Below are 55,329 nucleotides of genomic sequence, written 5' to 3' on the forward strand. Positions count from 1 at the left end.
GCCGCCCACGACGAGATCTTCTTGATCTCCTCGTTCTGCTCGAACCCCGCCTCCGCCAACGCCCGCATCTCCGCGTTCTGTTGCTGTGTCACCAGCGTCGCGTTGACCGTGAGGATCTCCGTGAGGGCCTGGCGGAAGCCGTCGACGCGTTCGCTGGTGTGGGTGACGTGGTCGGCCACGTCGCGGAGGTAGCGCTGGAGTTCCTCGTCCGTGCCGTATTTGGAGAAGCCGGCCATCAGGCCGTGCAGCATGCCGACGAGCGGGCGGGTGGCGCGCTGGAACTCGACCATTTCCCGGGAGAGTTCGTAGATACGGCGGGAGACCTCGGGGTCGCCGCGGAAGACCTCGGTCTCGATCTCGTCGATGTCGTTCTGGACGCCCGTCACCACCGGCACGTAGCCGTCGACCACGGCGTCCAGTATCGCGTAGAGCACCGCCTCCGGGCCGAGTTTGAGCAGCTCCGGAGTCTCCTCCATGCGGCGTCGCACCGCCGAGAGGTCGGGGGCGGCGCCGTGGCGGACCGTGATCACGAAGTCGGGGCCGACGAAGACGTGGAGTTCGCCGAAGTCGACCTCCTCGGGTGCGTCCAGGTAGCGGGCCGCACGCAGGACCACGAAGAGGGTGTCGCCGTAGCGCTCCAGCTTGGGCCGCTGGTGAGCCTCCATGGCGTCCTCGACCGCGAGCGGGTGCAGGTCGAACTCCGCGGCGAGGGAGAGGAGTTCGGCCTCGGTCGGGCGGGCCAGGCCGATCCAGGCCATGCCGGAGGGCTGGTCGCGCAGTTCGTGGAAGGTCTCGGCGAGGGTGGCGGGGGAGGAGACCCGGACGCCGTCCTGGTACAACGCCGCCTCCACGACGCTCGCCACCTCGGTGGAGTCGGCTGCCGAAGAGGAGGTCGACGGGGCCGGGGGCGGTGGCTCCGGGGGCCGTGGCGGGGTCAGGGCTCGGCGCCACACGGACTTCATGGGGTTCTTCGAGGCGGGGCGGGCGCGTCGCTCGGACATGGCGGCTGCCTCCCGGACGAGACGACGAGTACGTGTACGTGCGTGTCAGTGGGTCTGTGCGTGTTCCTGCGAGTGTGCCTGTGCCTGTGCCTGCGTGTGCGTGTGCGTGATCTCGGAGCAGGATATACGGGGCGAATGACCAGGGCGGGGCCGGCCGATCCTGGATTCCGTGAGAGTTGCGGACCGCAGCTGTCCGCAAGCCTCACTAGCGTGCGGAGCATGACGAAGTCGACCAAGGCGGCGAAAGCGGTGGCCGCAACAGGCCCCGTCCTCACCACCCGCGCCCTCAACCGTGCCACCCTCGACCGGCAGCTCCTGCTGCGCCGCTCGCCGTTGTCCGCCATGGCGGCCGTGGAACACCTCGTCGGCCTCCAGGCCCAGGAGGTCAAACCGCCGTACTACGCCCTCGCCGCCCGTCTCGACGGCTTCACGCCCGAGGACCTCGCCGGGCCGCTGGCCGACCGCAGCGCCGTACGCATCGTCACCCTGCGTTCGACGATCCATCTGCACACCGCCGACGACAGCCTCACCCTGCGTCCGCTGGTCCAGCCCGTCCGGGACCGGGAGGTGAAGCTCTTCCGCAAGGGCCTCGTCGGCGTCGACCTGGACCGGCTCGCCGTCGTCGCCCGCGACCTCGTCGAGGCCGAGCCCCGCACCATGAAGCAGCTGCGGGAGGCCCTCAGCGCCGAGTGGCCGGACGCGGACCCGCAGTCCCTGGCCATCGCCGCCCGCTGCGCGCTCCCCCTCGTGCAGGTCACGCCACGCGGGCTGTGGGGCCGCAGCGCCCAGGTCTCCCTCACCACCGCCGAGCACTGGCTGGGCCGCCCCGCCGAGCCGGCCGCCTCCCCGGACGACACGGTGCTGCGCTATCTGGCCGCCTTCGGGCCGGCCTCCGTGAGGGACATGCAGACCTGGTCAGGGCTGACCCGGATGCGCGCCGCCTTCGAACGGCTCCGCCCTCGGCTGCTCACCTTCCAGGACGAGAACGGCGTCGAGCTCTTCGACCTCCCCGACGCCCCGCGCCCCGACCCCGGCACCCCGGCCCCGCCCCGCTTCCTGCCCGAGTTCGACAACCTGCTCCTCTCCCACGCCGACCGCACCCGCGTGATCCCGCCCGCGAACCGTGGCCGCACCTGGCAGGCCAACACCTTCTACTGCCCGCTCCTCGTCGACGGCTTCCTCGCGGGCGTGTGGCGGATCCTCGGCGACGCCCTCGTCATCGAGCCCTTCAGCACGCTCACCAAGGCCCGGCGGAGGGAAGTGACCGAGGAAGCGGCGCGCATGCTTCAGGTCACGCACCCGGAGGAGGCCTACGACATTCGCTTCGGGACCGTCATTGCGTAGTCGGGCACAGGTCCTCAGTCCGCGCGGCCCGTCACCGCCACCGTCACCCCTAGCCCGATCATGGTGAAGCCACCCGCCCCGCCGATCAGTGACAGCCGCCGGTCGGAGCGGGCGAACCAGGTGCGGGTCGCGGACGCGGTCAGCCCCCACAGGGTGTCCGTGACCAGGCCGATCAGGATCGGGACCAGGCCCAGCACCAGCATCTGCATGGGGACCCGGCCCGCCGACTGGTCCACGAACTGCGGGAGTACGGCGGCGAAGAACACGATGCCCTTGGGGTTGGTGAGGCCGACCAGGGCGCCGTCGAGGACCGTCCGCAGGTCACCGCGGGCCGGACGTGCCGAGGCCGGTCCGGTCGCCGACACCCTCAGTTCCTTGCGATGCCGGAAAGCCTGCACGCCGAGGAACACGAGATAGGCCGCGCCCGCCAGCTTGATCGCGAGGTAGATCGCCACGGATCGCTCCACCAGCGAGCCGATGCCCACCGCGACCGCGACCACCAGCAGATACGAGCCGAAGACATTGCCGACGGCCGTCGCCACCGCGGTGCGGCGGCCGTGGGCCAGCGCCCGTCCGATGATGAACAGCACACTGGGTCCCGGGATCAGGATCACCAGCAGTGACATGGCCGCGAAGGCCAGCAGCCGATCGGCGGACACCATGCCCATCACCTCCGTACGATTGCGGCCATTCAACCCCGGGGCGCGCGGACATGGATAGGGGGCGTTGCGGGCCGCTCGTGGAGGCCCGCAACGCCCCCTGGTCTCTCACCCGTTCCCGGTCAGGACTCGACCTGTTCGGTCACCTCGTCCGAGAACGTGGTCAGCCGGGTGTAGATGCCCGGGTAACCGGCCTGGGCGCAGCCCTCGCCCCAGGAAGTGATCCCTGCCAGGACGCCCCCGATGATCAGGGGACCGCCGCTGTCGCCCTGGCAGGTGTCGACGCCGCCGGAGGTGTGTCCGGCGCAGACCATGTCGGACGGGATGAAGTCCGACCCGTAGGAGCTCGCGCAGCTGGAGTTGGAGACCGTCGGCACGGTCGCCGTGCGCAGCTGGTTGGAGGAGCTGCCGCCCGAGGAGGTGGTGCCCCAGCCGATGATGCGGGCGGTGGTGCCGGCCGCGTACACGCCGGTGTCCGAGGAGCCGACGTACGACGCCGGGGTGTACGGCATCGACGTGGACAGGGTCAGCACGGCCACGTCGTTGCCCTCGGTGACGTCCGTGTAGTCCGGGTGGACCCAGATGTCGCTGACCTTGGCGACGGTGCCGTTCGTGCCGTCGAGGTAGGTGCGGCCGCCGACGACGCGGACGCTGCCTGCGCTCTCGCCGGCCAGGCAGTGGGCCGCCGTGACGACCTTGGTGGCCGACACCAGCGTGCCGCCGCAGAACTGCTTCTGCGAGGCGTCCGTGATCTGCATCATGAACGGGTACGCGGTCGTCGTGGTCGTGGTGCCGCCCACGATGCGGGAGGAGGCGGCCTCGGCGGTGGGGGCGTTGAGCAGTGCGGTCGCGGCGGCGGCAGCGGTCGCCGCGACGACGGCGGTCTTTCTTGCACGGGTGAGCCCGAACATGAGACTCCTCAGGGGGAATTGCCGGTGGGGGGTCGCGCGGGTGTGGGGGGTTGTGCACGGGGGCCGCGGGACCGACCCCCGTGTGCCCGGCGAGCGGCACGCACTCAAGGTAGGTCCCGGAAGTTCCCCTTCCCAATGAGGGAACCCCCTAAGGGAGTTGGGCAGGGAAAACCCTCGGTCGGGTTCGGTCAAACCTCCGCGGACCGACAAAGACGGGTGAACTCACGTCGTGCGGCGCCCCGCCGCCAGTCTGACGATGTCGACCCGCGATCGGATCCCCAGCTTGCGGTATACGCGGGTCAGCGTCGCTTCGACCGTTTTGACGCTGATGAACAGGCGCGCGGCGATCTCCCGGTTCGTCGCGCCCTCCATGACGAGTGCGGCGACCTGACGCTCCATCGAGGCGAGCCCGTCCAGAGCGGCCAGCCCGTCCAGGCCGTCGGGACCGCTCGGCGGCGAGACCGTGGGGGCGGCGGCCGCCCCCACGGGACGCGCCGCCGCGGCCGCCTCGACCTGCCGCAGCCAGGGCAGGGCCCGGCAGCGGCGGAACAGCCGGGCCGCCTCGTCGTACGACGTCGGACCGGGAGTGCGGGTGCGCAGCTGGGCCAGGGCGAACGCGGCCCGGGCCTCCTCCAGGCTGTAGCCCAGATTGCCGAGCCGGTCCTGAGCCGACGTCAACTGGGCCACCGCGGCGTCCCGTTCGCCGCGTGCCGCGCGCAGCAGTGCCTCGGCGCGGTCCAGTACGGCCAGCACGCTCTCACGGTCCAGCCGCACGGCCACCTCGCGCGTGACGTCGATGACGTCCTGTGCCTCCGCGATCTCGCCGCTGCGTACCAGTGCCTCGGCGAGGTCGCCGTGCCAGCGACCGCGCGCCGGGTCGGTGATGCCGAGGCCCTGCTCCACCTCACGCACCCGGCGCAGCGACACGACGGCCGCCTCGACGTCCCCGGCCACCAACTGGGCGTGCCCCAGGGCGGCCAGGGCACGGGAGACGTACATCTGGTCGCCGTCCTCCTCGGCGTGCTCCACGGCTTCGCGCGCCAGCGCCAGCGCCCGGTCCACCTCGCCGCCCGCCGCCTCCGCGAGCGAGGTCAGCACGGCGGAGGCGACCTCGCCGATCCCCGTGTCACGGGCGAGGCGCAGGCTCTCGCGGGCCAGGTCCAGGGCGCGCCCGCAGTGCCCGGAGTGCAGCTCGGTCTCGGCCACCCCGCGCAGGAAGTGCACCTCGCTCTCGACCGACCCGCGCCTGCGCACCTCGCGCAGCAGGGCGGTGACCGTGGCGCGGGCCTCGGCCAGCTGGTCGCTCATGATCAGCCAGCGGAACCGGGAGTAGCCGGCGCCGTTGTGATGGCACGCCACCCTCGGGTCCTGCGGCTCCTCCAGCGCCCGCCGGATGGTCGCGGGCGCGTCCGCGTGGCCCATCAGCGTCTCGATCTGGGCCTGGAAGGCGAGCGCCATCAGCTCGGTGTACCGGTCGCCGGCCCGCCCGGCCAGCTCCGCCGCGTACGCCGCCTCGCCGCGGGCCTCGTCGAAGTCGCCCTCCACGAGCAGGGCGCGCCAGGTGAGTTGGTAGTGGACCAGGGCGAGCAGCCGCGGGTCGTCGCCGGCGTCGGCCAGGGCCTGCGGGAAGATCGCGTCGACCTCCGTCATGGCGTGGCCCGCCGTGTCGATCACGATGATCCAGGCCCGCACCCGGTCCTCGGGCACGGTCGTACGGCTCAGCACCTCCCGGGCGATGTCCCGGGCGAGGTCCAGCTCACCGGCGGTGATCGCGTCCTCGGCGGCTGTCAGCCGCACCACTTCCGGGCTCGGCTCGCTGTCCGCCGGCGTGTGCCGGGCGGCGAGCAGCCCCAGCTGCGCGGCCACTGACGGCGCGCCCCGGTCCCGGGCCAGGGCCGCGGCCTCGGCGAGGCGGGCGGCGACCTCCGGGTCGGTGCCGTGGGTCGCGAGGGCCAGGTGCCGGGCGCGTTCGATCGGGTCGGAGGCCGCCGTGGACAGCGCGGCGTGTGCGGCCCGGCGCTCCTGCGCGGGCGCCTCCGCGTACAGCGCGGCCGAGACCATCGGGTGGGCGAACCGTACGGCGGGACCCTCGGGCTCGGTCGCCAGCAGCCCGAGCGCGGCCGCCTGGGCGGTCTCGGCCTCGGCGTTGTCCCGGCCGGCCGCGTGCAGCAGAGCCACCGTCGGGCGGGCACCGGCGCTCGCCACGAGGAGGGTGCGGCGGGCCTCCTCGGACAGCATCTCCAGGCGGTTCAGCACCAGGGCGCGCAGCGAGGTGGGCACTGGCAGGGGCTCGCCGGGGCGGGGCGGGGTGGGGTTCTCGGCGAGGGCGCGGGCCAGTTCCAGGGCGAACAGGGCGTTGCCGCCGCTGGTGCGGTGGATGTCCCGGACCGTGGAGCGGGGCAGGCCGGTGTAGCCGCGGTGGTCGAGCAGGGCGGACAGCTGGGCGCGCGAGAGGGGGCCCAGCCGCACGGCGAGGGTGTCGGGCGGGGACGCGCGTAGATGGCGGTCGTACTCCTGGCCCTCGGTCCGGACCGCGAACAGCATGCGCACGGGGGTGTCGCCGAGCCGCCGGGCGGCGAAACCGAGGAGCTCGGCGCTGGCCGGATCCAGCCACTGGAGGTCGTCGGCGACGACGAGGACGGGGCCGGTGGCGGCGAGGGCGCGCAGCGCGGACAGTACGGCCAGGCGCAGCGCGAGGCCGTCGCGCTGGAGGGTGGACTCGCCGCGGCCGGTGAGCGCCGACTCCAGCGCGGTGCGCTGCGCGGCGGGGAGCCGCTCGGACACCTCGTCCAGGACCAGGCCGAGGAGGTCGGCCAGGGCGAGGAAGGGAAGGTGGGATTCCGACTCCGTGGGCGAGCAGCGCAGCACGGTGCGCGCCGCCCCGCCGTATTCCCCGGCCAATGCCCGCAGGACGGTCGACTTCCCAATTCCGGCGGGCCCGTGAAGCAGCACGCTGCCGCCCCGCCCGAGCTGCTCACGTGCCGCCGTGAACAGTTCCTCCCTGCCGATGACCAGGTCGGGGCGGCATCTGGCAGGCTCCTTGAAGTCCCGTCGCACGGTCACCGCTCCCCTCCGTGTGTCGTGTCCGGGCCAATATTAGGCAACGGATCTTTGAAATTCGGACGGACGACATGGTGAGGCAAATAACAGCTGTGGAGGGTTCACGATCGTCTGGGAGAAATTCAAGGCGCCGATGAATGAATGGACGCTCGTCGGGGCGTGCTGAACCACACGCCGACGACCGGCTACGGCCCGCTCCGCGTCGGCTGTGCCAACGCCCCTGCCCGCCGCATCCATGCCGCCGCCCCGGCCCGCCGTGTTCACGCCGCCGACCGTGGCCGCCGTGGCTGCCCCGGCGCCCCTGCCTGCTGCGTTCGAGCCTTCGACGCTGTCTGCCCCATCCCCGATGCCTACCCCATCGGCCGCGGGTACGGCACCGACCTTGCCGACCGCGTCCGCGTCGCCGCCTCGGTCCGTCGCGTTCACGAAGCCGCGCCGGTCTGCCGCGGCTATGGCAGTGCCCCTGCCTGCTGCGTTCCCACCGTTGACCCCGTCCGCCGTATCCATACCTACCTCGCCCGCCGCGGGGAGGGCAGCGATCTCGCCGGCCGCGTCCGCGTCGGTGCCTCGGTCCGTCGTGTTCACGCCGCCGCGCCGGTCCGCGTGGCTGCGGCGGCGCCGCTGTCCGTCGTGTTCGTGCCGTCGTCCCTGTCCGCCGCGTCCACACTCTCTGCTCCGCCTGCCGTGGGGAGGGCAGCGGCCCGTTTCGCCGCGTCCGCGTCGGTGCCTCGGTCCGTCGTGTTCACGCCGCCGCGCCGGTCCGCGTGGCTGCGGCGGCGCCGCTGTCCGTCGTGTTCGTGCCGTCCTCCCCGTCCGCCGCGTCCACACCCTCTACTCCGCCTGCCGTGGGTACGGCGTCGACCTTGTCGGCCGCGTCCGCGTCGGTGCCTCGGTCCGTCGCGTTCACTCCGCCACCCCGGCCCGCGGCGGCTACCGCATCGCCCCTGCCTGCCGCACCTACCCCGCTCACCCCGCCTGCCACGACTCCGCCCGGCCTCTGCGGCAGCGCCCCTGTCCGCCGTGCGCGCGACCACCCCGCCGACCTGTCCCGCCCCTACGGCAGCAGCCCACCCCGTCGTGCCGCCGCCACCGCCTCGCCGCGGGTGTGGGCGCCCAGCTTGCGCATGGCTGAGCGCAGGTAGCTCTTGACCGTCTCCGTGCGCAGGCCCAGCCGCTCGGCGGCGACCGCGTTGGTCGTGCCGGCGGCCACGCAGGTCAGTACGTCGACTTCGCGGGGGGCCAGTAGCACGGCGTCACGGTGGTCGGCCCGTGCGGAGGTGGGCCCCTCCGTCAGGAGGCCGCAGGCGTCGAGGAGTTCCGTGCGCAGGGCGGGGTCGCTGATGCGGGGGGCCAGGGCGCGCAGGGCCGCGTGGGCCTCGCGGACCTGCTCCCAGGCGGCACCCCGGTCTTCGTACGGCGCCGTCCGCGGCCGGGCCGCCTCCAGCAGCCCCCGCACCTCGTCCCGCACCACCAGCGCCTGCTCCACGTCCCGCGCCGCATCCACCGCCGCCGTCAGCGTGCGGTCGCCGAGCGGCTGGGCCGTGCGCAGGGCGCCGTACAGGACACCGCGCACCCGGCGTCGTACGACGACCGGGATCGCCAGCACCGAACGCAGGCCCTCCGTGGCGACCGCGGCGTCGTACTCGTGGGTGATCTGCCGGGAGACGGAGTAGTCCGTGACCGCGCAGGGGCGGGCGAGGGCGACGGCCTTGCCGCCCAGGCCGTTGCCGGCGGTCACCGCGAGTCTGCTCAGGGACCCGGTCGCCGTGCCGTTCAGTTCGCTGATGCGCATCCGCGGGCGCCCCGGCTCCACCATGCCGCCGAAGGCGACGGGCAGTCCCGTCGAGCGGCGCAGGCGTACCAGCGCGCTCCTCATCTCCACCGATGCGGCCGTGTCCACTGCCACGTGCTCGCCCTTTCACCGCTGTTTCCCGAGCGCACACCCCCGTTCGGGGGTAGTGAGACCCACGTCACGGATTACACGATGACAGAGAGCCGCCCGGCAAGGTCCGGTAACCAGGAGGACAGATGAAGACGGGGACGGAGCAGTTCCGCAGTGCGCGGGACTTCCTGCTCGAACACCGCGAGGACTACGCCACCGCCTACGAGGGCTTCGCCTGGCCCCGGCCCGAGCGGTTCAACTGGGCGCTCGACTGGTTCGACGTCATCGCGGCCGGAAACGACCGCCTCGCGCTGCACATCGTGGAGGAGGACGGCAGCGAGGTCCGGCTGTCCTTCGCCGAGATGGCCGAGCGGTCCGACCGCGTTGCCAACTCGCTGCGGGCGCGGGGCGTGCGGGCCGAGGACCGTGTCCTCGTCATGCTCGGCAACCAGGCCGAGCTGTGGGAGACCGCCCTCGCAGCGATGAAGCTGCGCGCCGTCGTCATCCCGGCCACCCCGCTGCTCGGCCCGGCCGACCTGCGCGACCGCGTGGAACGGGGACGCGTCCGGCATGTGCTGGTGCGGGCCGAGGACAGTGACAAGTTCGACGAGGTGCCCGGGCGCTACACGCGCATCAGCGTGGGCGGGGCGCGGGAGGGCTGGCAGACGTACGAGGACGCGTACGCCGCCTCCGCCGAGTTCACCCCCGACGGGCCGACCGCCTCCGACGACCCCCTGATGCTCTACTTCACCTCCGGCACCACCGCCCGCCCCAAACTGGTCGAGCACACCCACACCTCGTACCCGATCGGGCATCTGGCCACCATGTACTGGATCGGTCTCAAGCCCGGCGACGTGCACCTGAACATCTCCTCGCCCGGCTGGGCCAAGCACGCCTGGTCCAACCTCTTCGCCCCGTGGAACGCCGAGGCGACCGTCTTCATCCACAACTACACCCGCTTCGACGCGGCCCGGCTGATGGCCGAGATGGACCGCGCCGGCGTCACCACGTTCTGCGCCCCGCCGACCGTCTGGCGCATGCTCATCCAGGCCGACCTGAGCGCCCTGCGCACCCCGCCCCGCGAGGTCGTGGCGGCGGGTGAGCCCCTGAACCCCGAGGTCATCGAGCAGGTCCGGCGTGCCTGGGGGGTGACCATCCGGGACGGCTTCGGGCAGACCGAGACCGCCGTCCAGGTCTCCAACAGCCCCGGCCAGCCCCTGAAGACCGGTTCGATGGGCCGCCCCAGCCCCGGCTTCCGCGTCGAACTCCTCGACCCGGTCTCCGGCGCCCCGGGAGCCCAGGAGGGCGAGATCGCCCTCGATCTGTCCGCCCGCCCCGTCGGCCTGATGACCGGCTACCACGGCGACGCCGACCGTACGGCGGAGGCGATGGCCGGCGGCTACTACCGGACGGGGGACATCGGTTCACGGGACGCCGACGGCTACATCACCTACGTCGGCCGCGCGGACGACGTCTTCAAGGCCTCCGACTACAAGATCAGTCCCTTCGAGCTGGAGAGCGCCCTGCTGGAGCACGAGGCGGTGGCCGAGGCGGCCGTCGTGCCCGCGCCGGACGAGCTGCGGCTGGCGGTGCCGAAGGCGTACGTCGTCCTGGCGGAGGGCTGGGAGCCGGGGCCCGACACGGCCAAGGTGCTCTTCGAGCACTCCCGGGAGGTCCTCGCACCGTACAAGCGCATCCGCCGCCTGGAGTTCGCGCCGCTGCCCAAGACCGTCTCCGGCAAGATCCGCCGCATCGAGCTGCGCGAGGCCACGGCGGCCGGCTCGGACGCCGAGTACCGCGAGGAGGACTTCCGATGAGCGCCGAGTCGTCGTACACCCACGGGACCGCGGACACGCCGCTGCTCGGCGACACCATCGGAGCCAACCTGGACCGGGCCGTCGCCACCTGGCCGGACCGGGAGGCTTTGGTCGACGTACCGTCCGGGCGGCGCTGGACGTACGCCCAATTCGCCGCCGACGTAGACGAGTTGGCGTACGCACTGCTCGCGAGCGGGGTCGCCAAGGGCGACCGGGTGGGCATCTGGGCGATCAACTGCCCCGAGTGGGTCCTGGTCCAGTACGCCACGGCCCGCATCGGCGCGATCATGGTGAACATCAACCCGGCCTACCGCACCCACGAGGTCGAGTACGTCCTCGACCAGGCCGGCGTCTCCCTCCTCTTCGCCTCCCTCAGCCACAAGACGAGCGACTACCGGGCGATGGTCGAGCAGGTGCGCGGAAAGTGCCCGCAGCTGCGGGAGACCGTGTACATCGGGGACCCCAGCTGGGAGGCGTTGGTCGCGCGGGCGACGCCGGCGCGGTTCGAGGAGCTGTCCTGCGACGACCCGATCAACATCCAGTACACGTCGGGCACGACGGGCTTTCCCAAAGGGGCCACGCTCTCGCACCACAACATCCTCAACAACGGTTACTTCGTAGGGGAGTTGATCGCCTACGGCGAGCAGGATCGGGTGTGCGTCCCCGTGCCCTTCTACCACTGCTTCGGCATGGTCATGGGCAATCTGGCCGCCACGTCCCACGGCGCCTGCATCGTGATCCCGGCCCCGTCCTTCGACCCGAAGGCCACGCTGGAGGCGGTCCAGCGGGAGCGCTGCACGTCCCTGTACGGCGTCCCGACGATGTTCATCGCGGAGCTGAACCTCCCCGACTTCGCGTCGTACGACCTCTCCACCCTCCGCACCGGCATCATGGCGGGCTCGCCCTGCCCGGTGGAGGTGATGAAGCGGGTCGTCGCCGAGATGCACATGGCGGAGGTCTCCATCTGCTACGGCATGACCGAGACGTCCCCGGTGTCCCTCCAGACGCGGCGGGACGACGACCTCGAGCACCGCACCGGCACGGTCGGCCGCGTCCTGCCGCACATCGAGGTGAAGATCGTCGACCCGGCGACCGGCGTGACCCAGCCGCGCGGCACGGCGGGCGAGCTGTGCACCCGCGGCTACAGCGTGATGCTCGGCTACTGGAACGAGCCCGAGAAGACCGCCGAGGCCGTCGACCCGGGTCGCTGGATGCACACCGGTGACCTGGCGACGATGCGCGAGGACGGCTATGTCGAGATCGTCGGCCGGATCAAGGACATGATCATCCGGGGCGGCGAGAACATCTACCCGCGCGAGATCGAGGAGTTCCTGTACGCCCACCCGAAGATCGCGGACGTCCAGGTCGTCGGGGTGCCGCACGAGCGGTACGGCGAGGAGGTGCTGGCCTGTGTCATCCCGCGCGACGCGGCGGATCCGCTGACACTGGAGGAACTGCGTGCCTTCTGCGACGGGCAGCTGGCGCACTACAAGATCCCCAGCCGGTTGCGGATCCTGGAGTCCTTCCCGATGACGGTGTCCGGGAAGGTACGGAAGGTGGACCTGCGGGAGAGGTACGGGACCGGATCGGCCTAGGCCCGTCGTCACATTCCCGTCGTCCGCCCGAAGGGCGGGCCGCGCGGCGTCGTGGGGGAGCGTGCATGGCGCCGCGCGGCAGGCGGGAATCTGACGACAGGGCCTCAGATGCCGGCCGCTCCCGGCCGGTCGCGGCGCATGCATGCGCGGGGCCAGCGGCCGAGGCCGAGTTCCGCCTCGCGGGCGCGGATTCTGCGCAGCCCCGGGGTGAGCTCGGCCTCGTCCAGTGTGTGGAAGCCCAGGCGGGTGTAGTACGGCGCGTTCCACGGGACGTCGGTGAACGTGGTCAGGGTGAGAGCGGCCAGGTCTTCCTCGCATGCGCGGTCGGTGGCGTACGTGAGGAGGGCGCGGCCCACGCCCCGCCGGGCCGCGTCCGGATGTACCGAGACCTGCTCGATGTGCAGGGCGCCGTCGACGGGCTCGCAGATCAGATAGCCGACCGGGCGCTCGTCGGCGTCGCAGGCCACCCAGGCGCGGCCCGCCCGGCGGTAGCGGTCCAGGACGTCGAGGGCGGGCGGCTCGTCGTCGGCGACGGCGGCCATGCCGAGGTCGCGGAAGGCGGCTCCCGCGGCCCGCTCGATGTCCTGGAGGGCCGGAAGCTCGTCGGGCGTGGCGGGGCGGATGCGCATGGGCCGAGTGTCCGTCGGCGGTGGTGCCCGGCGCGAGCGGATTACCGGGCGCCCTCCGCTTCCAGGTCGTCGGCGAGGCTGTTGACCGGCTGGGGTGTGCCCGTGAGGTCCAGCACGAACAGCGGGACGCCCAGCGAGTCGGCGCGGGCGCGGGCGTCGGGGGCGTACCCGGCGAGGGAGAAGTAGACGCAGGCCGCCGACTCCGTCATGGCCGTCAGCCACAGACACTCCACGTCACGCAGAGAGGCCGGCGCCACGGTGGGGTCGACCTGGGCGAGCAGCCCGTGCGCGGCGATCCCGATCCCGCTCGGAGGCCGCTGGTCGGCACGGCGGATGTTCCGATATCCGAGCCAGCGCAGATAGACGGCGGCGGCCGTGACGGCGTCGCGGGCGGTACGGATGGTGATGGGCTGGAAGGGGCGGCGGGGGGTGGCCGCGATGTCCTCTGCCGGGGCAGCGCCCGTGTCCATGCCTGGGGTGATGTCCGTGCTTGGGCCCATGGCCGGGGCGATGTCCGTGCTTGGGCCCGTGGCCGGGCCTGCGTCCGTGCCGGGGTCTGCGCCCGTGTTCGTGCCTGTGGTCATGTCTGCGCTCGGGCCCGTGGCCGGGGTCATGTCCGTGCTTGGGTCCTTGGCCGGGCCTGTGTCCGTGCCGGGGTCTGCGCCCGTGTCCGTGTCCGTGGCCGTGCCTGCGGTCATGCCCGCGCTTGGGCCCGTGGCCGGGCCTGCGACCGGGGTCGTGCCCGGGTTCACGTCGCCGCTTGGGTCCGGCGCAGGGGGTGCGTCCGCGCCCAGGACTGCGTGGGCGTCCGCTTTCGTGCATGGGCCCCCGTCTGCGTTCACGTCCGTGTCCGTGTCCGCGCCCGGGGCCGCATCCGGGGCCGGCTCTGCTTTCGCGCCCGGGTCTGCATCCGCGTTCACCTCCCGGCTCGGGCCCCGGGCCGGGTCCGTGGGTGCGTCTGTGCCCAGGTCTGGGAGCGCGTTCACGTCCGTGCCCGGGACGGCTTTCGCGACCGTGCCCATGCCCATGCCCATGGTCTCCGCGGCTGCCTGCGCGTCCGCCTCTCCGTCCACGGCCGGGCCCGTGCCCCCTACTCCGTCCACGCCCGAGCCCGTGTTCGCGTCCCCGCCCGCGCTCGGGTCTGGGGCTATGCCCGAGCCCGGGTCGGCGTCCGCGCCCGGGTCCACGTCCGTGTCCGTGCCCGGGTCGGTGTCTGTGCCCGTGTCCGCCGCCCCCGCCCCCGCACCCGCCTCTCCATCCCTGTCCCCATCTGCGCCCACGCCCCCATCTCCGCCCCCGCTCCCGTCCGCGCCCCTCTCCGCCACCGCCACACGCAGCAGCACCCCGCAAGGGCACCCCAGCTCCGGGCGGGGCCACTCGTTGTCGCGGCCGCACTCGGTGCAGCGGACGGGGACCCACTCGTCGTCCCAGGAGCGGTGGACGACGGTCGTCGCGGCTCCGAGGGGGTCGAGCGTCGGGGCGACGGGCGTGCCGCAGGCGCACGGGTAGACGGGCGCCGCGTAGAGATGCTCCCGCCGGCAGGCCGGACAGCGCACCGAGACGCTCTCGGACATGGCCCACTCCAGGACGACCTCGTATCGGGACAGCGCTCCCATCGTCCTCCAGGGGGCGGCCGGTTGTCCGCCTCTTGACGGTCTTCATCGGCCCACCTACATTGCTTCCAGATAGTAGAAAAGTGTTTCCGCGATACGGAAAATACTGCGGAACAGACATCTCACGGAATTGCTCACCGCGGGGCGCGACGGGAGTGCGAATCCGACAGCCGAAGCAGGAGTACTCAATGGCTCGTATGACCGCTGCCCGAGCGGCAGTCGAGATCCTCAAGCGCGAGGGTGTCAGCAACGCGTTCGGCGTGCCGGGCGCGGCGATCAACCCCTTCTACGCGGCCCTCAAGGCCTCCGGGGGCATCAACCACACCCTCGCCCGCCACGTGGAGGGCGCCTCGCACATGGCCGAGGGGTACACGAGGACCCACCCGGGCAACATCGGCGTCTGCATCGGCACGTCCGGCCCGGCCGGCACCGACATGATCACCGGCCTGTACTCCGCGATCGGCGACTCCATCCCGATCCTGTGCATCACCGGCCAGGCGCCGACCGCCGTGATCCACAAAGAGGACTTCCAGGCCGTCGACATCGCCTCGATCGCCAAGCCGGTCACGAAGATGGCCGTGACCGTGCTCGAAGCCGCGCAGGTCCCCGGCGTCTTCCAGCAGGCGTTCCACCTGATGCGCTCCGGCCGGCCCGGCCCCGTCCTCATCGACCTGCCGATCGACGTCCAGCTCACCGAGATCGAGTTCGACCCGGAGACGTACGAGCCGCTCCAGGCGTACAAGCCGGCCGCGACCCGCGCCCAGATCGAGAAGGCGATCACTCTCCTCAACGAGTCCGAGCGGCCGCTGATCGTCGCCGGTGGCGGTGTCATCAACGCCGACGCCGCCGAACTCCTCGTCGAGTTCGCCGAGTTGACCGGCACCCCGGTCGTCCCGACCCTGATGGGCTGGGGCCTGCTGCCCGACGACCACGAGCTGAACGCCGGCATGGTGGGCTTGCAGACCTCGCACCGCTACGGCAACGCGACCTTCCTGGAGTCCGACTTCGTCCTCGGCATCGGCAACCGCTGGGCCAACCGCCACACCGGCAAGCTCGACGTCTACACGGCCGGCCGGAAGTTCGTCCACGTCGACATCGAGCCCACCCAGATCGGCAAGATCTTCGCCCCGGACTACGGCATCGCGTCGGACGCCAAGGCCGCCCTGGAGCTGTTCGTCCAGGTGGCAGGGGAGTTGAAGGCGGCCGGCAAGCTGCCCGACCGCTCGGCGTGGGCTGCCTCCGCGCAGGAGCGCAAGGCCACCCTCCAGCGCCGTACGCACTTCGACGACATCCCGATCAAGCCGCAGCGCGTCTACGAGGAGATGAACAAGGCCTTCGGCCCGGAGACCCGGTACGTCTCCACCATCGGACTCTCGCAGATCGCCGGCGCCCAGATGCTGCACGTCTTCAAGCCGCGGCACTGGATCAACTGCGGCCAGGCGGGCCCGCTCGGCTGGACCGTCCCGGCCGCGCTGGGCGTGGCGAAGGCCGACCCGGAGGCGCAGGTCGTCGCCCTGTCCGGCGACTACGACTTCCAGTTCATGATCGAGGAACTGGCGGTCGGCGCGCAGCACAAGATCCCGTACGTCCACGTCCTGGTGAACAACTCCTACCTGGGCCTGATCCGTCAGGCGCAGCGGGCGTTCGACATCGACTTCCAGGTCAAGCTGGAGTTCGAGAACATCAACTCGCCCGAGCTCGGCGTCTACGGCGTCGACCACGTCAAGGTCGCCGAGGGCCTCGGCTGCAAGGCGATCCGCGTGACCGACCCGGCGGAGCTCGGCGCGGCGCTGGAGCAGGCCAAGAAGCTCGCCGCCGAGCACCAGGTGCCGGTCGTCGTCGAGGCGATCCTGGAGCGGGTCACCAACATCTCCATGTCGACCACCAACGACATCAGCAACGTCGTGGAGTTCGAGGAGATCGCGACGGAGCCGGACCACGCGCCCACGTCCATCAAGCCGCTGAAGGTCTGACAGGTCCGACGAGCTCGTCCCGTACGCCCGGACACAGAAGGGGCGGTCCAGCCAAAAGGCTGGACCGCCCCTTTTCGTGCCCCCGTGCTCCCCCGTGGGGTCGTGCTCCCCCGTCGAGGCCCGCCGCCCCCGTGTCGGCGGGCCCCGTGTGACGAGAATGTGCCCGAGCAGGGCGGTAGTTGAAGCCCCTTGGGCGAGGTTCAGAGGTTGATTTGAGGTTTGCGTATTAGTCCTACGTCGGCAGACGTGCGTGCGTGCGGGCTCACGGCTCCTCGGGGCCAGGCGCAGGATCTCGCCGACCGTCGTCCATGTGCGCGGCGACGCCCAGGGTCTCGTCGCCCTCGGTGACCCGGCGTGAGCCGTCCAGCGCGGGCGGATGGACCACCACGTGCGGATGTTCGGTCGGACGCCGAAGAGCGCCGGGTACGGGACCGTCCGTACCCGGCGCTCTTCAGCCGGTGAGGTATGCGGTGGTGGCCGTCCGACGGTGCGAGGCTGGGCGCGACAGGACATTCGCGCCGCCGGACGGGGTCTCGAGGGCTCGGGACCGCGGCGGCAGCGACGGAACCGGGGCTTCTTCCCTCTGGTCGAGAAGCAGGCCCGGACCTTCACCACCGCACTGGCTCGCACGCCGCCGCGGTCCTCACGCTGCCCGCGCCCACTCACCGGTCGACCACCCCTCATCCGGGTCGAACGGCGCTGTGGCGCGGGCGGTGCGTCCATTTCCTGACTACTCGTCAGGAGATGGACGCAGTCTGGGGGTTCAGTCCTCGCGCAGGGCGCGGACCGCCTCCTCCACGCGCTTGCCGTACTCGGGGTCGGCGGCGTGGAAGTGGGCCAGGTTCTTCTCGATCACGTCGTCGCGGGAGACCTGGGACAGGCCGCCGGCGATGTTCGCGATCAGGCGGGACTTCTCCTCGGCGGACATGAGCCGGTACAGCTCGCCGGCCTGGAAGAAGTCGTCGTCCTTGGTGTGGAGCGGGGCCTCGTGGGTGCCGGTGTGGCCGGTCACCGCCAGCGGGGCCGACAGCGGGCGGCCGGTCTCCACCGGGCCGTCGTAGGAGTTCGGCTCGTAGTTCTTCGCCCCGCGGCCCTGGGAGTTGGTCGCCATGAGGCCGTCACGGCCGTAGTTCTGCGCGCTCGTCGCCTTGGGCGCGTTCACCGCCAGCTGCGTGTGGTTCACGCCCAGGCGGTAGCGGTGGGCGTCCGCGTACGCGAACAGACGGCCCTGGAGCATCTTGTCGGGAGAGGGGCCGATGCCCGGCACGAAGTTGTTCGGGGAGAACGCGGCCTGCTCGACCTCGGCGAAGACGTTGTCCGGGTTGCGGTCCAGGACCAGCCGGCCCACGCGTTGCAGCGGGTAGTCCTTGTGCGGCCAGACCTTGGTGAGGTCGAACGGGTTGAAGCGGTAGTCGGCCGCCTCGGCCGCCGGCATGAGCTGGACGTAGAGGGTCCAGGACGGGTGCACGCCCCGCTCGATGGCCTGGAGCAGGTCCGTCTGGTGCGAGTTGGGGTCCTTGCCCGCGAGCTCGGCGCCCTGCTCGGCGCTCAGGCAGCGGACGCCCTGGTTGGTCTTGAAGTGGTACTTGACGAAGAAGGCCTCGCCGTCGGCGTTCGTCCACTGGTAGGTGTGCGAGCCGTAGCCGTTCATGTGGCGGTACGACGCCGGGATGCCGCGGTCGCCCATCAGCCAGGTCACCTGGTGCGTGGCCTCGGGGGCGTGCGCCCAGAAGTCCCAGACGTTGTCCGGCTCTTGACGGCCCGTGAACGGGTCGCGCTTCTGCGAGTGGATGAAGTCGGGGAACTTGATCGGGTCCTTGATGAAGAACACCGGGGTGTTGTTGCCGACGAGGTCGTAATTGCCCTCCGCCGTGTAGAACTTGACCGCGAAGCCGCGCGGGTCGCGCACCGCGTCCGCGCCGCCCAGGCTGTCGGCCACGGTCGAGAAGCGCAGGAACACCTCGGTCCGCTTGCCCACCGCGCTCAGGAAGTCGGCGTGGGTGAAGCCGGTGACGTCGTCGGTCACCTCGAAGTGGCCGTACGCGCCGGAGCCCCGGGCGTGCACCACGCGCTCCGGAATGCGCTCGCGGTTGAAGCGCGCCAGCTTCTCCAGCAGGTGCTGGTCCTGAAGGAGGAGCGGGCCGCCGACGCCGGCGGAGGCGGAGTTCTGGTTGTCGGCGACCGGGGCGCCGGCCTCGGTCGTGAGCACGCGCTTCGACATCGTGGACCTTCCGTGCGGTGGCACTTCCGTGCTGGTGGCAGCGGAAAACTCTTTCCGCTTGATGGAGCCTAGAAGTGGGAGAATCTGAACGTCAACAGTTTGTTGAAGTTGTTTGCAGCGGTGGGTTCCGGGCGGCGCCCCCGCCTGGGCGCGACAGGACAGGTGTCAGCGGAGGCGCCGCCCGGAAGTCTCGGGGTGGGGTCTGGCGAGGTCGGACCTGTCAGACCTGGGCGCCGGAGAGGCGCTCCACGGCCCGCAGCAGTGCCGAGTGGTCCAGGCCGCCGTCGCCCTGCGCACGCAGGGACGCGACCAGCTGGGCGACCACGGCGCCGACCGGCAGGGCGGCGCCGACGTTGCGGGCGGCGTCGGTGACGATGCCCATGTCCTTGTGGTGCAGGTCGATCCGGAAGCCGGGCTTGAAGTCGCGGTTCAGGAAGTTGTCCTTCTTCCGCGTCAGCACCGTCGAGCCGGCCAGACCGCCGTTGAGGACGTCCAGCGCGGCTTGGAGGTCGACGCCGGACTTCTCCAGGAATACCACGGCCTCGGCGCACGCCTGGATGTTCACGGCGACGATCAGCTGGTTGGCCGCCTTCACGGTCTGCCCCGAACCGTGCGGACCGCACAGCACGATGGTCTTGCCGAGGGCTTCGAGGATCGGCTTCGAGGCGTCGAAGTCGGCCTGCTCGCCACCGACCATGATCGACAGTACGGCCTCGATGGCACCGGCCTCACCGCCGGAAACCGGGGCGTCCAGCACGCGGATGCCCTTGTCCTTGGCGGCCTTCGCCAGGTCCACCGAGGTCTGCGGGGTGATCGAGGACATGTCGATCAGCAGGGCGCCGGACTTCGCGTTCTCGAGGATGCCGTCGGGGCCGTAGGAGATGGCCTCGACCTGCGGGGAGGCCGGCACCATCGTGATGACGACGTCGGCGTCCTTCACGGCCTCGGCGATCGAACCGGCGGCCTTGCCGCCGGCGGCGGCCAGTCGGTCCAGCTTGTCCTGCTCCAGCGTGAAGCCGGTGACCTGGTAGCCCGCCTTGATCAGGTTCTCGGACATGGGGGAGCCCATGATGCCGAGGCCTATCCAGGCGATCTTGGGGAGGTTGCTCATGATGGGGGTACCTCTCTGAACTGCTGTGGTGCGTAAACGAATGGATGCCGGCCGGCACCATCCAGCCCGTCCGGCGTTTGAGGACGAGGCCCGAAGGGCCGAAGCGGGGGTCTGGAGGCGGCAGCCCCCGGAGACGCTGCCGTCAACGGGCGGCGCGCTGCTCGGCAGGCAGCCAGCCAAAGGCCTCCGCGCTCGGACGGTCACCCGGCTTGTACTCCAGCCCGACCCAGCCCTCGTAACCCGCCTTCGCCAGCTGATCGAGCAGCTCCTCCAGCGGCAGCGTCCCCGTGCCGGGGGCGCCGCGGCCCGGGTTGTCGGCGATCTGCACGTGGCCGGTCTTCGCGGCGTACTGCTCGATCACCGCCGGCAGGTCCTCGCCGTTCATGGACAGGTGGTACAGGTCCATGAGGAACTTCGCGTTGCCCAGTCCCGTCGCCTCGTTGACCTTGTCGACGATGCCGACGCCGGCCGGGGCGGTCACCAGCGGGTACAGCGGCGACTCCGGCTTGTTCAGCGTCTCGATCAGCAGGATGGCGCCGATGCGGTCGGCCGCCCGGGCCGCGAGGACCAGGTTCTCCAGCGCCAGCGCGTCCTGCTCGGCCGGGTCCACGCCCTCGACGCGGTTGCCGTACAGGGCGTTGAGCGCCTTGCAGCCGAGCGAGGCCGCGAAGTCCGCCACCACGTCGATGTTGGCGCGGAACTTCTCCGACTCCTCGCCCGGGACCGACAGGGCGCCCCGGTCGGGGCCTGGCAGCTGACCGGCGTAGAAGTTCAGGCCGGTGAGCTGGACGCCCGCGTCCTGAATTGCCTTCCTCAGGGCGTCGAGCTCGGACTGCTCGGGGGTGGGGGAGTCGACCCAGGGCCACCACAGCTCGACCGCGGTGAAGCCGGCCGCGGCGGCGGCCGCGGGACGCTCCAGGAGCGGGAGTTCCGTGAAGAGGATCGACAGGTTGACGTTGAAGCGCTGCTCTGCGAATCCCATCGCCGGCGCTCCCTTCCGTGTCGAGATTCCGTATTGCGGAAGTTAGTTTCTGCGTATTGGAAGATTGCCGTTGTGTGTCCCAGCTTGTCAAGAGGGCTCGGCGGAAGGCGGTGCCGCGCGTTAGGTTGACCGCGTGCGATTGAGAGTGGAGTTCACGACCGAGCCCTTCGACCTCGACGAGGCGCCCGCGCACGCGCTGGCGGCCCGCGAGGTGATCGAGGCGGCCGCGCTCGACGCGGTCGACGTCGGTCCGTTCGGCAACACGGCGGAGGGTGGTGCCGACACCGTGCTCACCGCCGTGGACGCCCTGCTGCGCAGGAGCCTGGAGGCCGGTGCCACCCGGATCTCCCTCCAGCTCAACGTGGTCGGGGAGGGCGAAGAGTGACCGGCGCCGGGGACGAGCCTTTCATCGCGGCCGTGAAGCCGCTGGTCGACGCCATGGGCGGCGAGATACTCCCGCCCGACGAGGCCGGCCCCGAGGACGTCGTGCTCTCCTGGGCGGGCGCCGATGTCGTCGCCGTACGTCTGCCCCAGCTCGCCGACTCCCTGGATCACATCCTGGCCGCCATGGAGCGCAGGAAGGGCAGGCCGCTGGCCGACCTGGACCGCAAGGCCAAGCAGGAGGTCGTGCGGATACTGGAGGCGCGGGGCGCCTTCTCCGTGCGGCACGGCGTGGAGACCGTGGCGAGCGCGCTCGGGGTGAGCCGCTTCACGGTCTACAACTATCTGAACCGGGACAAGAACGCCTGAGGTGGCCGGGTGAAGGGCCTGCCCGGTTTCGTCACCGCGAATTTTCAACAAAGTGTTGACGTCTCGTCGTCGTAGGGCGTTAGCTATCGGCACGCCCGTTCAGTACGAAGGCCCTGCGCGGCCACGGAGGCTCCCGTGACGTCGAATTCCACGCCCCCGGGCCTGACCCGGTTCAACGCCCTCGAGGAGCACGCGGCGTTCGCCGCGCTCCACGAGGCGTGCGCCTCCACGGCATGGGCGAAGCGGCTGCTCGCCGCCCGTCCCTACGCCACCGCCGACGACCTCTACGAGGCCAGCGACGCCGCCATGGCCGAGCTGACCGCCGCGGACCTCCAGGAGGCGATGGCCGGGCATCCGCCGATCGGCCGCCCCAAGCCGGGCGACCCGACCTCGGCCCGGGAGCAGCGCGGCATGGCCGGCGCCTCCGAGGAGCTCAGGGCGGAGATGCTCGAACTCAATCTGGCCTACCAGGACAGGTTCGGCCATGTCTTCCTGATCTGCGCCACCGGCCGGACCGGCGAGCAGATGCGCGATGCGGTCAAGGAGCGGATCGGCAACTCGCCGGAGCAGGAGCGGGAGATCGTCCGCACCGAGCTGGGCAAGATCAACCGTATCCGGCTCGCCCGACTCGTCGAAGAGGACTGACCAAGCCATGAGCACCAGCACCACCGCCTCGGTGTCCACCCACATCCTGGACACCAGCATCGGCCGCCCCGCCGAGGGCGTCGCCATTCAGCTCGCAGCCCGCAGTGGGCGGTCCGCCCATTACGGGCAGGGAGGGGACTGGCGGACGCTGGGCGGCTCCGCGACCGACGCCGACGGGCGGTGCAAGGACCTCCCGGCGCTGCCGGAGGGGACCACACACGTACGGCTCGACTTCGCCGTCGAACCGTATTTCGAGAAGAAGCAAGCCGATGCGCAGCAGGACGCCCCCGCGAATCGGGACAGCGGTGCCGTGTTCTTCCCCGAGGTGGCGATCACCTTCGCCGTGCAGCCCGGGGAGCACTACCACGTGCCGCTGCTGCTCAACCCGTTCGGCTACTCCGTATACCGAGGGAGCTAGCAGACATGCCCACGATCCTGGGACAGAACCAGTACGGCAAGGCCGAGAACCGAGTCGTAAAGATCACGCGGGACGGCGCCACCCACCACATCAAGGACCTGAACGTCTCCGTCGCCCTCTCCGGCGACATGGACGAGGTCCACTACTCCGGCTCGAACGCCAACGTCCTGCCGACCGACACCACCAAGAACACGGTGTACGCGTTCGCGAAGGAGTACGGCATCGAGTCGGCCGAGCAGTTCGGCATCCACCTGGCCCGGCACTTCGTGACCAGCCAGGAGCCGATCAAGATCGCCCGGATCCGTATCGAGGAGTACGCCTGGGAGCGGATCGAGGCCTCCGACGCCAACTCGCAGTTCATCGGCGCCGACGAGGTAAAGCACTCCTTCGTCCGCAAGGGCCAGGAGACCCGGGTCACCCAGATCACCTACGACGGTGAGAAGTGGGAGGTCGTCTCCGGCCTGAAGGACCTCGTCGTGATGAACTCGACCAACTCCGAATTCTGGGGCTACGTCAAGGACAAGTACACGACGCTGAAGGAGGCGTACGACCGCATCCTGGCCACCCAGGTATCCGGCCGCTGGCGCTTCAACTGGACCGACGACGAGCAGCGGATGCCCAACTGGGAGAAGTCCTACGAGCAGACCAAGAAGCACATGCTCCAGGCCTTCGCCGAGACCTACTCGCTCTCCCTCCAGCAGACCCTGTACCAGATGGGTTCGCGGATCATCAACAACCGCAGCGAGATCGACGAGGTCCGTTTCTCGCTGCCGAACAAGCACCACTTCCTCGTCGACCTGGAGCCCTTCGGGCTGAAGAACGACAACGAGGTGTACTTCGCCGCCGACCGCCCCTACGGCCTGATCGAGGCCACCATCCTGCGGGACGGCTGCGAGGCGAAGATCCCGGTGGACCTCACCAACCTCTGATCCTTCCCCTTTCGGCACCCGTGACCGGGGAACCCGCCTCCCCGGTCACGGCACTCAAACCTCCCAGGGTCCTGCCGTGCCCTCTCCGATGCAGCACACGACCCGTGAGACCAAGGGGCGAACCATGGCAGCAGCAGGCCGGCGCATCGTCATCGAGAACTGTTCGATCGCCACCGTCGACGCGCAGGACACCGAGTACGCGACGGGGTACGTCGTCATCGCCGGCAACCGCGTCGAGTCGCTCGGCGCGGGCAAGGCCCCGGGAGGCCTCGAGAACGTCGTACGCCGTATCGACGCCACGGGGCACCTGGTCACCCCCGGCCTGGTCAACACCCACCACCACTTCTACCAGTGGATCACCCGGGGCCTGGCCACGGACCACAACCTCTTCGACTGGCTCGTCGCCCTCTACCCGACCTGGGCGCGTATCGACGAGCAGATGGTGCGTGCGGCTGCGCAGGGCTCGCTGGCGATGATGGCCCGCGGCGGCGTGACCACCGCCATGGACCACCACTACGTCTACCCGCAGGGTTCCGGCGACCTCTCCGGCGCCATCATCGGCGCCGCCCGCGACATGGGCGTCCGCTTCACCCTCGCCCGCGGCTCCATGGACCGCAGCGAGAAGGACGGCGGACTGCCGCCGGACTTCGCCGTCGAGACCCTCGAAGGCGCGCTGGCCGGGACCGAGGAGACCGTCGAGCGGCACCATGACGCCTCCTTCGACGCGATGACCCAGGTCGCCGTCGCCCCCTGCTCCCCCTTCTCCATCTCCACCGAGCTGCTCAGGCAGGGCGGCGAGCTGGCCCGCCGCCTCGGCGTGCGCATGCACACCCACGGCTCGGAGACCGTGGAGGAGGAGAAGTTCTGCCACGAGCTGTTCGGCATGGGCCCGACCGACTACTTCGAGTCCACCGGCTGGCTCGGCGAGGACGTGTGGATGGCCCACTGCGTCCACATGAACGACTCCGACATCGCCGCCTTCGCCCGTACGAAGACGGGTGTCGCCCACTGCCCGTCCTCCAACGCCCGCCTCGCGGCCGGCATCGCCCGCGTCCCCGACATGCTCGCGGCCGGCGTCCCGGTCGGCCTCGGCGTCGACGGCACTGCCTCCAACGAGTCCGGCGAACTGCACACCGAACTGCGCAACGCCCTGCTCATCAACCGCCTCGGCGCCCACCGCGAGGCCGCCCTGAACGCCCGGCAGGCGCTGCGGCTCGGGACGTACGGCGGCGCGCAGGTCCTCGGCCGCGCCGCCGAGATCGGCTCGCTGGAGCCGGGCAAGCTGGCCGACCTCGTGCTGTGGAAGCTGGACACCCTCGCCCACGCCTCCATCGCCGACCCGGTGACCGCGCTGGTCTTCGGCGCGGCGGCCCCGGTCACCGCCTCGTTCGTGGGCGGCCGGCAGATCGTGGCGGACGGGCGGCTGCTCACGGCCGACGAGGACGCCATCGCCCGCTCGACGCGGGACGAGGCCCGGCGCCTCGCGCGGATCACCGCGCAGGCCTGACCGGCCCAAGATCTCCGGTCGGGAGGGACGGCTCCCGACCGGTGGCCGTGGACCCGAGCGGGGTCCATGGCGGCCGTCTCCGGGGCGCGCGTGAACGCGTGCGCCCCGGAACGGTCACCGTTTCCCCCAGGACGGACCGTCCCCGGTCCCGCACGACCGTATGCACCACCTCCTTGAACCCCACGTCAGAGCCGACGTGCAACCGACCGGAGGAGAGCCAGTGTCCGCTCAGTCCGTTCATCCCGTCGACGAGAAACTCCCCGCCCTGAAAATGGCGACCACCGGCCTGCAACACGTGGCCGCCATGTACGCGGGAGTCGTCGCCCCACCCCTGATCGTCGGCGCCGCCATCGGCCTGACCGCCGCCGAACTGACCTTCCTCACCGGCGCCTGCCTCTTCACCGCCGGCCTCGCCACCTTCCTCCAGACCCTCGGCATCTGGAAGATCGGCGCCCGGCTGCCGTTCGTCAACGGCGTCACCTTCGCCGGCGTCGCCCCCATGACCGCGGTCGTCGCCTCCACCGAGGACAAGTCCGACGCCCTGCCGATCATCTTCGGCGCGGTCATCGTCGCCGGCCTCCTCGGCTTCCTCGCCGCCCCCTTCTTCAGCAAGGCCGTGCGCTTCTTCCCGCCGGTGGTGACGGGTACGGTCATCACGCTGATCGGCATCTCCCTGCTGCCGGTCGCCTTCGGCTGGGCACAGGGACCCAACCCCGCGGCCCACGACTACGGCTCGGCGACGAACCTGGGCCTGGCGGCCGGAACCCTGCTGATCGTGCTGCTGCTGCGCCGCTTCACCACGGGCTTCGTCAAGCAGATCGCCGTGCTCCTCGGCCTGGTCGCCGGGACGCTGACGGCGATCCCGTTCGGCGTCACGGACTTCGGCCCCGTCGCGGACGCGGACGTCATCGGCTTCCCGACCCCGTTCCACTTCGGCGCCCCGCAGTTCCAGCTCGCCGCGATCATCTCGCTGTGCGTGGTGATGGTGGTGTCGATGACCGAATCGACGGCCGACATGCTGGCGCTGGGCGAGATAGTCGACCGCCCGGCCGACGAGAAGACCATCGCGGCCGGCCTGCGCGCCGACACCCTCGGCTCGGCGATCAGCCCCCTGTTCAACGGCTTCATGTGCAGCGCCTTCGCGCAGAACATCGGCCTGGTCGCGATGACGAAGATCCGCAGCCGGTACGTCGTCGCCGTCGGCGGTGGCTTCCTGGTGCTGATGGGCCTGTGCCCGATGGCCGCCTCGCTCATCGCGGTCGTACCCCGGCCGGTGCTCGGCGGCGCGGGCGTCGTCCTCTTCGGCTCGGTGGCCGCGAGCGGCATCCAGACCCTTGTGCGGGCCGGCCTCGACAAGGACAACAACGTCCTGATCGTCGCCGTCTCGCTCGCCGTCGGCATCGTCCCGATCACGGCCCCGGAGTTCTACCACGCCTTCCCGGAGACGGCGCGGATCGTCCTCGACTCGGGCATCTCGACGGGCTGTGTGGCGGCGGTGCTGCTGAACCTGGTCTTCAACCACCTGGGCGGGGGTGGCCAGGACGCCCAGGACGTGACCCACCCGATGGAGGCGGGAGAGGAGATCACCGGGACGACCCCCCGGGCCCCTGCCACGCCATGAGGCGGGCGACCACACGGCAGCCCGGCACCGGCGCCACCGGAGACACGAACTCGCCCCGGCAGAACTCCGTGAGTCTGCCGGGGCGAGCGGGGTCTCCGTGGCCGGGTCACCGGGTGAAGGTCACCCGGTTCTCCTTCAGGGCACCACAGTTGGAGCCCGTCACCTGCACGTACACGTTCTTGATGTGGCCGCCCCAGTCCACGCAATGCGCCTTGCCGTAGACGTAGGTCGGTCCGGCGTACGACGTGTACTGCCCGTAGTCCTCGTCGTACTGCTCGGTGTCGGACACGTAGATCCACGCCGACATGTCGACGGCGGTGCCCGGGTTGTTGCGGATGGTCGCCACGCAGTTCTTGCCGTTGGACGCGTTGTACGTCAGGTAGACGGTGCCCAGTGAGCCGACGGCCGCCGAGTTCACCGTCTTGTAGCTGCTCCCGCAGACCTTCTGCGGGGTGGTGTTGGGTGCGGCGGAGGCGGGCGCCGTGAGGGCGGCTGTGGTGCCCACCGTCAGAGCCGCCAACGCGGCAGCGGACAGGACAGAACGCGCGTATCGCATATTTCCCCCTGGTCTCCATTGGAGGTGGTTGCTCCTGCATGGTGTGACCCATCGGGTATGCGAATGGTTGTGCTCGGTTCTGACGCTTCCTCAACTCGACCGCCGTCGGCACCAGCGCCACCACGGCGAGGAGACCGTCGGTTTGCCTAGAGCCCGAACAGGCCCGGATCCGTGGCCAGTTCCTTGAAGTAGTCCTGTGGGTTGGCGACCATCCTGCGCTCCTTGAGATCCAGCAGACCACCGACCGCCGTGAGCTCGGCCGCCACCGTGCCGTCCGCCTTGCGAACGATCTGCCGGATACGGAACGTCTTGCCGCCCGACCACTCGAAGGCGCAGGTCACGTCGACCTCGTCACCGGCGAGGAGCTCCCGCTTGTAACGGATCGTCGTCTCCAGTGCGACGGGGCCGACACCCTTGCCCATCAGGCCCGCCTGGCTGATGCCCGCGGCCTGGAGCAACGACCAGCGAGCGTGCTCCGCATAGTTGATGTACACGCTCTGGTTGACGTGCCCCTGCACATCCGTCTCGTAGCCGCGGACGGTGATTCGGACGGAAAACGGCTCGCTCACTGCTTCCCCTTCGCGCCGTCGATGCCCTGTGCACCGATCTTGGCATGCCCATCATGCCCGTCATACCCGGCGTGGGGATGCCAGCAGATATCGCGCCCTTGTGCGAGGTTCGGTGTGCTCGCCGACCTGCCACCCCGCCTTCTCCAGTGTGGCGGCGCAGGCCCGCAGTCGGGCGGCGTCCGGCTCGTGCACGGCGATCGCCTCCGGCTGAGGGGTGGCCCGCACCCGGTACCCCTGCGCGGAGTCCGGCCCGGCCGGACGGTGCCCGGCGGCCTCCAGGGCGAGCGCGGCGGCCTGCACCAGATGCGTGCGCTCCCATCCGCACGGCCGGTCCATCGCCCCGTCCGGGTTGGTCATCCGGCGCAGCTCCAGCAGCCCCTGCCAGGCGCTGTGCACCTCGCGGACCCGGGCCGGACCGGTGCTCGGCGGGTTCTCCTCGCCGCCGATCCGGGCCGCGAACACCCCGCCGGCCGCGGGAGCCCCGGCCTTCGCGGGCGCCGTCGGCTCCGCCTCCCGTAGGCGATGCCCGGCCGGCGTCAGAAAGTGATCGTGCGGCAGCCGCGGGTGCCGGAAGGCGAGCCCCCGCTTCACCAGCGCCGCGAGCTGCGCCTCCGTACCCCTCAGCCGCCCGGTGACAGCGTCGGCGGCATCGATGACACGCCGCTGGGCGGCGGTCGGCGGTCGAGTCACGGCGTGCTCCTCCCCGGGCGGGCGCGGGCGTGGGCCCCGAGGCACCGGCCCCTGTCGGGCAGGCGCGCGCCCCATCTGCTGGGAAGGCTACGGCCCGGGTCTGACATTCCACCCGGCGATCACCGGCCGCCCGTGCTCCGCGCCCAGCCGGCACACCGCGCCCGTCGCCAGCTGGAACAGCGCCCCGTCCGCCGCCGGCAGCCCGAGCGTGCGGGCCGTGAGCACCCGCAGGATGTGGCCGTGTGCCACGAGCACCACGGCCCCCTCGGTCTGGGCGAGCGCCGCGTCCACCTTGCCCAGCATCCGGTCGGCGCGCCGGCCGACCTGCTCCGGGCTCTCCCCGGGACGGCCGGGCGGCCCCGGCGCGACCCCGTCCCGGAACAGGAACCACCCCGGCCGCTCACGCTGGATCTCGACGGTCGTGACCCCCTCGTACCCGCCGTAGTCCCTCCCCCAGAGGGGGCACCCCACCCGCAGATCGACGTCGACGCGTACGTCGTGCAGCCCGATCAGCTCCGCCGTCTCCCGCCCCCGCTGCATGGGGCTGACGAAGGCGGCCCCGATCCGATGGGAACGGATCAGCGGGGCCAGCCGCCGGGCCTCCTCCCGGCCGTGCTCGGTGAGCGGCACGTCCGTGGAGCCCGTGTGCCGGCCGGACCGCGACCACTCGGTCTCCCCGTGCCGGACCAGAAAGAGATCACCCACGCGCGCACCCTTCCCGCTCGCCTCCCCGCACCGTGTCACAGTGCCGCCGACGGCCGCAGGACGGACTGGGCCGGACGGCGGTCGCCGGATCCCCGGGACGGTCGGTGCCGTAATGCGCGCCCGGTTCAGACCCCGGGCAGGCTCTGCACCGACTGCGCGAGCTGTCCGACCGCGACGACGAGCGGGGCCACCGGCTGGACGAACTCGTTCAGCCGGTGGAGGGCGCGCCGCAGGACGGTCGGCTCTGGTTCCTCCTCCTGGAGTTCCTCGCGCAGTCGGCGCAGTTCCCTGCTGGTGGCGTCGGGGTCGGCGAGCGCGGTGCGGTGCTCCTCCAGCAACCGCTCGACGACGGCAAGGAGTTGGGCGGTGCGAGCGGCCTGCTCCGGGTCCTGCGTCTGGAAGGAGATGGCGCCGGAGGACGCCTGGGCGCCGTCTCCCACAGCCTGGTTGCCCACGTACTGGGTGCCGCCGCTGATCATGACGCCCTTGTTGACGGGAGGGCCCTGGCGCCCGTCGTCGTTTCGCATGAGAAGTCCCCTACTTGTCGGAGCCGCCGGCGGCGCTGAGGGCGGAGGCGCCGGACTGCTGCGGGATGTTCTGGGTGGCGGTCGCCCCCGCGCCGATCGCCTGGTTTCCGATGACGCTCATGCCGCCCTGCTGGATGACGCCCTGGTTGAGGATCGTCTGCTGCTGGGTGCGGAAGTCGGTGATGTCGTAGCCGTGCGCGTCGAGGAACTCCCGGATGGCGGCGAGGGTGTGGCGTTCCACGAGGGAGACGATCCGGCCGGCGTCCACGACCTGGAAGTAGTTGTGGTAGTCGGGGCTCAGTGCCATCTCCCGGATACTCACCCGGGCGCCGTAGTCGAAGACCGGGTCCTGCTCCATGGCCTTCAGCTCGTCCACCATGCGCCTGGTGCGCCGGGTCTCGAAGCGGGCGTGGCGCAGGGCTCGGTACGGCGCGGCGAAGAACGCGCCGCCGGTGCGGGCGAGGGAGGCCAGCAGCAGGCCGCGCCTGCCGTCGGCGCCCAGCGGGCCGCGCAGGCGGTCCACGACGTGGTAGTCCGCGGCCACCGGGCCGAGCACATGGTTGTCGCAGTGCAGGTGCAGTGTTCTGCCCGCGGTCGAGAAGTGCAGGAACACGCTCGGCACCACGTCCCCGCCCCACATCGGGACGTGTACCGCCAGATAGTGGCGGACGGTCCCGGTCGGGCGCAGCATGATCTGCTCGACCTCTTCGGGGGACAGCCGGACGGTCGGGGTGATGCTGCGCTCCGCCTCGATGAACCTTTCGTCGTCACCGATGGTCGTGCCGTTCGCGAAGACGCGGTCCTCGATGACGAGGGATCCGAGCGCCTCCTCGCCGGCTTCCACCGCCCCGTCGGTGACGCCGCGCTCGGCGACCGCGCGCAGTCGTGCGCGGACGTGGTCGATGAGTTCGGCGACCGTGAAGGGCTCCGGCCCGGCGGGGCGTGCGGTCATGCCGGCCTTGTCGTCGGCGGGCAGGAGCGGCACCGCGAGCGACCACTTTGAGCTGGTCTCCGAGTAGCCGACGAACGGGGTGTACCCGCTGTACACCGTGACGTTGCCGACCTGGGCCTGCCGGACGGCCGCGAGCCGCTCGGCCATCCACTGCCGCCGGGGCACGGTGGGACGGGGCTGCCGGGCGAACGTGTCGCGGGTCATGGTGGTGCGCAGCAGCTGGTCGATGTCCCGGTCGTGGTCCACGACCGTCATGTGGGCGAACACCGCCGCCCCGATCGACGCCAGGACGGCCGGCACCCCGCCCAGATAGGCGCCGAGCAGCCAGCCGAAGAGTCCCGGCACAGGCAGCGACGAGAGGAGGGAGGCGAAGTAGAAGGCGAGCAGTGCCACCACCGCGGCCGTGACGGCGCCGGACACCAGCGCCTTGCTGCCGGGCTGGTGGTGGCCGCGGGTGGCCAGGCTCGGCTGGGCGCCGGGGCGTCGAGTGGTCGACAGGAGCAGTGCGACGTACAGCAGCCACAACGGTGCGAGCAGCGCCACGACGGCGAACGCCCCCGCCAGGCGCAGATCGCGCTGGTGACGCAGTTCCTGTGCCGTCAGGCAGTGGCGTGCCACCGACACCAGGTCGACATCGGGTGAGGGGGCCACGGCACTGGCCTCGTCGGCCAGAACTTCTTCCACCACCCGGTCGGCGAACCGTTCGTCCACGTAGGCCGCGGTGCACAGATAGCGGGTGACGTCACCCGGTGTGCTCCCGACCGGCATGCGTACCTGCGGGGTCGTCATGCCGAGCCCTCCCTTTCTCCTCCTGGCCGCTGACGTCCTCTGGGCGGTGACGGATCTCGGGGCGGCGGCGGTCCTCGGGGCGCGGCTGCCGGATGGCCGGGCGGTCAGCAGCGCGAGCAGTACGCCGGCCGCCAGGCCGAAGACGAGGGCCGGGAGCGTGAGGTCCTTCAGCAGGGTTCCGGCCGGTGACACCTCGGCGTCCGAGCCGAAGGTGTCGAGCAGAGCGACCCGCAGCAGGGCCTGGGCCTCGGTCGCCAGCACACCCACGGCCAGACAGCGGATCCAGCCCGCCCGGTGGCGCAGCAGTCGCGACGCGAGGAGGGCTAGCCCCGCGAGCAGCGCCACGACGCAGACGTCGTCGATGACCAGGAAGGTCACTCTGCCGTACCGGTCGGGCGAGAACTCCCAGCCGGGGACGAGGGCCGCTTCGGTGAGCGTGCGTACGGTGTCGTCGCCGGAGAGCTCTCTGTAGAACTTCTCGATGTAGAAGTCCCACACCGGCCGCTGCACCCACGGGCTGCCCCCGACGGCAACGAGCAGGAGGAGCAGGCCGATACGGCCGCGTAAGAACGATGGCGAGTCGGACCCACTCCGAGACAAGAACACCTGCCGGTTCCCCCATCCCTGACCCCAGAGATCAGTGGCCGCACTCTATGGCATCCCCGTCCTCGGTGATCGCGAATCGGCGAACTCGGCAAACCCGGCTCAACTGTCCCGGCCGCTACTGTCGTACCCCGGCCGCTACTGCCGGTACCCGCTCAGGAACCGCCCGATCCGCCCGATCGCAGCCTCCAGGTCGTCCGCGTACGGCAGGGTCAGGATCCGGAAGTGGTCGGGGGCCGGCCAGTTGAAGCCCGTGCCCTGCACCACCTGGATCTTCTCCCGGAGCAGCAGGTCCAGGACGAACTTCTCGTCGTCGTGGATCTTGTACACCCTGGGGTCGAGCCGCGGGAACGCGTACAGCGAGCCCTTGGGCTTCACACACGACACCCCGGGGATCTCGTTGAGCTTCTCCCAGGCCACGTTGCGCTGTTCGTACAGTCGCCCGCCCGGCGTGGTCAGTTCCCGGATCGACTGGCGGCCGCCGAGCGCGGCCTGGATGGCGTACTGCGCGGGCGCGTTGGCGCACAGTCGCATGGAGGCCAGCATCGTCAGGCCCTCCAGGTAGTCCTTCGCGTGCTGCTTCGGGCCGGTGACCACCAGCCAGCCGGAGCGGAAGCCCGCCACGCGGTACGTCTTCGACAGACCGCAGAAGGTGAGGACCACCAGGTCGGGGGCGAGGGCGGCGACCGAGTGGTGCACGGCGTCGTCGTAGAGGATCTGGTCGTAGATCTCGTCGGCGAAGACCATGAGGCCGTGGCGGCGGGCCAGGTCGAGGATGCCCTCGAGGATCTCCTTGGGGTAGACCGCGCCGGTCGGGTTGTTCGGGTTGATGATGACCACGGCGCGGGTGCGGTCCGTGATCTTCGACGCCATGTCGTCCAGGTCCGGGTACCAGTCGGCCTGCTCGTCGCAGAGGTAGTGGACCGCCTTGCCTCCGGCGAGGGTCGTCACCGCCGTCCAGAGGGGGAAGTCCGGGGCGGGGACAAGGATCTCGTCGCCGTCCTCGACCAGGGCCTGTACGGCCATGGAGACCAGCTCTGACACGCCGTTGCCGAGGAAGACGTCGTCGACGCCGACCTCCAGGCCGAGCGTCTGGTAGCGCTGGGCCACGGCGCGGCGGGCGGAGAGGATGCCGCGCGAGTCCGTGTAGCCGTGCGCCTGGGGGAGCATCCGGATCATGTCCTGGAGGATCTCCTCCGGCGCCTCGAAGCCGAAGAGCGCGGGATTGCCGGTGTTCAGGCGCAGGACGCTGTGGCCCGCCTCCTCCAGCGCGTTCGCGTGCTCGATCACCGGGCCGCGGATCTCGTAACAGACCTCGCTCAGCTTGCTCGACTGCCGGAACTCCATGCGCGCTCGCCCCTCCGGTTTCGTGTGTTGCTTGGTTTTACCAAGTTCGAGCTTGGAAAGTCCAACAACATGTCTAGACTGCGTCGCATGTCACCTCGCCGAAGCTACGACCAGTACTGTTCCGCCGCCCGGGCGCTCGACCTCGTCGGCGACCGCTGGACCCTGCTGATCGTCCGGGAGCTGCTGGCGGGCCCGCGGCGCTACACCGACCTGCACGCCGATCTGCCGGGCGTCAGCACGGACGTACTCGCCTCGCGGCTGAAGGACATGGAGCGGGACGGCATAGGCACGCGGCGCCGCCTGCCCCCGCCCGGCGTGGCGTACGTGTACGAACTCACCTCGCGCGGGCGGGAGTTGCTCCCTGTGTTGCAGGCGCTGGGGGAGTGGGGGCAGGCCGAACTCGGCGAGCGGCGGCCCACCGACGCCGTGCGCGCGCACTGGTTCGCCCTGCCGCTGATGCGGTCGCTGGAAGGGGAGGGGCTGGTCGAAGTCCGGCTCCAGGAGGGGGACTTCCATCTCTACGTCGGCGCCGAGGACGGGCCGGTCTACGGCGACGGTCCCGCGCCCGGTGAGCCCGACGCACGGCTGGTCCTGGACTCCTGGACGTGCGAGGCGGTCGCGCGGGGGGAGTTGAGCCTGGCCGACGCCGTACGGGGCGGCCGTATCGAGGTCACCGGGGCCGGGACGCTCGCGAAGGCGCTCAGGGAGGTGTGAACGGACAAGGGGCCCACCGCCCTCGCGGTGAGCCCCTTGTGGCGGTGTGTCAGGCGCCTGGGGGCACCCGGGACGGCCGGCCCGAGCCGCGCGTCAGCGTGTACCCGCCGATACCGGCGAGCGCGGCCAGGGCCGCTCCGATCCCGGTCCACACCCAGCGGTCGGACCACCACCCGGACGACCAGCCGTCGTCGGGCCGGATGTCGGACAGGACGGCGGAGGCGCTGTTCTCGTCCTCCTCCTGATCCTTCGTCATGGAGACGCCGGGGACGAGCGGTTCGGCCAGCCGGCCGTCCACCGCCGCCGCGCCGCCCATGTCCTCGGAGTCCACCCGGACCTCGGCGGCCACCGGCTGCCCCAGGTCGGCGGTCCGCACGCCGACGGCCGTCAGCCGGATGTAGTAGGTGCCCGGCAGCGGGTCGTTGGCCCAGGTCTCCGACCAGGCGCGCACGGTCCGCAGTACACAGGCCAGCTCGACCGAGGCCGCGTTCTGGGCAGCGGTGCGGGTCTGGGCGCCGTACTGGCAGGCCTGACGGCGGCGCAGGCCGTCGTAGACGTCGATCTGCCAGGTCTGGCCCGCGTGAGCCTCGGGCAGCTTCACCGTCGCCTTCACCGTGGGCCGCACGCCGGCGTCCGCCGGGAACGACCAGTAGAGGTAGTCACCGGTGGAGGCGCTCGCCGTGGCGGTCTGTCCCTGCTCGATCTCCGCCGCCGTACGGAACGACGTACCCGCCGATGTGGGGGCCTCTTCGGAAGCGCCGGGGGAGGGGGACGAGTCGGCCGCGGCCGGGGCCGCCGCCAGGCCCAGCGTCAGCAGGGCCGCACCCAACGCGCGTGTGATCCTCATCAGTTGGTCCTCCACACCGCGACACGCCAGCGCGACAGCCAGCCCCAGATCAGACCCGCCAGGAAGCCGAACAGCACCAGGGCGCCCAGCAGCCACCAGCCGCGCCCCAGGCCGAAGGAGGCCACGTCGTCGGCGGGCGCCGGGGCGTCGACCACGTCCACGGTCAGCTCGACCGGCATGCCCGGCGTGGTCTTCACCCCGGAGGCCGCGGAGAAGGAGTTCGTGACCAGCAGGCACACCGTCTCGGCCGGAGCCTCCTCGTCGTCGCTCTCCTGCTTCGGGTAGCGCAGACCCGTGGAGATCACGTCCGTACGGCCGTTGCCCGCGGCCTCACCGCGCACGATCTCCCGGCCGGACTTCGTGAGCGCGCGCAGCAGGACGCCGTAGTCGGGGTTCATCGCCCGGTCCGACGCCACGCTCACCGAGGCGCGCAGCTCCTGGCCGGGCTCGACGTCCACCCGGTACCAGCGCTCCTGGCCGAACTCCTCGCGGTCCGTGTACAGACCGGCCTTCAGCGTCGGCGCCTTCGTGCACGAGGACGCGCCCTCGACGGCCACCGGCGTCACCACCGGGTCGGCCGCCCGGCCCACCAACTGGTTCACCTTGTCGGCGAGTTCCTCGGTGTGCTCGACCGAGGTGTACGTACCGCCCGTCGCCTCCGCGATACAGCTGAGCTGCGCCCGCATCTTGGCGTTGGGCACCAGACCCAGCGTGTCGATGGTCAGGCCGATGCCCTTGGCGGCGATCTCGCGGGCCACCTCGCACGGGTCGAGCGGGGCGCAGGTGTCCTCGCCGTCGCTGATCAGCACGATGCGCTTGGAGCCCTCGCCGCCGTCGAGGTCCTCGGCCGCCTTCAGCAGGGCGGGACCGATCGGCGTCCAGCCGGTGGGCGTCAGGGTCGCCACCGCCGTCTTGGCCTCGGTGCGGTCCAGCGGGCCGACCGGGTAGAGCTGTGCGGTGTCCTTGCAGCCGGTCCTGCGGTCGTCGCCCGGGTAGTTGGCGCCGAGGGTGCGGATGCCGAGCTGGACCTCCTCCGGCGTCGCGTCCAGCACCTCGTTGAAGGCCTGCTTCGCGGCGGCCATCCGCGACTGGCCGTCGATGTCCTTCGCCCGCATCGAACCGCTGACGTCGATCACGAGATCGACTTTCGGAGCGGTGGCGGTGGTCTCGTCGGCGCTCGCCCCGGCCGGGAAGGCTATCCCGGCCGTGAGCGCGGCGAGCAGGGCACAGACCCCGGCCGCCAGCCGTTGTGTTCTGATCATCGGCGGATCTTATTGATCAGAGGTGTCACGCTTCAAAACGAGGCCCGCCACCTGCCGGACCACCGGTCAGAACACCTCGGTGACCAGCGGATTGGGCAGCTTCGCCCACTGGTCCCCGGGCGCCCCCGGCGACAGCCGCATCAGCGACAGCGCCTTCGTCGGCAGCGGCTCGTCGCGCAGCGCGGCGAGATCCACGGTGGCCGGCAACTCCCCTACGACGGCCTCCAGCGCCCCGCGCAACGCCGTCCCCGATCCGGCCGTACCCGCCAGCGCCCCGGCCACCAGCGAGCCGAACAGCTTGCGGCGCAGGGTCGGCACGTCGTCGGTGACGATCCGGCCGGTCAGCTCCGGCACCGGGATGCCGTGCCGGGCCAGCCGGGCCGGGCTGACCCGGATGTCGGCGAGGTCGCGGTAGACCAGCCGCACCGGGGAGCCGTCGGCCGACAGCACCACGAGCAGGTTCTGGCCGTGTGCCTCCAGCGCCACGCCCGACTCCAGCAGCCGCAGCCCCACGGTGAGCGCGAGACGCGTGAACTCGGCCAGCCACGCCGGGGATTCGGGCAGCTCGGTGGTGGCGAGCGCGGCCACGGGTACGACCCGCTCGCCCGGCCCCGCGCACTCCTGCGGCGACTCACGCAACACCGCCGCCAGATCGGGGGAGCCGGCCGTGGCGGCCCCCAGCGTGCGGGTCATGTGCAGCAGCCCTTCCGTCCGCGCCGCCAGCGTCTCCGCGAACTCGGACAGGGTCGCCGACAGGGAGATCGAGTACACCGAGATGTCCCGCACCGAGGACGTCAGCCGGGCGCTCAACGCGGTCTTGACGTGCGGTCCGTCGGGCAGGGCGAGGGTGCGCAGGGACATCAGCGGGTGCGCGCAGAGGCCGTCGGCGCAGGGGTCGCAGGGCCGCTTGAGCACATGCTCGGCCTGCCAGGGATGCACCGGGATCAGCAGCTGTCCCCCGTCCCGCATCCCGTCCGGCCACCGGCCCGTCACCAGGCACTCGTCCGCCCGCACCGGCACCATGCCCAACGTCACCACCGGCCGGTGCTCGGGCCCGTACGCCAGCTGTTCGGCGACCGAGAACCCGGGCCGGGAACGGCAGTTGGGATGGAACGGATGCCCGTCGACGACCCGCTGCTCCCACTCCCAGTCGCGGGCCGGCCACACCTTCGGGTGAGCGTCCCGCCCGGCCCGCGAAAGCGCCAACGAGGCGACGCTGTGGCCGAGTTCGGCGGCGAACGCCGCCCCGTGCGGCACGGACAGCGCGGTCATCAGCCCGGCCGGATCCTCGTACGACGCCCGGTCGAGTCGTACGGCGGTGCCGTACGCGGCGGTGGCGTACGGGTCGGCGTGCGGGCCGTACAGCCGGCGGCCGTCCGAAAGGCGCAGGGTGAGGCCCTCCCGGCCGCGCTCACGTCGGGCGATCCAGGGCAGCGGCTCGTGCGCGAGGGCACGCCACAGCCGGGTCAGGACGGCCGCCCGGGCCCCGGGGAGCTCGGCGGCGAACCGCGAGGCGAGTCCGGGGCGTACGTCGGCCAGTTCTGCGGCGACCTCGGCCTCGGCGCTGGGGGGACGGTGCACGGGCGGGCTCCTCGGGTACGAGTAGGACGTCGGGCCAGGCGCCGACGACAGACATACTGATCGCCTTCCCGCCTGAAACGGACCGTACAGACCGTCCTGAACGGACTTGAAGAGACCGTCCTGAAACGGACCGCAGAGAACGAGTGGATCGCGTGCACCTCACCCCGCCACCCGCCGCCGACGTCGCGGACCGCGCCGACGCCCACGCGGTCGCGCCCCTGCTGAACTGCCTGCTGCGCGAGGTGGCCGAACCCCACGGTGCGTCCGGCGAACGGCGGGTGTACCGACTGCCCGGCTCGGGCCGCCTGCTGCGGGTCCTCGGCGCACGGCGGCCCGCCGAGCCCGAGGTCCGCGCCGACGGAACCTGGCGGCGCGTCGGGCACACCGAGCTCGTCAAGCTCGTGGCCGACGAACTGCGCCGCCACACCGGTCTGTCCAACCACGAACTGCCCGCCGAGATGATCGACAGCCGGGACGCGGTGGCCGCGCTGCTGACCGCACGCGCGCGTGCCACCCCGCCGGACGACCCCTACCTGCGCTCGGAGCAGTGCCTGCTCACCGGCCACCCCTACCACCCCGCCCCCAAGGCGCGCGGTGGCGGCCCGGTCGCGGCCTGGCTGCCGTACGCCCCCGAGGCGCACGCCCGCTTCCCGCTGACGCTGCTCGGGCTGCGCGAGGACGCCGTCGTCGAGGAGGGGGACACCGCCGCCCTGGACGCGCTCGGCGCGGCCCCGCCCGGCTATCGGCTGCTGCCGGCCCACCCCTGGCAGCTCGACCTCGTGGACCTCGCGCCCGCCTTCGCCGACGGCCGGCTGATCCGGCTCGGCACGACCGGTTTCGACGCCTGGCCCACGGCCGCGATCCGCACGCTCTACGCCCCCGAGCGCGACCTGTTCCTGAAATTCAGCCTCGACGTGCGGATCACCAACGACATCCGCCGGCTGTGGCGCCACGACCTGCTGAGGCTGCGTCGCACGGACGCAGCGGCCACGGCCGCCCTCGCCACCGGCGCCGCGGCCTGGCTGAGCGACCGCGGCTACCGCACCGCCGACTTCGCCTTCGAGGAACTCGCCGTCCTGATCCGCGACGGCTTCCACGACCGTCTGCCGCCCGCCACGACCCCGCTGCTCGCCGCCGCCCTCGTGGAGGGCTTCGAGGGCAGCCCACTTGACGCCGCGGCGGACCCGGCGGCCTGGTGGGGGGCGTATCTCGGCGTGGTCGTGCCGCCCGCCCTCGCGGCCTTCGCCGAGCACGGTGTCGTACTCGAAGCACACCTCCAGAACACCCTGGTCGCCGTCGACGGCGACGGCACCCCCGTGCGGGCCGTCTTCCGGGACGCGGAGGGCGTGAAGCTGCTGCCGGAGGTGTCACGGGCGGCCGGCTGGGAACGGCTGGTGTACTGCCTGGTCGTCAACCACCTCGTGGAGATCGCCGAGGCACTCGTCGAACGCCACCCGGCCCTGGACCCCTGGCCCGCCCTGCGCAGCGAACTCGCCCGCCACGACCTGCCCGAGATCGACGGCCTGCTCACCGCACCCACCCTCCCCGGCAAGACGAACCTGCTCCTGCGCTGGACCAACGCCGACGGCGCGGACGCCCGCTACCGTCCGCTGCCGAACCCGCTGGCCCGTACATGATCTGAACTACCCTGGCCGATGTGCTGCGCGATGTGACTGCTGTTCGATACGTGACCCCGCTGCGGTCCGGCGGCTCCGTGCCCGGAGTCGTCGAGGCCGACGACCTCGGCACGTACGTCGTCAAGTTCACCGGCTCCGCGCAGGGCCGCAAGGCGCTGGTCGCCGAGGTGATCGTCGGTGAACTGGCACGCGCGCTCGGCCTGCGCTTCCCCGAACTGGTCCTGGTCCACTTCGACCCGGTGATCGCCGACAGCGAGCCCCACCAGGAGGTACGCGACCTCCACGGGGCGAGCGCCGGCGTCAACCTCGGCATGGACTATCTGCCGGGCGCGAAGGACTTCACCCCGGACGTCGCCAAGGCCTTCCGCGTCGACCCGCTGGAGGCGGGCCGGATCGTCTGGCTGGACGCCCTGACGGCGAACGTCGACCGTACGGTCCACAGCTCCAACCTGATGGTCTGGCCGACGCTCGGGACCGTCCCGCCGCGCCTGTGGCTGATCGACCACGGCGCCGCCCTCGTCTTCCACCACCGCTGGGACGGCTCCGACCCCGAAAAGGCGTACGACTTCCGCCACCACGCCCTCGGCCACTACGGGCCCGACGTGCGCGCCGCCGACGCCGAACTCGCGCCCAAGGTGACCGAGGAACTGCTGCGCGCGATCGTCGCGGAGGTACCGGACGCCTGGCTCACCGACTTCGCCTCGCCCGGCGAGGCCCGCGAGGCCTATGTGACGTACCTGCACGCGCGCGTGCGGGCGTCCGCGGCCTGGCTGCCCACCGAGTTCCCCAGCCGTGCGGAACTGGCGGCCGAAGAGGCCCAGCGCGCGGCGAAGACCCAGCAAGGACGGCCGAACTGGCTCAAGCGGGTCCCCGACCTGCACGGCAAGCCGGCCGCTGAACAGGATTGGTCGGTGCACCTGGGATGACGCAGGCTTCTTCGGGCGAGTCGGGCCGTGTCGAGATCGAGTACTGCACCCAGTGCAGGTGGCTGCCCCGCGCGGCCTGGCTGGCGCAGGAACTGCTCACGACCTTCGAGACGGAGCTGTCCGAGCTGGCGCTGAAGCCCGGCAAGGGCGGGATCTTCGTCGTCCGCGTCGACGACGAGGTCGTCTGGGACCGCCGCGACCAGGGGTTCCCGGAGCCGACGGCGGTCAAGCAGGCCGTACGCGACCGAGTGGCCCCGGGAAAGTCCCTGGGCCACTCGGACAAGCCTGCTTCCTGAGGGCTCAGCCCTTGAGCTGCTCGTACGCCGGCAGCGTCAGGAAGTCCGCGTAGTTCTCGTCGAGGGAGACCTCCAGGAGCAGGTCATGGGCCTGCTGCCAGTGGCCGGCCGCGAAGGCCTCCTCGCCGATCTCGGCGCGGATGTTGGCCAGTTCCTCGGCGGCGACCTTGCGGGCCAGCTCCGGGGTGGCCTTCTCGCCGTTCTCGAACTCGACGCCCGCGTTGATCCACTGCCAGATCTGGGAGCGGGAGATCTCGGCGGTGGCCGCGTCCTCCATGAGGTTGAAGATGGCGACCGCGCCGAGGCCACGCAGCCAGGCCTCGATGTAGCGGATGCCGACCTGGACGGCGTTGACGAGACCGGGGTACGTCGGCTTGGCGTCCAGGGAGTCGACGGCGATCAGGTCGGCCGCCTGGACGGAGACGTCCTCGCGCAGGCGGTCCTTCTGGTTGGGCTTGTCGCCGAGGACCTTGTCGAAGGACTCCATGGCGATCGGGACCAGGTCGGGGTGGGCGACCCAGGAGCCGTCGAAGCCGTCGCCGGCCTCGCGGTCCTTGTCGGCGCGGACCTTCTCGAAGGCCACCTTGTTGACCTCGGCGTCCCGGCGGGACGGGATGAACGCCGCCATGCCGCCGATCGCGTGCGCGCCGCGCTTGTGGCAGGTGCGGACGAGGAGTTCGGTGTACGCGCGCATGAACGGGGCCGTCATCGTGACCGCGTTGCGATCCGGGAGGACGAACTTGGCGCCGCCGTCACGGAAGTTCTTCACGATGGAGAACAGGTAGTCCCAGCGGCCGGCGTTCAGCCCGGAGGCGTGGTCGCGCAGTTCGTAGAGGATCTCCTCCATCTCGTACGCCGCCGTGATCGTCTCGATCAGGACGGTCGCGCGGATGGTGCCCTGCGGGATGCCGACGTAGTCCTGCGCGAAGACGAACACGTCGTTCCAGAGGCGGGCCTCCAGGTGCGACTCGGTCTTCGGGAGGTAGAAGTACGGGCCCTTGCCGAGGTCGAGCAGGCGCTGGGCGTTGTGGAAGAAGTACAGGCCGAAGTCGACGAAGGCGCCGGGGACCTGCTCACCGTCGATCTGGAGGTGACGCTCGTTCAGGTGCCAGCCGCGCGGGCGCATGACGACGGTCGCGAGCTCGTCGTTCGGGCGCAGCGCGTACGACTTGCCGGACCTCGGGTCGGTGAAGTCGATGTTGCGGGTGTAGGCGTCGGCCAGGTTGATCTGACCGAGGACGACGTTCTCCCAGGTCGGGGCGGAGGCGTCCTCGAAGTCCGCGAGCCAGATCTTGGCGCCCGAGTTGAGGGCGTTGATGGTCATCTTGCGGTCGGTGGGACCGGTGATCTCGACCCGGCGGTCCTGGAGCGCGGGCGGGCACGGGGCCACCCGCCAGGAGTCGTCCGCGCGGATCGCGGCGGTCTCCGGGAGGAAGTCGAGGGTGGAGGTGCGGGCGATCTCGGCGCGGCGCTCCGCACGGCGGGCGAGGAGTTCGTCACGCCGGGGCGTGAACCGGCGGTGCAGCTCGGCCACGAAGGCGAGGGCCGCGTCGTTAAGGACCTCCTCCTGCCGGGGCAGGGGCTCGGCGTCGACGATGGCCAGCGGGGACGGCGCTGGTGCGGACATGAGCTGTCACTTCCTTCAGCGAGCTACGTGGACGAGCTGTCGAGCTTCTGGCACCGGGTGCCAGTCTTCCCGGATACGGCTAGCGGCGCCCGCGGAGCAGGCGGGCGCTTCTGAACAGTGGATACTAGTTTCCTCATGGTGGAAGTTCAATCGTTTGTTGATATCGAGATTCTCTGAGTCGAGGCAACGTGGCTCTGGGTGCCACCCCCCTTACTCAAGGTGGGCGAGATCCGCCTCGGTGTCGATGTCGTACGGCCGTGCCACGTCCCCGCACTCGACGAGCCCGATCGCCTCCTCCCGCTCCTTCAGATAGGCGCGTGCCCCTCGATCGCCGGTCGCAGTCGCCGCGATGCCCGCCCAGTGGGCGGCGCCGAAGAGCACGGGATGGCCGCGTACGCCGTCGTAGGAGGCTGAGGCGAGCGACGTCTCGTCCTCGTACGCGGCGAGCACGCGCGCGACCGCCTCCGGGCCGATGCCGGGCTGGTCGACGAGCGAGACCAGCGCCGCCCTCGCCTGCGTGCCGGCCAGCGAGCCCAGCCCGGCGCGCAGGGAGGAGCCCATCCCCTCCGCCCAGTCCGGGTTCTCCACCAGCACGCAGTCACCGAGTTCCGCCTGTTCCCGTACGGCGGCGGCCTGTGCGCCCAGCACCACGTGCACGCGGGTGCAGCCGGCCGCGCGCAGCACTGCGACGGCGTGCTCGACGAGCGGTCGGCCGCGGTGCCGGAGCAGGGCCTTGGGGCGCCCGCCGAGCCGTCGTCCACCTCCGGCGGCGAGCAGCAGACCGGTGACCGGCGGGGCTTTCTTCTCCGTCATGGGTCCTGCATACCTGACGCCCGCAAGACCGCCGGGTCTCCTTGGGCTGAATTTCGGTCCGCACGGTGGCGCGCCCGGCAGCGGTGGCGTTTACTGACCCGCGTCGCCGGCGCCCGACCACCGTCAGGGGGGCTCGACGGGGGACGCGTACTGCTGGCGCACAACGGCGTGCGAGGGGGAGTGCTTTGTTGCGGAGCTTGAGGCAGAGGCCGGTGACGGGCAGCAACGAGGACCTGAGGGTGGTGGAACTGCGGTCGGCGGTGTCCCGCCTGCGCCGCGAGCTCGCCGCGCATCCGGCCGAGTTCCCCGACCGCGGCATCGCCGAGGACGAACTCGCCGCTCTCGCCGCGATGACGATCGACGGGGTGCCGGAGACGCCGCGGCTGCGAAGGTCACTGCTGCTGATCGCGGGGGCGATCGGGTCGGTGAGCGCGCTGTCCCCGGGGCTCACGCGGGTGCGCGACGCGGTGGAGTTGTTCGGGGAGCCGCGACGTTAGTTCCGCCCCTTCGACCCCGCCAGGGGGCTGCCGCCCCCTGGGCCCCCGCTGTCGGCCCTTCGGGCCTCGTCCTCAAACGCCGGACGGGCTGAAGATGTCCGGGCCGGCGCTGAGAATTCAGGCCCTCCGGCGTCAGGCGTGGTTCTGGGTGGCCAGTGCCTGGGACAGTTCGCCGGCGACCTGCTGGAGCACCGGCACGATCTTCTCCGTCGCCGCCTCCGTCACGCGGCCGGCCGGCCCGGAGATCGAGATCGCCGCTGCGGTGGGGGAGTCAGGCACGGAGACGGCCAGGCAGCGGACGCCGATCTCCTGTTCGTTGTCGTCGACCGCGTAGCCGGCCCGGCGTACCTCCTCCAGGGCCGCGAGGAAGCCGTCCGGCGTGGTGATCGTCTTCTCGGTCGCGGCCGGCATGCCGGTGCGGGACAGCAGTGCGCGCACCTCCTCCGGCGGGAAACCGGCGAGCAGCGCCTTGCCGACACCCGTGGAGTGCGGGAGGACGCGCCGGCCCACTTCGGTGAACATGCGCATCGAGTGCTTGGACGGCACCTGGGCGACGTACACGATCTCGTCGCCGTCGAGCAGGGCCATGTTCGCGGTCTCGCCGGTCTCCTCGACCAGCCGGGCCAGGTAGGGCCGGGCCCAGGTGCCGAGCAGCCGGGAGGCGGACTCGCCGAGGCGGATCAGGCGCGGGCCGAGGGCGTAGCGGCGGTTGGGCTGCTGGCGGACGTATCCGCACGCCACGAGTGTCCGCATGAGGCGGTGGATGGTCGGCAGCGGCAGCCCGCTGCTCGCGGACAGCTCGCTCAGGCCGACCTCGCCGCCGGCGTCCGCCATCCGCTCGAGCAGGTCGAAGGCGCGCTCAAGGGACTGGACGCCACCACCGTTGTTGGTTTTGGCGGCGTCGGTGGTGCTGGCGTTGGACGTCGGCACGGCGCGTTCCTTTCAGGACCGGTGGGAAGGGCAGAAGCCTACCCGTCAGTCGGTTGACTCCCCGCTTGTGCATAGCTACGTTCTGCTTGCCGAAATTATAATTCCACTTTGTGGAAACGTACAGAGAGTATGAGGTGGGTGCACTCTGGAGAAGTGTGCCCTTGACGGCGCACGAACGGGAGTGAAGACTCCTTCAACAGAAAGTTGAATTCCGTCACGCGGAAGTCAATGGCGGCAGAGAGGGGCCCGGGTGTCCGACGCTGAACTGGTGCTGCGCTCGACGCGAGTCATCACCCCGGAGGGGACACGGGCCGCCACGGTCCTGGTTTCCGCCGGCAAGATCACGGCCGTTCTCGGATACGACGCCGAAGTCCCGGCAGGCGCCCGCCTGGAGGACCTCGGCGACGACGTCCTGCTGCCCGGCCTGGTCGACACGCACGTGCATGTGAACGACCCCGGTCGCACCGAGTGGGAGGGCTTCTGGACCGCCACGCGCGCGGCGGCCGCCGGCGGCATCACCACCCTCGTCGACATGCCGCTCAACTCGCTGCCGCCCACCACGACGGTCGACAACCTCCGCACCAAGCAGGACGTGGCCGCCGACAAGGCGCACATCGACGTCGGCTTCTGGGGCGGTGCCCTGCCCGACAACGTCAAGGACCTGCGCCCGCTGCACGAGTCCGGCGTCTTCGGCTTCAAGGCCTTCCTGTCTCCGTCCGGCGTGGACGAGTTCCCGCACCTCGACCAGGACCGGCTCGCCCAGTCCCTCGCGGAGATCGCCTCCTTCGGCGGACTGCTGATCGTGCACGCCGAGGACCCGCACCACCTCGACGCCGCCCCGCAGCGGGGCGGCCCCAGGTACGCCGACTTCCTCGCCTCGCGCCCGCGCGACGCGGAGGACACGGCCATCGCCCAGCTGATCGCCCAGGCGAAGCGCCTCCACGCACGCGTGCACGTCCTTCACCTCTCTTCCAGCGACGCGCTGCCACTGATCGCCGAGGCCAAGCGGGACGGCGTGCGGATCACCGTCGAGACCTGCCCGCACTACCTCACCCTCACCGCCGAGGAAGTCCCGGACGGCGCCAGCGAGTTCAAGTGCTGCCCGCCGATCCGCGAGTCCGCCAACCAGGACCTGCTGTGGCAGGCGCTGGCCGAGGGGACCATCGACTGCGTGGTGACCGACCACTCGCCTTCCACGGCCGACCTGAAGACCGACGACTTCGCCACCGCCTGGGGCGGCATCTCCGGACTCCAGCTGAGCCTGGCGGCCGTATGGACCGAGGCCCGCAAGCGCGGTCACGGTCTGGAGGACGTGGTCCGCTGGATGTCCGCGCGGACGGCACAGCTCGTCGGACTCGATCAGAAGGGCGCCATCGCGGTCGGCCGCGACGCCGACTTCGCCGTCCTCGCGCCCGACGAGACCTTCACCGTGGACCCGGCCGCCCTCCAGCACCGCAACCGCGTGACGGCGTACGCGGGCAAGACCCTCCACGGCGTCGTGAAGTCCACCTGGCTGCGCGGCGAACGCATCGTCGCGGACGGCGAGTTCACCGACCCGAAGGGGCAACTGCTCACCCGCGCCGCCCACTGACCCTCCCGCACCCGCACCGGCCGACTCCAGAAAGGCAGAACCACCACCGTGACGGCGATACCCAGCTTCACCGGCGACGCGAACCCCTACGGAGGCGGCGACCCGTACGCGGACCACCGCACCGCCGACTTCCCCTTCACCCAGTACGCCAACCTCGCCGACCGCAACCTCGGCGCCGGAGTCATCGCCGCCAACGACGAGTTCTTCGCCCAGCGCGAGAACCTGCTGGTGCCCGAGCGGGCCGAGTTCGACCCCGAGCACTTCGGGCACAAGGGCAAGATCATGGACGGCTGGGAGACCCGCCGCAGGCGCGGTGCCTCCGCCGAGCACCCCTGGCCGACAGCCGACGACCACGACTGGGCGCTGGTGCGCCTGGGGGCGCCGGGCGTGATCCGCGGGATCGTCGTCGACACGGCCCACTTCCGCGGCAACTACCCGCAGGCCGTGTCCGTCGAGGGCGCGTCCGTGCCGGGCTCGCCGTCGCCGGAGGAACTGCTGGCCGACGACGTGAAGTGGACGACGCTGGTGCCGCGCACGGCGGTGGGCGGACACGCGGCGAATGGTTTCTCCATCGACGTCGAGCAGCGCTTCACCCACCTGCGGGTCAACCAGCACCCCGACGGCGGCATCGCACGCCTGCGCGTCTACGGCGAGGTGGCACCCGACCCGAAGTGGCTGGAGGTGCTCGGCACGTTCGACGTGGTGGCCCTGGAGAACGGCGGCCAGGTCGAGGACGCCTCCAACCTCTTCTACTCGCCCGCCACGAACACCATCCAGCCGGGCCGCTCCCGCAAGATGGACGACGGCTGGGAGACGCGCCGCCGCCGCGACCAGGGCAACGACTGGATCCGCTACCAGCTGGTGGCGCAGTCCCAGATCCGGGCGATCGAGATCGACACCGCGTATCTGAAGGGCAACAGCGCGGGCTGGGCGTCGGTCTCGGTGAAGGACGGCGAGGACGGCGAGTGGACCGTGATCCTCCCGCGCACCCGCCTCCAGCCCGACACCAACCACCGCTTCGTCCTGGACGCCCCCGCGGTGGGCACGCACGCCCGCGTGGACATCTTCCCGGACGGCGGCATCTCCCGACTGCGGCTGCACGGCTCGCTGACCGAGCAGGGCGTGGCGGCGCTGGCGGCGCGCCACCAGGAGCTGGGCGGCTGACGCGACCGGTCCGTTGCAGCGATGGGTCCGCTCGAGCGGCGGATCCGCTGAACCCGTGGGGCGCACCGGCCGGACAGCACCGGAGCGCCCCACGTCGTGTCACGCCGCGTGGCCGCCGTCCACCGCGAACTCCGCGCCCGTGACGTAGTCGGCCCCGGCCAGGTACGCGACCGTCGACGCCACCTCGTCGGCCGTGCCGAAACGGCCCAGTGCGGTCAGCGCCGCCTGGCCGGCCGCGTACGGGCCGTCCGCCGGGTTCATGTCGGTGTCGACGGGGCCGGGGTGGACGATGTTCGCCGTGATGCCGCGCGGGCCCAGCTCGCGTGCCAGGGCTTTCGTCAGGCCGATCAGCGCCGCCTTGCTGGTGGCGTAGAGGGTCCCGCCGGGGCCGGGCACCCGCTGGGCCATACAGCTGCCGACCGTGATGATCCGGCCCCCGTCGGCCATGCGGGCGGCTGCCGCCTGGGTCGTCAGGAAGACGCCCCGGACGTTGACCGCGAGGACCCGGTCCACATCGGTGAGCGCGAGCCCGTCCAGCGGGCCCAGTACGCCGACGCCGGCGTTGTTCACCAGCACGTCCAGGCCGCCCAGCGACTCCACGGTGCGCTCCACCGCGCCCGCCGCCTCGTCCGCGTCCGCGCAGTCCGCCCGCAGGGCCAGGGCCCGCCGCCCCAGCGCCTGCACGGCCCGTACGACCTCCTCGGCCGCCTCCTTGCCGTTCACGTAGGTCACGGCGACATCCGCGCCCTCCCGCGCGAGCCGCAGTGCCGTCGCCGCGCCGATGCCGCGGCTGCCGCCGGTGACCAGGGCCACTTTGCCTTTGAGGGGTGCGTACGTGCCTGTCGTGGGTGCGTGAGTGGTCGTCATGCGTCCATCCCAGCGCCGCGCGGGCCGAAGCGCTGGCGGCGAACGGACACCGAGGTCCGGGGCGGAACCCTGTGGGGACGCCTGGATCCAGGTGTGGAATGCGGCGGGCCGGCAGCGATGAGTTGCGGGTGCCGGACGGGTCTGAGGTGATGACAGCAGATCCCACCCCAGAGAGAGGCACCCCTCATGGGCAAGCTCGTCTCCACCCTCTTCGTCACGCTTGACGGCGTCTACCAGGCCCCCGGCGGCCCGGAGGAGGACACCCGCGGCGGCTTCGAGCACGGCGGCTGGGTCTTTCCGTACGCCGACGACGACTTCGGCCGGTTCATCAACGACGTCTTCGGGCGCCCGTCCGCCTTCCTCCTCGGACGCCGTACGTACGACATCTTCGCGGCGTACTGGCCCAAGGTGACCGATCCCGCCGACCCGGTCGCCGGCAAGCTGAACGCGTTGCCGAAGTACGTCCCCTCCGCCACCCTCACGGACCCCGAGTGGTCCGGCACCACCGTGCTCGGCGGCGATCTCGCCAAGGAGGTCACCGCGCTCAAGGAGCGCACCGACGGCGAGCTCCAGGTCCACGGCAGCGGCGCCCTCGTCAGGTCGCTGCTGGCCCTCGGCCTCGTCGACACCCTCCATCTGCTGACCTTCCCGGTCGTGCTCGGCACGGGCCACCGCCTGTTCACGGAGGGCGCCGTGCCCACCGCGTTCAGGCACTCCGGCGGCCGCGTCACGAGCACCGGTGTCGCCATCAACTCCTACGACCTCGCGGGCCGCCCCGAGTACGGCTCGTTCGCGCTCCCGGAAGATGCCTGACCAGGGGCTTCGGCGTTCTCGCCCGATCTCGTGGAGATCGCGTGAGGACGCCGGGGCGTACGTTAACTTCCCGAAAACTCATCGGACTTGCCGGGAAATTCTCCCTCGTTGTCATTGACATGCCACTGTCTACGCGCGTCATCATGAAGCCATGAGATTCCCCCCACGAATCACTCGCATCGGCGCCGCAGCCGCCGTCCTGTCCGCCCTCCTCGTCGGCGGCACCGTCACCGCCACGCCGGCCGCCGCAGCGGTCGGCAGTATCTGCTACAGCGACCTGCCCTCCCAGGCGCACGACACGCTCGACCTGATCGAACAGGGCGGACCCTTCCCCTTCGACCAGGACGGCACGGTCTTCCGGAACCGGGAGGGCATCCTGCCGAGCCAGGCGTCCGGGTACTACCACGAGTACACGGTCATCACGCCTGGCTCCGACACGCGCGGAGCCCGCCGGATCGTCACCGGGGAGCGGAACCAGGAGGACTACTACACGGCCGACCACTACGAGTCCTTCGACCTGGTCAACTACAGCTGCTGAAGGTCAGCGAATCCGGGTGACCGATCAGGCGCCCTTCGCGCCTTGATCGGCTGCCGCAGCGATCGGCGCTGACCCGTGCGACACAGCTTCTCCACGGTTGCCGTGGAGAAGCTGAAGAGCCCAAGCCCGCTTGTCGCGAGCACTCCTGGCCCCGCGGACCCCCCACACTTCGGCCGTGGGGCCAGGCACCCTCACTGCGGCAGTTGCGATCTTGCCGACGGGCTGCGGGCATGGCCTCGCGTTGTAAGTCTCGTCGCCCCGGCTCAGCGACCACCCCCCACGGTTCTCTGCTGCTGTCCCGAGCCGAAGGAGAGCCCGGCCCACCGTCGGCGGATGCCCGACGGGCCCGGCCGGCCGTACTGCGGCGGGTCGGGCCCAAGGGCCACACGGGCAGGCTTGTCGCTGCCCTTGGTCCGTGGGGGTCAGTGGTGGTGATGATGCTTGTCGATTGCCCGGAAGCTGCCGACCAGCGCCGTGGGCACCACAACCCCGTCGGTGACCGTCGTGCCGGCAATTGCGCTGCTGGAGTTCCGGGGGCCGATAGTCGCAATTGCGGCGCCATTGTCGCAGGTAATTCCGGTGAAGAATTCGACGGTCTTGTCGCTCTCGTTCCGGACGTTGAAGCTGGACGCAGGGCTGCTGATCACAGCGGTGCACACACCCGGCTCGGCTGAAAACGTCCGTTCGTTGACGTGGATCCGTCCGCGATCGTCCCGCCGGTCGTTTCCGGGTTCGTCATTCCGGAAGCCGTAGGCCGAATGGTCATCGCCTCCCTGAGGGACGTAGGCAGCGGCCTCCTGCACCGACGGGGCGGATTTCGAGGCGGAATTGGAAGCCGAGGCGTAGTCCACGCTGGTCACGGCGACGACGGTGACACCCGCCGACAAGGTGATCGCGACAACGGTGCGCGGACGTACTCTGATTTTCCTTCTCACAGGAATTTCTCCTCCATCTCTCAGCGAGTCAGCCGAGCCGGCCGGTTATGAATGAACATACTCATGCCTAATTCTGCCGCCACCTCAGAAAGGTTCGGGGGCTGACGAAAAGGGGCCGATCGGGCGTTCGAACGCCTGCGGCCGCGTTTGTGACGAGTCATCAGAAAGAGTCGGATGACGGCGACTTGGCGATGCGGTTGGGCCTCTGGAGTGACGCGACTGACGCCCCATCACGCTTCTGCGCGCGTGTCGGGTATTGACAACGCTCCTCGCGGCGGCTAGCAGCCCCCAGTCTCATGGATTTGCCCTGCTCAGCGCCTGGCAGCGGGGGGGGGCAGCGGGTGTGCGCGGTGATCGCGGGGCCGGCCGGAGTGTCGCGAGGCTCAGGTCTCTCGCCGGTCCGAGCTTGGTCTCCGAGGTGGAGGACATCAAAGACCAGGCTCAGTATGGCGCTGTGGTGGCTCCGGCGAGTCAGACGATGGGTTCGATGGGCTCGATGGGCTCGAGCTCAGGGAACTCCGGGATGTCGGGATATCCCGGGTAGCTGCTCTCGCTCACGACGTATGTGCAGTTGGTGTATGTGTATCCGGGGTCGATGCGCATTCCGTCGGACTTGTTCGTCACGTCCTCGGCGTCCTCGTCGGCGTACTTGATGAGGGTGTGGTAGTTGCCGGCGGGCAGGTTGAGATAGCTGGTCGGGTAGTCGATGCCGCGGTTGGAGCAGGCGGCGCTCTCGGCGTTCGACTCGCTGGAGTACTCGGTGCAGTCGGCGCACGCCGGAAGGTAGATGCTGCCGGTGACCGGGCCGGTGTAGAGGAACTCGACGGCGGTCGGGGCGTCGTTGCTGATCTCCAGGGGCATCTTGGAGCCGCCCGGGCTGCGGGACGGCGGCAGCTTCCGGCCCGCCTCGGGCCTCTCCTCGGCGATTTCCGCGGCGATGGCGATCTGCCGGGCGCGCTTGGCGTTCTTGTTGTCCTCGTACTTGTCGGCGAAGTCGTTGAGTGTCTCGGCCGCGGCACCGAACTCGGCGTCCTCGAACTCGTCCACCCCGCAGGCGTAGACGCCGGACTCCACAGCGTTGGCGGCGTCCGTGCGCAGTCCGTCACCGGGGCTGCCCGCGGGCAGGCCGACCAGGGTCCGGCTGACGGCGTGCAGTTCCTCGCTGGCGGGGCAGGGGTCGTTGCCCTTCAGGGCCTTGGACTGCTTCGCGATCCTTGCCCTGACGGCCGGCTCGACCTTGGCGGCCTGCGCCGAGCCGGGGAACGTCCGCAGGAGGTCGGCCAGCGCGCCACCGCCGGCATCCGCTTCGGTCACGGCGTTGGAGCCGAGATGCGTGATGCCGCACTCGTAGAGCGAGGTGGCCAGGGGCTCCTCGGGCCAGTCGACGAGGGGGCCGAGCCGCTTGCCGTCCATCGTGTCGGACAGCTTCCACAGGTACCGCAGCGGTTGCAGGGCCTCGCAGTACTCCTTCTCGCGGTACGGCTTGGCAACGGTGTCGTAGAACCGCTCCAGGCGATCGGGGATGCGCTGGGCCGCCCGGCTGCCGGGGTGGTCGTCGCCGATCGCACGGTAGGCCTTCAGTGCCCGCTCGTAGTCCTCCTTGGCCTCGGCGAAGCCGTCCCGCTGTGAGGCGGCGGTGACCAGCCGGTCCGTCCTGGCGAGCCGGTCGAGCAACATCTGCTGGTACGCCTCTTCTCGCGCCGCTTCGTACCCCACCGCCCCTCCGGCCGGCACGGCGAGCAGCACGAGCCCGAGACCGGCGGCGACCGTCGGCCGCCACGACAACCTCAGCCGCGTACGACGCGCCAGCCACGCCCCGTGGACCGCGGCCAGCACCTGAAAGAAGGCGTATGCCCACACCGCCCCGTCCGGCAGCCCGGCGGGGTCTGCGGGCAGGGCGGCCGCCAGCAGCCAGCCGGTCGCGATCCAGCACAGGGCCGCCTGCGGCCAGCGCTGTAGGAGCACGTACCCAAGCCCGAGTCCGCCGAGGTTGAACAGCCCGGCTGCCGCTGCCCGCCACGGGTCCGTGGGCGTGGCGTCCTCGGGCTCCTCCGGCAGCGTGTAGGTCAACCACTCGGAGGGCGGCGGTTCCACGGGCGGCGCGTCGGCGGGCAGCGGGGGCAGGGGTGACGACGAGGGCTCGGGCGACGTGGAACCGGGTCCGCCCGGTGTCCCGCCCGTGCCACCGACACCCGACGGCTCTTCGGACCCACTCATACCGACTCACTCCCCAATTGCCGTACGGGAAGAGCGCTTTGCTCCTTCGCGGGTACGCCATGTTCCGGCAGCGGGCTGGGGAGGGGTCCCGGACGTACGGAGGAAGATCAGCGGCGTGTCGCGTTCAGCCGGACTTCCGGCTCTCGGCGGCCGCGAACAGCGCGACGGCCAGTACGAGCAGGGCGACGCTCGCGTAGATCCCGTAGCCGTCGAGGAAACCGATCCGCTGGACGAGACCCCAGTCCCAGTCGGTGAACTCGGTCAGCAGGCCCGCGATTCCCTGAAGAAGGGCGATGACTCCGAGGAACTCCAGCAACTGCTTCATGCCATGACTCTCGCCCCGCGGGCCCCCCGCACCAATCGGCCGCAGGGCGAGCCCTGGTCGACGGAAGTTCCGGTTCCGGGCGGCCCGCCGCGTCCAAAGTCGGCGATGGTGCGACTTTGGTCGGTGATCGTGCCGGAGGAGGCGCGTGGCGGGCGGCCACTGCGTAGATTTGTCGATCGTGAGTGGTGACAAGTCGGAGCACGCACCGCAGGCGTTCGCGGGGCGGCGCTGGTGGCTGCCCTCTGCCCTGATCAAGGAATTCGACTCCGAGGTCGCGCACTCGGGGCGACTGCGGCGCACCGCCCGCGACTGGGTGGTCGACTTCTCCTGCTTCCTGCTGGCCGTGTTCATCGGGCTGGTGGCCGCGGACACGATCAGGAAGGAGGATCTCCCGGCCGGCTACGCCGCCTTCGACCAACTCGTCGGCGCGCTCTCCTGCGCCGCCGTGTGGCTGCGGCGCCGCTGGCCGGTGGGGCTCGCGGTCGCCATGGTGCCGGTCACCCTCGTGTCGGCCGCGGCGGGCGGCGCCAGCCTGATCGCCCTGTTCACGCTCGCCGTGCACCGGCCCTTCAGGTATGTGGCCTGGGTGGCCGGGGCGTACGCCGCCGTGACCCTGGTGTTCTACTGGTTCCGCCCTGACCCCGATCTGTCCTACGGCTGGATCGTCGCCCTGGCCTCGCTGCTGACCGTCGCGGTCGTCGGCTGGGGCATGCTCGCCCGGTCCAAACGGCAGCTCATGCTGAGCCTGCGCGACCGCGCCAGGCGTGCCGAGACGGAGGCGCGGCTGCGGGCCGAGCAGGCGCAGCGGCTCGCCCGTGAGGCCATCGCCCGGGAGATGCACGACGTCCTCGCCCACCGGCTGACGCTGCTCAGCGTGCACGCGGGCGCACTGGAGTTCCGGCCCGACGCGCCCCGCGAGGAGATCGCACGGGCGGCCGGCGTCATCCGGGAGAGCGCCCACGAGGCCCTCCAGGACCTGCGGGAGATCATCGGCGTGCTGCGGGCGGGCGAGCCCGACGACACCGGCCGGCCCCAGCCGACCCTCGCGGCGCTGGAGACGCTGGTCACCGAGTCCCGAGAGGCCGGGATGAAGGTCACCCTCGACCAGCACGTCACCGACCCCGCCGCCGTGCCCGCGTCCGTCGGCCGCACCGCCTACCGCATCGCCCAGGAGGGCCTGACCAACGCCCGCAAGCACGCGCCCGGCACGGAGGTCACGGTCACGGTGACCGGCGCTCCGGGCGAGGGTCTGTCCGTAGCGGTGCGCAATCCCTCGCCCGAGGGCGAGGTTCCCCACGTTCCCGGCTCCGGACAGGGACTGATCGGGCTGACGGAACGGGCGACGCTGACGGGCGGGCGACTGGAGCACGGGCCGGGGGCGGACGGAGGGTTCGAGGTGCGGGCGTGGCTGCCGTGGGGGTGACGGCCGTCGTGACGGCCGTCGGCCCGGGAGCGGGGCGCTCAACGGGCGCTCCGGCGCTCGCTGTTGCGGTTCGTGCCGCGTTCCGCACGGGGACTCCACGCCGTCCGGCCCCGCCACCCCGTACAACCGTGATTACGTAAGCCACATGACTGCGATCAGACTCCTCCTCGTCGACGACGACCCGCTGGTCAGGGCCGGGCTGTCCTTCATGCTGGGCGGCGCCGACGACATCGAGATCGTCGGCGAGGCGGCCGACGGCGGTGAGGTCGAGACGCTGGTCGACCGCACCCGGCCGGACGTGGTCCTGATGGACATCCGGATGCCGTCGGTCGACGGACTGACCGCCACGGAACGGCTGCGCGGCCGCAAGGACGCCCCGCAGGTCGTGCTGCTGACCACGTTCCACGCCGACGAGCTGGTGCTGCGCGCCCTGCGGGCCGGCGCCGCCGGCTTCGTGCTCAAGGACACCCCGCCCGCTGAGATCGTCGACGCGGTGCGCCGGGTCGCGGCCGGGGACCCGGTCCTGTCGCCCACCGTGACCCGCCAGTTGATGGACCACGCGGCCGGCACCGCCGCCGACACCCGCCGGGCACGCGCGCGTGAGCGGCTCACCGCCCTCAACGACCGCGAGCGCGAGGTCGCCGTCGCGGTGGGCCGGGGCCTGGCCAACGCCGAGATCGCCGCAGAGCTCTTCATGAGCGTCGCCACCGTCAAGACCCATGTCTCCCGCGTCCTGGCCAAGCTCGACCTCAACAACCGTGTGCAGATCGCCCTGTTGGCGTACGACGCGGGACTTCTGGAGGAAGGGGAGGAGGACGGGCACTAGCTGTATTGATCACGAGCGTTGTTAACACTGCCCGGGCTTGATCATGGCGAAGGCCCCCGTGTGTGGTGGAGGTATCGAATCTTCACCGCACGGA

51 protein-coding genes and 1 pseudogene (1 of these 52 running past the window's edge) are annotated in these 55,329 nt (G+C 71.1%); 22 read left to right on the forward strand and 30 right to left on the reverse strand.

Features of this window, described 5'->3' with window-relative positions; genetic code table 11:
* Positions 1-1,001: the 5' portion of a magnesium and cobalt transport protein CorA gene (locus KUM44_RS09405; RefSeq protein WP_217207330.1), read on the reverse strand. It extends 160 nt beyond the left edge of the window; the window shows 1,001 of its 1,161 coding nt (coding positions 1-1,001); it begins with the start codon at positions 999-1,001; its stop codon lies off the left edge, out of view.
* 219 nt (positions 1,002-1,220) lie between these two features.
* On the opposite strand from KUM44_RS09405, the gene KUM44_RS09410 reads away from it, so the two are divergent.
* Positions 1,221-2,345 (forward strand): winged helix DNA-binding domain-containing protein, encoded by a 1,125-nt coding sequence (locus KUM44_RS09410; RefSeq protein WP_217207331.1) that lies wholly within the window; start codon positions 1,221-1,223, stop codon positions 2,343-2,345.
* Positions 2,346-2,359: 14 nt separating this feature from the next.
* Here KUM44_RS09410 and KUM44_RS09415 read toward each other — a convergent pair whose 3' ends face one another.
* From KUM44_RS09415 to KUM44_RS09440, 6 genes are all read right to left on the reverse strand, one after another.
* Positions 2,360-3,007 (reverse strand): LysE family translocator, encoded by a 648-nt coding sequence (locus KUM44_RS09415; protein ID WP_217207332.1) that lies wholly within the window; start codon positions 3,005-3,007, stop codon positions 2,360-2,362.
* 119 nt (positions 3,008-3,126) lie between these two features.
* Complete coding sequence (locus KUM44_RS09420; protein WP_217207333.1) at positions 3,127-3,915, reverse strand: trypsin-like serine protease; 789 nt, start codon at positions 3,913-3,915, stop codon at positions 3,127-3,129.
* Between the two features lie 222 nt (positions 3,916-4,137).
* Entirely contained in the window at positions 4,138-6,978 is a 2,841-nt protein-coding gene (locus KUM44_RS09425) for a LuxR family transcriptional regulator (protein ID WP_217207334.1), read from the reverse strand.
* 578 nt (positions 6,979-7,556) lie between these two features.
* Positions 7,557-7,721 carry a hypothetical protein gene (locus tag KUM44_RS09430; RefSeq protein WP_217207335.1) on the reverse strand — a complete coding sequence of 55 codons (165 nt, stop codon included), beginning with the start codon at positions 7,719-7,721 and terminating at the stop codon, positions 7,557-7,559.
* Positions 7,718-7,882 carry a hypothetical protein gene (locus KUM44_RS09435; protein ID WP_217207336.1) on the reverse strand — a complete coding sequence of 55 codons (165 nt, stop codon included), beginning with the start codon at positions 7,880-7,882 and terminating at the stop codon, positions 7,718-7,720. The genes KUM44_RS09430 and KUM44_RS09435 overlap by 4 nt, the downstream gene beginning before the upstream one ends.
* 147 nt (positions 7,883-8,029) lie before the next feature.
* The gene (locus KUM44_RS09440) at positions 8,030-8,851 is read right to left on the reverse strand and encodes a response regulator transcription factor (RefSeq protein WP_217207381.1); all 822 of its coding nucleotides are present in this window, start codon (positions 8,849-8,851) and stop codon (positions 8,030-8,032) included.
* Positions 8,852-9,003: 152 nt separating this feature from the next.
* On the opposite strand from KUM44_RS09440, the gene KUM44_RS09445 reads away from it, so the two are divergent.
* Complete coding sequence (locus KUM44_RS09445) at positions 9,004-10,674, forward strand: AMP-binding protein (protein WP_217207337.1); 1,671 nt, start codon at positions 9,004-9,006, stop codon at positions 10,672-10,674.
* On the forward strand, positions 10,671-12,269 hold the full coding sequence (locus KUM44_RS09450) for an AMP-binding protein (RefSeq protein WP_217207338.1): 1,599 nt from the start codon (positions 10,671-10,673) through the stop codon (positions 12,267-12,269). The genes KUM44_RS09445 and KUM44_RS09450 overlap by 4 nt, the downstream gene beginning before the upstream one ends.
* A 104-nt stretch (positions 12,270-12,373) precedes the next feature.
* Here KUM44_RS09450 and KUM44_RS09455 read toward each other — a convergent pair whose 3' ends face one another.
* Entirely contained in the window at positions 12,374-12,898 is a 525-nt protein-coding gene (locus KUM44_RS09455) for a GNAT family N-acetyltransferase (protein WP_217207339.1), read from the reverse strand.
* A gap of 41 nt (positions 12,899-12,939) precedes the next feature.
* A pseudogene (locus tag KUM44_RS09460) lies at positions 12,940-13,326 on the reverse strand (hypothetical protein); the annotation flags it as partial.
* Positions 13,327-14,699: 1,373 nt separating this feature from the next.
* Between KUM44_RS09460 and gcl the strand changes: the two are divergent.
* Positions 14,700-16,484, forward strand: a complete 1,785-nt coding sequence (gcl, locus tag KUM44_RS09470) for a glyoxylate carboligase (RefSeq protein ID WP_217207340.1) — start codon at positions 14,700-14,702, stop codon at positions 16,482-16,484.
* Between the two features lie 262 nt (positions 16,485-16,746).
* Here the strand turns inward: gcl and KUM44_RS46740 are convergent, their stop codons facing one another.
* The 4 genes from KUM44_RS46740 to KUM44_RS09485 form a co-directional block, all read right to left on the reverse strand.
* Positions 16,747-16,872, reverse strand: coding sequence for a hypothetical protein (locus tag KUM44_RS46740; protein ID WP_302185983.1), 126 nt, complete (start codon positions 16,870-16,872; stop codon positions 16,747-16,749).
* 375 nt (positions 16,873-17,247) lie between these two features.
* Complete coding sequence (locus tag KUM44_RS09475; protein ID WP_217207341.1) at positions 17,248-18,705, reverse strand: catalase; 1,458 nt, start codon at positions 18,703-18,705, stop codon at positions 17,248-17,250.
* A gap of 220 nt (positions 18,706-18,925) precedes the next feature.
* Positions 18,926-19,816, reverse strand: coding sequence for a 2-hydroxy-3-oxopropionate reductase (locus KUM44_RS09480; RefSeq protein WP_217207342.1), 891 nt, complete (start codon positions 19,814-19,816; stop codon positions 18,926-18,928).
* Between the two features lie 142 nt (positions 19,817-19,958).
* Positions 19,959-20,798 carry a TIM barrel protein gene (locus tag KUM44_RS09485; RefSeq protein WP_217207343.1) on the reverse strand — a complete coding sequence of 280 codons (840 nt, stop codon included), beginning with the start codon at positions 20,796-20,798 and terminating at the stop codon, positions 19,959-19,961.
* A gap of 133 nt (positions 20,799-20,931) precedes the next feature.
* On the opposite strand from KUM44_RS09485, the gene KUM44_RS09490 reads away from it, so the two are divergent.
* From KUM44_RS09490 to KUM44_RS09520, 7 genes are all read left to right on the forward strand, one after another.
* Positions 20,932-21,183 (forward strand): thiamine-binding protein, encoded by a 252-nt coding sequence (locus KUM44_RS09490; RefSeq protein ID WP_217207344.1) that lies wholly within the window; start codon positions 20,932-20,934, stop codon positions 21,181-21,183.
* A complete protein-coding gene (locus tag KUM44_RS09495) occupies positions 21,180-21,548 on the forward strand; it encodes a helix-turn-helix domain-containing protein (protein ID WP_217207345.1) in 369 nt (122 codons plus the stop codon). Before KUM44_RS09490 ends, KUM44_RS09495 begins: the two co-directional genes overlap by 4 nt.
* 135 nt (positions 21,549-21,683) lie before the next feature.
* Positions 21,684-22,193 (forward strand): 2-oxo-4-hydroxy-4-carboxy-5-ureidoimidazoline decarboxylase, encoded by a 510-nt coding sequence (uraD, locus tag KUM44_RS09500; protein ID WP_217207346.1) that lies wholly within the window; start codon positions 21,684-21,686, stop codon positions 22,191-22,193.
* Positions 22,194-22,200: 7 nt separating this feature from the next.
* On the forward strand, positions 22,201-22,611 hold the full coding sequence (gene uraH / locus KUM44_RS09505) for a hydroxyisourate hydrolase (protein ID WP_217207347.1): 411 nt from the start codon (positions 22,201-22,203) through the stop codon (positions 22,609-22,611).
* Between the two features lie 5 nt (positions 22,612-22,616).
* Positions 22,617-23,540, forward strand: coding sequence for a factor-independent urate hydroxylase (gene pucL / locus KUM44_RS09510; protein ID WP_217207348.1), 924 nt, complete (start codon positions 22,617-22,619; stop codon positions 23,538-23,540).
* 124 nt (positions 23,541-23,664) lie between these two features.
* The gene (locus KUM44_RS09515) at positions 23,665-25,047 is read left to right on the forward strand and encodes an 8-oxoguanine deaminase (RefSeq protein ID WP_217207349.1); all 1,383 of its coding nucleotides are present in this window, start codon (positions 23,665-23,667) and stop codon (positions 25,045-25,047) included.
* Positions 25,048-25,318: 271 nt separating this feature from the next.
* Positions 25,319-26,668, forward strand: coding sequence for a nucleobase:cation symporter-2 family protein (locus tag KUM44_RS09520; protein WP_217207382.1), 1,350 nt, complete (start codon positions 25,319-25,321; stop codon positions 26,666-26,668).
* A gap of 106 nt (positions 26,669-26,774) precedes the next feature.
* On the opposite strand, the gene KUM44_RS09525 is transcribed toward KUM44_RS09520, so the two are convergent.
* From KUM44_RS09525 to KUM44_RS09555, 7 genes are all read right to left on the reverse strand, one after another.
* Positions 26,775-27,224: a spore-associated protein gene (locus tag KUM44_RS09525; protein ID WP_217207350.1), complete on the reverse strand. Its 450-nt coding sequence runs from the start codon at positions 27,222-27,224 to the stop codon at positions 26,775-26,777.
* 146 nt (positions 27,225-27,370) lie between these two features.
* A complete protein-coding gene (locus KUM44_RS09530) occupies positions 27,371-27,793 on the reverse strand; it encodes a thioesterase family protein (protein ID WP_217207351.1) in 423 nt (140 codons plus the stop codon).
* A gap of 60 nt (positions 27,794-27,853) precedes the next feature.
* The gene (locus tag KUM44_RS09535) at positions 27,854-28,483 is read right to left on the reverse strand and encodes a hypothetical protein (RefSeq protein WP_217207352.1); all 630 of its coding nucleotides are present in this window, start codon (positions 28,481-28,483) and stop codon (positions 27,854-27,856) included.
* Between the two features lie 87 nt (positions 28,484-28,570).
* Positions 28,571-29,188, reverse strand: a complete 618-nt coding sequence (locus KUM44_RS09540; protein WP_217207353.1) for a histidine phosphatase family protein — start codon at positions 29,186-29,188, stop codon at positions 28,571-28,573.
* Positions 29,189-29,313: 125 nt separating this feature from the next.
* Positions 29,314-29,715: a DUF5955 family protein gene (locus KUM44_RS09545; RefSeq protein WP_217207354.1), complete on the reverse strand. Its 402-nt coding sequence runs from the start codon at positions 29,713-29,715 to the stop codon at positions 29,314-29,316.
* Positions 29,716-29,725: 10 nt separating this feature from the next.
* Positions 29,726-31,966, reverse strand: a complete 2,241-nt coding sequence (locus tag KUM44_RS09550) for a hypothetical protein (protein ID WP_308402551.1) — start codon at positions 31,964-31,966, stop codon at positions 29,726-29,728.
* A 231-nt stretch (positions 31,967-32,197) separates the two neighbouring features.
* Complete coding sequence (locus KUM44_RS09555) at positions 32,198-33,406, reverse strand: pyridoxal phosphate-dependent aminotransferase (protein ID WP_217207356.1); 1,209 nt, start codon at positions 33,404-33,406, stop codon at positions 32,198-32,200.
* 87 nt (positions 33,407-33,493) lie between these two features.
* Here KUM44_RS09555 and KUM44_RS09560 point away from each other — a divergent pair, with 87 nt between their 5' ends.
* Positions 33,494-34,120 (forward strand): helix-turn-helix domain-containing protein, encoded by a 627-nt coding sequence (locus tag KUM44_RS09560; protein WP_217207357.1) that lies wholly within the window; start codon positions 33,494-33,496, stop codon positions 34,118-34,120.
* Between the two features lie 49 nt (positions 34,121-34,169).
* Here KUM44_RS09560 and KUM44_RS09565 read toward each other — a convergent pair whose 3' ends face one another.
* From KUM44_RS09565 to KUM44_RS09575, 3 genes are all read right to left on the reverse strand, one after another.
* Positions 34,170-34,967, reverse strand: a complete 798-nt coding sequence (locus tag KUM44_RS09565) for a hypothetical protein (protein ID WP_217207358.1) — start codon at positions 34,965-34,967, stop codon at positions 34,170-34,172.
* Positions 34,967-36,229, reverse strand: a complete 1,263-nt coding sequence (locus KUM44_RS09570; protein WP_217207359.1) for a VWA domain-containing protein — start codon at positions 36,227-36,229, stop codon at positions 34,967-34,969. The genes KUM44_RS09565 and KUM44_RS09570 overlap by 1 nt, the downstream gene beginning before the upstream one ends.
* Positions 36,230-36,295: 66 nt before the next feature.
* Entirely contained in the window at positions 36,296-37,810 is a 1,515-nt protein-coding gene (locus tag KUM44_RS09575; protein ID WP_217207360.1) for an IucA/IucC family protein, read from the reverse strand.
* Positions 37,811-37,953: 143 nt separating this feature from the next.
* On the opposite strand from KUM44_RS09575, the gene KUM44_RS09580 reads away from it, so the two are divergent.
* The 3 genes from KUM44_RS09580 to KUM44_RS09590 are packed head-to-tail and all read left to right on the forward strand — an operon-like array spanning position 37,954 to position 40,669.
* A complete protein-coding gene (locus tag KUM44_RS09580) occupies positions 37,954-39,447 on the forward strand; it encodes an IucA/IucC family protein (RefSeq protein WP_217207361.1) in 1,494 nt (497 codons plus the stop codon).
* Between the two features lie 20 nt (positions 39,448-39,467).
* Complete coding sequence (locus KUM44_RS09585; RefSeq protein ID WP_217207362.1) at positions 39,468-40,373, forward strand: HipA family kinase; 906 nt, start codon at positions 39,468-39,470, stop codon at positions 40,371-40,373.
* Positions 40,370-40,669 carry a SelT/SelW/SelH family protein gene (locus KUM44_RS09590; RefSeq protein WP_217207363.1) on the forward strand — a complete coding sequence of 100 codons (300 nt, stop codon included), beginning with the start codon at positions 40,370-40,372 and terminating at the stop codon, positions 40,667-40,669. Before KUM44_RS09585 ends, KUM44_RS09590 begins: the two co-directional genes overlap by 4 nt.
* A 4-nt stretch (positions 40,670-40,673) precedes the next feature.
* Here the strand turns inward: KUM44_RS09590 and aceB are convergent, their stop codons facing one another.
* Positions 40,674-42,296 (reverse strand): malate synthase A, encoded by a 1,623-nt coding sequence (gene aceB / locus KUM44_RS09595; protein WP_217207364.1) that lies wholly within the window; start codon positions 42,294-42,296, stop codon positions 40,674-40,676.
* A gap of 210 nt (positions 42,297-42,506) precedes the next feature.
* Entirely contained in the window at positions 42,507-43,109 is a 603-nt protein-coding gene (locus KUM44_RS09600; RefSeq protein ID WP_217207365.1) for an NTP transferase domain-containing protein, read from the reverse strand.
* Between the two features lie 185 nt (positions 43,110-43,294).
* Here KUM44_RS09600 and KUM44_RS09605 point away from each other — a divergent pair, with 185 nt between their 5' ends.
* Positions 43,295-43,606, forward strand: a complete 312-nt coding sequence (locus KUM44_RS09605) for a DUF5955 family protein (RefSeq protein ID WP_217207366.1) — start codon at positions 43,295-43,297, stop codon at positions 43,604-43,606.
* Positions 43,607-43,738: 132 nt separating this feature from the next.
* Here the strand turns inward: KUM44_RS09605 and KUM44_RS09610 are convergent, their stop codons facing one another.
* Positions 43,739-44,536, reverse strand: a complete 798-nt coding sequence (locus KUM44_RS09610; protein ID WP_217207367.1) for an IclR family transcriptional regulator — start codon at positions 44,534-44,536, stop codon at positions 43,739-43,741.
* 250 nt (positions 44,537-44,786) lie between these two features.
* On the opposite strand from KUM44_RS09610, the gene allB reads away from it, so the two are divergent.
* The gene (gene allB / locus KUM44_RS09615) at positions 44,787-46,127 is read left to right on the forward strand and encodes an allantoinase AllB (RefSeq protein ID WP_217207368.1); all 1,341 of its coding nucleotides are present in this window, start codon (positions 44,787-44,789) and stop codon (positions 46,125-46,127) included.
* A gap of 48 nt (positions 46,128-46,175) precedes the next feature.
* Positions 46,176-47,291, forward strand: coding sequence for an allantoicase (alc, locus tag KUM44_RS09620; protein WP_217207369.1), 1,116 nt, complete (start codon positions 46,176-46,178; stop codon positions 47,289-47,291).
* Positions 47,292-47,390: 99 nt separating this feature from the next.
* On the opposite strand, the gene KUM44_RS09625 is transcribed toward alc, so the two are convergent.
* Positions 47,391-48,158 (reverse strand): SDR family oxidoreductase, encoded by a 768-nt coding sequence (locus tag KUM44_RS09625; protein ID WP_217207370.1) that lies wholly within the window; start codon positions 48,156-48,158, stop codon positions 47,391-47,393.
* Between the two features lie 186 nt (positions 48,159-48,344).
* On the opposite strand from KUM44_RS09625, the gene KUM44_RS09630 reads away from it, so the two are divergent.
* Entirely contained in the window at positions 48,345-48,971 is a 627-nt protein-coding gene (locus KUM44_RS09630; protein ID WP_217207371.1) for a dihydrofolate reductase family protein, read from the forward strand.
* A 151-nt stretch (positions 48,972-49,122) separates the two neighbouring features.
* Positions 49,123-49,509: a ribonuclease domain-containing protein gene (locus KUM44_RS09635; protein ID WP_217207372.1), complete on the forward strand. Its 387-nt coding sequence runs from the start codon at positions 49,123-49,125 to the stop codon at positions 49,507-49,509.
* A gap of 422 nt (positions 49,510-49,931) precedes the next feature.
* Here the strand turns inward: KUM44_RS09635 and KUM44_RS09640 are convergent, their stop codons facing one another.
* From KUM44_RS09640 to KUM44_RS09650, 3 genes are all read right to left on the reverse strand, one after another.
* Positions 49,932-50,444: a hypothetical protein gene (locus KUM44_RS09640; protein ID WP_308402553.1), complete on the reverse strand. Its 513-nt coding sequence runs from the start codon at positions 50,442-50,444 to the stop codon at positions 49,932-49,934.
* Between the two features lie 471 nt (positions 50,445-50,915).
* Complete coding sequence (locus tag KUM44_RS09645; protein WP_254389279.1) at positions 50,916-52,661, reverse strand: hypothetical protein; 1,746 nt, start codon at positions 52,659-52,661, stop codon at positions 50,916-50,918.
* Positions 52,662-52,785: 124 nt separating this feature from the next.
* Positions 52,786-52,986, reverse strand: coding sequence for a hypothetical protein (locus KUM44_RS09650; protein ID WP_217207373.1), 201 nt, complete (start codon positions 52,984-52,986; stop codon positions 52,786-52,788).
* Between the two features lie 178 nt (positions 52,987-53,164).
* Here KUM44_RS09650 and KUM44_RS09655 point away from each other — a divergent pair, with 178 nt between their 5' ends.
* Positions 53,165-54,409, forward strand: a complete 1,245-nt coding sequence (locus KUM44_RS09655) for a histidine kinase (protein ID WP_217207374.1) — start codon at positions 53,165-53,167, stop codon at positions 54,407-54,409.
* 145 nt (positions 54,410-54,554) lie between these two features.
* Positions 54,555-55,235: a response regulator transcription factor gene (locus KUM44_RS09660; protein ID WP_217207375.1), complete on the forward strand. Its 681-nt coding sequence runs from the start codon at positions 54,555-54,557 to the stop codon at positions 55,233-55,235.
* The last annotated feature ends 94 nt before the right edge of the window (positions 55,236-55,329 follow it).

This window comes from Streptomyces sp. AC550_RSS872, assembly GCF_019049285.1.
GTDB lineage: Bacteria > Actinomycetota > Actinomycetes > Streptomycetales > Streptomycetaceae > Streptomyces.

Coding starts and splice junctions, on each gene's coding strand:
- KUM44_RS09545 (WP_217207354.1), bottom strand. CDS start 29,715: ATGCGAAACGACGACGGGCGCCAGGGCCCTCCCGTCAACAAGGGCGTC.
- KUM44_RS09560 (WP_217207357.1), top strand. CDS start 33,494: ATGTCACCTCGCCGAAGCTACGACCAGTACTGTTCCGCCGCCCGGGCG.
- KUM44_RS09625 (WP_217207370.1), bottom strand. CDS start 48,158: ATGACGACCACTCACGCACCCACGACAGGCACGTACGCACCCCTCAAA.
- KUM44_RS09570 (WP_217207359.1), bottom strand. CDS start 36,229: ATGATCAGAACACAACGGCTGGCGGCCGGGGTCTGTGCCCTGCTCGCC.
- KUM44_RS09455 (WP_217207339.1), bottom strand. CDS start 12,898: ATGCGCATCCGCCCCGCCACGCCCGACGAGCTTCCGGCCCTCCAGGAC.
- KUM44_RS09645 (WP_254389279.1), bottom strand. CDS start 52,661: ATGAGTGGGTCCGAAGAGCCGTCGGGTGTCGGTGGCACGGGCGGGACA.
- KUM44_RS09555 (WP_217207356.1), bottom strand. CDS start 33,406: ATGGAGTTCCGGCAGTCGAGCAAGCTGAGCGAGGTCTGTTACGAGATC.
- KUM44_RS09660 (WP_217207375.1), top strand. CDS start 54,555: ATGACTGCGATCAGACTCCTCCTCGTCGACGACGACCCGCTGGTCAGG.
- KUM44_RS09480 (WP_217207342.1), bottom strand. CDS start 19,816: ATGAGCAACCTCCCCAAGATCGCCTGGATAGGCCTCGGCATCATGGGC.
- KUM44_RS09520 (WP_217207382.1), top strand. CDS start 25,319: ATGGCGACCACCGGCCTGCAACACGTGGCCGCCATGTACGCGGGAGTC.
- KUM44_RS09445 (WP_217207337.1), top strand. CDS start 9,004: ATGAAGACGGGGACGGAGCAGTTCCGCAGTGCGCGGGACTTCCTGCTC.
- KUM44_RS09635 (WP_217207372.1), top strand. CDS start 49,123: ATGAGATTCCCCCCACGAATCACTCGCATCGGCGCCGCAGCCGCCGTC.
- KUM44_RS09600 (WP_217207365.1), bottom strand. CDS start 43,109: ATGACGGAGAAGAAAGCCCCGCCGGTCACCGGTCTGCTGCTCGCCGCC.
- KUM44_RS09415 (WP_217207332.1), bottom strand. CDS start 3,007: ATGGTGTCCGCCGATCGGCTGCTGGCCTTCGCGGCCATGTCACTGCTG.
- KUM44_RS09630 (WP_217207371.1), top strand. CDS start 48,345: ATGGGCAAGCTCGTCTCCACCCTCTTCGTCACGCTTGACGGCGTCTAC.
- gcl (WP_217207340.1), top strand. CDS start 14,700: ATGGCTCGTATGACCGCTGCCCGAGCGGCAGTCGAGATCCTCAAGCGC.
- KUM44_RS09515 (WP_217207349.1), top strand. CDS start 23,665: ATGGCAGCAGCAGGCCGGCGCATCGTCATCGAGAACTGTTCGATCGCC.
- KUM44_RS09565 (WP_217207358.1), bottom strand. CDS start 34,967: ATGAGGATCACACGCGCGTTGGGTGCGGCCCTGCTGACGCTGGGCCTG.
- KUM44_RS09440 (WP_217207381.1), bottom strand. CDS start 8,851: ATGAGGAGCGCGCTGGTACGCCTGCGCCGCTCGACGGGACTGCCCGTC.
- KUM44_RS09650 (WP_217207373.1), bottom strand. CDS start 52,986: ATGAAGCAGTTGCTGGAGTTCCTCGGAGTCATCGCCCTTCTTCAGGGA.
- KUM44_RS09410 (WP_217207331.1), top strand. CDS start 1,221: ATGACGAAGTCGACCAAGGCGGCGAAAGCGGTGGCCGCAACAGGCCCC.
- KUM44_RS09450 (WP_217207338.1), top strand. CDS start 10,671: ATGAGCGCCGAGTCGTCGTACACCCACGGGACCGCGGACACGCCGCTG.
- pucL (WP_217207348.1), top strand. CDS start 22,617: ATGCCCACGATCCTGGGACAGAACCAGTACGGCAAGGCCGAGAACCGA.
- KUM44_RS09420 (WP_217207333.1), bottom strand. CDS start 3,915: ATGTTCGGGCTCACCCGTGCAAGAAAGACCGCCGTCGTCGCGGCGACC.
- KUM44_RS09475 (WP_217207341.1), bottom strand. CDS start 18,705: ATGTCGAAGCGCGTGCTCACGACCGAGGCCGGCGCCCCGGTCGCCGAC.
- KUM44_RS09485 (WP_217207343.1), bottom strand. CDS start 20,798: ATGGGATTCGCAGAGCAGCGCTTCAACGTCAACCTGTCGATCCTCTTC.
- uraH (WP_217207347.1), top strand. CDS start 22,201: ATGAGCACCAGCACCACCGCCTCGGTGTCCACCCACATCCTGGACACC.
- KUM44_RS09590 (WP_217207363.1), top strand. CDS start 40,370: ATGACGCAGGCTTCTTCGGGCGAGTCGGGCCGTGTCGAGATCGAGTAC.
- KUM44_RS09525 (WP_217207350.1), bottom strand. CDS start 27,224: ATGCGATACGCGCGTTCTGTCCTGTCCGCTGCCGCGTTGGCGGCTCTG.
- aceB (WP_217207364.1), bottom strand. CDS start 42,296: ATGTCCGCACCAGCGCCGTCCCCGCTGGCCATCGTCGACGCCGAGCCC.